The organism is Sphingopyxis sp. CCNWLW2, assembly GCF_037095755.1.
Classification (GTDB): Bacteria; Pseudomonadota; Alphaproteobacteria; order Sphingomonadales; family Sphingomonadaceae; genus Sphingopyxis.
On the sequence record NZ_JBAWKJ010000003.1, the window covers coordinates 402335 to 460005 of the forward strand.

At 65.9% G+C, this 57671-nt stretch carries 50 protein-coding genes, 1 tRNA gene and 3 riboswitches (2 of these 54 running past the window's edge); of the genes, 30 read left to right on the plus strand and 21 right to left on the minus strand.

Features of this window, described 5'->3' with window-relative positions; all coding sequences use genetic code 11:
• The 24 genes from V8J55_RS19295 to V8J55_RS19410 all read left to right on the plus strand — a co-directional run.
• Positions 1-127, plus strand: the end of a protein-coding gene (locus V8J55_RS19295; RefSeq protein ID WP_336447217.1) for a UDP-N-acetylmuramoyl-tripeptide--D-alanyl-D-alanine ligase. 1250 nt of this gene lie to the left of the window's left edge; 127 of the gene's 1377 nt are visible here — the last part of the coding sequence; its start codon lies beyond the left edge, outside the window; its stop codon occupies positions 125-127.
• Positions 127-1197 (plus strand): phospho-N-acetylmuramoyl-pentapeptide-transferase, encoded by a 1071-nt coding sequence (gene mraY / locus V8J55_RS19300; protein ID WP_336447218.1) that lies wholly within the window; start codon positions 127-129, stop codon positions 1195-1197. Before V8J55_RS19295 ends, mraY begins: the two co-directional genes overlap by 1 nt.
• Complete coding sequence (gene murD, locus V8J55_RS19305; protein WP_336447219.1) at positions 1194-2498, plus strand: UDP-N-acetylmuramoyl-L-alanine--D-glutamate ligase; 1305 nt, start codon at positions 1194-1196, stop codon at positions 2496-2498. The genes mraY and murD overlap by 4 nt, the downstream gene beginning before the upstream one ends.
• Positions 2495-3730, plus strand: a complete 1236-nt coding sequence (locus V8J55_RS19310; protein ID WP_336447220.1) for an FtsW/RodA/SpoVE family cell cycle protein — start codon at positions 2495-2497, stop codon at positions 3728-3730. The genes murD and V8J55_RS19310 overlap by 4 nt, the downstream gene beginning before the upstream one ends.
• Positions 3727-4911 carry an undecaprenyldiphospho-muramoylpentapeptide beta-N-acetylglucosaminyltransferase gene (gene murG, locus V8J55_RS19315; RefSeq protein WP_336447221.1) on the plus strand — a complete coding sequence of 395 codons (1185 nt, stop codon included), beginning with the start codon at positions 3727-3729 and terminating at the stop codon, positions 4909-4911. The genes V8J55_RS19310 and murG overlap by 4 nt, the downstream gene beginning before the upstream one ends.
• The gene (gene murC / locus V8J55_RS19320) at positions 4911-6341 is read left to right on the plus strand and encodes a UDP-N-acetylmuramate--L-alanine ligase (protein WP_336447222.1); all 1431 of its coding nucleotides are present in this window, start codon (positions 4911-4913) and stop codon (positions 6339-6341) included. Before murG ends, murC begins: the two co-directional genes overlap by 1 nt.
• Complete coding sequence (murB, locus tag V8J55_RS19325) at positions 6338-7237, plus strand: UDP-N-acetylmuramate dehydrogenase (protein ID WP_336447223.1); 900 nt, start codon at positions 6338-6340, stop codon at positions 7235-7237. Before murC ends, murB begins: the two co-directional genes overlap by 4 nt.
• Positions 7234-8160, plus strand: a complete 927-nt coding sequence (locus V8J55_RS19330; protein WP_336447224.1) for a D-alanine--D-alanine ligase — start codon at positions 7234-7236, stop codon at positions 8158-8160. The genes murB and V8J55_RS19330 overlap by 4 nt, the downstream gene beginning before the upstream one ends.
• On the plus strand, positions 8157-9095 hold the full coding sequence (locus V8J55_RS19335; protein ID WP_336447225.1) for a cell division protein FtsQ/DivIB: 939 nt from the start codon (positions 8157-8159) through the stop codon (positions 9093-9095). Before V8J55_RS19330 ends, V8J55_RS19335 begins: the two co-directional genes overlap by 4 nt.
• A 3-nt stretch (positions 9096-9098) precedes the next feature.
• Positions 9099-10355: a cell division protein FtsA gene (gene ftsA / locus V8J55_RS19340; RefSeq protein ID WP_336447226.1), complete on the plus strand. Its 1257-nt coding sequence runs from the start codon at positions 9099-9101 to the stop codon at positions 10353-10355.
• A gap of 152 nt (positions 10356-10507) precedes the next feature.
• Positions 10508-11968 carry a cell division protein FtsZ gene (gene ftsZ / locus V8J55_RS19345; RefSeq protein WP_336447227.1) on the plus strand — a complete coding sequence of 487 codons (1461 nt, stop codon included), beginning with the start codon at positions 10508-10510 and terminating at the stop codon, positions 11966-11968.
• Between the two features lie 60 nt (positions 11969-12028).
• A complete protein-coding gene (locus V8J55_RS19350; protein ID WP_336447229.1) occupies positions 12029-13897 on the plus strand; it encodes a tetratricopeptide repeat protein in 1869 nt (622 codons plus the stop codon).
• Complete coding sequence (locus V8J55_RS19355; RefSeq protein ID WP_336447230.1) at positions 13894-15066, plus strand: deoxyguanosinetriphosphate triphosphohydrolase; 1173 nt, start codon at positions 13894-13896, stop codon at positions 15064-15066. Before V8J55_RS19350 ends, V8J55_RS19355 begins: the two co-directional genes overlap by 4 nt.
• Positions 15059-15706, plus strand: a complete 648-nt coding sequence (locus V8J55_RS19360; RefSeq protein ID WP_336447231.1) for an NAD-dependent epimerase/dehydratase family protein — start codon at positions 15059-15061, stop codon at positions 15704-15706. Before V8J55_RS19355 ends, V8J55_RS19360 begins: the two co-directional genes overlap by 8 nt.
• Before the next feature lie 58 nt (positions 15707-15764).
• Positions 15765-15865: riboswitch (glycine riboswitch) on the plus strand.
• A riboswitch (glycine riboswitch) is annotated at positions 15866-15970 on the plus strand.
• A gap of 54 nt (positions 15971-16024) precedes the next feature.
• Positions 16025-17161 carry a glycine cleavage system aminomethyltransferase GcvT gene (gene gcvT, locus V8J55_RS19365; RefSeq protein ID WP_336447232.1) on the plus strand — a complete coding sequence of 379 codons (1137 nt, stop codon included), beginning with the start codon at positions 16025-16027 and terminating at the stop codon, positions 17159-17161.
• 3 nt (positions 17162-17164) lie between these two features.
• Positions 17165-17536 carry a glycine cleavage system protein GcvH gene (gcvH, locus tag V8J55_RS19370; protein ID WP_037518603.1) on the plus strand — a complete coding sequence of 124 codons (372 nt, stop codon included), beginning with the start codon at positions 17165-17167 and terminating at the stop codon, positions 17534-17536.
• Positions 17537-17572: 36 nt separating this feature from the next.
• Positions 17573-18394 carry a glycosyltransferase family 2 protein gene (locus tag V8J55_RS19375; RefSeq protein WP_336447233.1) on the plus strand — a complete coding sequence of 274 codons (822 nt, stop codon included), beginning with the start codon at positions 17573-17575 and terminating at the stop codon, positions 18392-18394.
• Between the two features lie 3 nt (positions 18395-18397).
• The gene (gcvPA, locus tag V8J55_RS19380; RefSeq protein ID WP_336447234.1) at positions 18398-19756 is read left to right on the plus strand and encodes an aminomethyl-transferring glycine dehydrogenase subunit GcvPA; all 1359 of its coding nucleotides are present in this window, start codon (positions 18398-18400) and stop codon (positions 19754-19756) included.
• Between the two features lie 32 nt (positions 19757-19788).
• Positions 19789-21297, plus strand: a complete 1509-nt coding sequence (gene gcvPB, locus V8J55_RS19385) for an aminomethyl-transferring glycine dehydrogenase subunit GcvPB (protein WP_336447583.1) — start codon at positions 19789-19791, stop codon at positions 21295-21297.
• A complete protein-coding gene (locus tag V8J55_RS19390) occupies positions 21297-21644 on the plus strand; it encodes a hypothetical protein (RefSeq protein ID WP_336447235.1) in 348 nt (115 codons plus the stop codon). Before gcvPB ends, V8J55_RS19390 begins: the two co-directional genes overlap by 1 nt.
• 18 nt (positions 21645-21662) lie before the next feature.
• Positions 21663-22109 (plus strand): ABA4-like family protein, encoded by a 447-nt coding sequence (locus tag V8J55_RS19395; protein ID WP_336447236.1) that lies wholly within the window; start codon positions 21663-21665, stop codon positions 22107-22109.
• Positions 22110-22123: 14 nt separating this feature from the next.
• The gene (locus V8J55_RS19400) at positions 22124-22741 is read left to right on the plus strand and encodes a DUF938 domain-containing protein (RefSeq protein WP_336447584.1); all 618 of its coding nucleotides are present in this window, start codon (positions 22124-22126) and stop codon (positions 22739-22741) included.
• A gap of 101 nt (positions 22742-22842) precedes the next feature.
• Positions 22843-24402: a fatty acid--CoA ligase gene (locus V8J55_RS19405; protein ID WP_336447237.1), complete on the plus strand. Its 1560-nt coding sequence runs from the start codon at positions 22843-22845 to the stop codon at positions 24400-24402.
• Between the two features lie 75 nt (positions 24403-24477).
• On the plus strand, positions 24478-24831 hold the full coding sequence (locus V8J55_RS19410) for a hypothetical protein (protein WP_336447238.1): 354 nt from the start codon (positions 24478-24480) through the stop codon (positions 24829-24831).
• Positions 24832-25161: 330 nt separating this feature from the next.
• On the opposite strand, the gene V8J55_RS19415 is transcribed toward V8J55_RS19410, so the two are convergent.
• Together V8J55_RS19415 and V8J55_RS19420 are read right to left on the minus strand one after the other, a co-directional pair.
• Positions 25162-25785 (minus strand): glutathione S-transferase family protein, encoded by a 624-nt coding sequence (locus tag V8J55_RS19415; protein WP_336447239.1) that lies wholly within the window; start codon positions 25783-25785, stop codon positions 25162-25164.
• Positions 25782-26726 (minus strand): DMT family transporter, encoded by a 945-nt coding sequence (locus V8J55_RS19420; protein ID WP_336447240.1) that lies wholly within the window; start codon positions 26724-26726, stop codon positions 25782-25784. Before V8J55_RS19420 ends, V8J55_RS19415 begins: the two co-directional genes overlap by 4 nt.
• A gap of 92 nt (positions 26727-26818) precedes the next feature.
• On the opposite strand from V8J55_RS19420, the gene V8J55_RS19425 reads away from it, so the two are divergent.
• From V8J55_RS19425 to V8J55_RS19435, 3 genes are all read left to right on the plus strand, one after another.
• Positions 26819-26894: transfer RNA gene (locus tag V8J55_RS19425), tRNA-Trp, on the plus strand.
• Between the two features lie 88 nt (positions 26895-26982).
• Positions 26983-27303: a DMT family transporter gene (locus tag V8J55_RS19430; RefSeq protein ID WP_336447241.1), complete on the plus strand. Its 321-nt coding sequence runs from the start codon at positions 26983-26985 to the stop codon at positions 27301-27303.
• 191 nt (positions 27304-27494) lie between these two features.
• Positions 27495-27830, plus strand: a complete 336-nt coding sequence (locus V8J55_RS19435; protein WP_336447585.1) for an NADH-quinone oxidoreductase subunit A — start codon at positions 27495-27497, stop codon at positions 27828-27830.
• Between the two features lie 29 nt (positions 27831-27859).
• Here the strand turns inward: V8J55_RS19435 and nagE are convergent, their stop codons facing one another.
• The 5 genes from nagE to V8J55_RS19460 form a co-directional block, all read right to left on the minus strand.
• Entirely contained in the window at positions 27860-29542 is a 1683-nt protein-coding gene (gene nagE / locus V8J55_RS19440; RefSeq protein WP_336447242.1) for an N-acetylglucosamine-specific PTS transporter subunit IIBC, read from the minus strand.
• Positions 29539-32028 (minus strand): phosphoenolpyruvate--protein phosphotransferase, encoded by a 2490-nt coding sequence (gene ptsP, locus V8J55_RS19445; RefSeq protein WP_336447243.1) that lies wholly within the window; start codon positions 32026-32028, stop codon positions 29539-29541. The genes nagE and ptsP overlap by 4 nt, the downstream gene beginning before the upstream one ends.
• Before the next feature lie 49 nt (positions 32029-32077).
• Positions 32078-33244, minus strand: coding sequence for an N-acetylglucosamine-6-phosphate deacetylase (nagA, locus tag V8J55_RS19450; RefSeq protein ID WP_336447244.1), 1167 nt, complete (start codon positions 33242-33244; stop codon positions 32078-32080).
• Complete coding sequence (locus V8J55_RS19455; RefSeq protein WP_336447245.1) at positions 33241-34278, minus strand: SIS domain-containing protein; 1038 nt, start codon at positions 34276-34278, stop codon at positions 33241-33243. Before V8J55_RS19455 ends, nagA begins: the two co-directional genes overlap by 4 nt.
• A 344-nt stretch (positions 34279-34622) precedes the next feature.
• Positions 34623-35360, minus strand: a complete 738-nt coding sequence (locus V8J55_RS19460; protein ID WP_336447246.1) for a GntR family transcriptional regulator — start codon at positions 35358-35360, stop codon at positions 34623-34625.
• A 408-nt stretch (positions 35361-35768) separates the two neighbouring features.
• Between V8J55_RS19460 and V8J55_RS19465 the strand changes: the two genes are divergently transcribed.
• Positions 35769-38321: a family 20 glycosylhydrolase gene (locus tag V8J55_RS19465; protein ID WP_336447247.1), complete on the plus strand. Its 2553-nt coding sequence runs from the start codon at positions 35769-35771 to the stop codon at positions 38319-38321.
• 21 nt (positions 38322-38342) lie between these two features.
• On the opposite strand, the gene V8J55_RS19470 is transcribed toward V8J55_RS19465, so the two are convergent.
• The 8 genes from V8J55_RS19470 to bglX all read right to left on the minus strand — a co-directional run bounded on the left by V8J55_RS19470 (position 38343) and on the right by bglX (position 47971).
• Positions 38343-39035, minus strand: a complete 693-nt coding sequence (locus tag V8J55_RS19470) for a phytanoyl-CoA dioxygenase family protein (RefSeq protein WP_336447248.1) — start codon at positions 39033-39035, stop codon at positions 38343-38345.
• Positions 39032-39805 (minus strand): ABC transporter ATP-binding protein, encoded by a 774-nt coding sequence (locus V8J55_RS19475; RefSeq protein ID WP_336447249.1) that lies wholly within the window; start codon positions 39803-39805, stop codon positions 39032-39034. Before V8J55_RS19475 ends, V8J55_RS19470 begins: the two co-directional genes overlap by 4 nt.
• Positions 39799-40800 (minus strand): FecCD family ABC transporter permease, encoded by a 1002-nt coding sequence (locus tag V8J55_RS19480; RefSeq protein WP_336447250.1) that lies wholly within the window; start codon positions 40798-40800, stop codon positions 39799-39801. The genes V8J55_RS19475 and V8J55_RS19480 overlap by 7 nt, the downstream gene beginning before the upstream one ends.
• Complete coding sequence (locus V8J55_RS19485; protein ID WP_336447251.1) at positions 40797-41651, minus strand: ABC transporter substrate-binding protein; 855 nt, start codon at positions 41649-41651, stop codon at positions 40797-40799. The genes V8J55_RS19480 and V8J55_RS19485 overlap by 4 nt, the downstream gene beginning before the upstream one ends.
• Positions 41651-42259, minus strand: coding sequence for a cob(I)yrinic acid a,c-diamide adenosyltransferase (gene cobO, locus V8J55_RS19490; RefSeq protein ID WP_336447252.1), 609 nt, complete (start codon positions 42257-42259; stop codon positions 41651-41653). Before cobO ends, V8J55_RS19485 begins: the two co-directional genes overlap by 1 nt.
• Before the next feature lie 177 nt (positions 42260-42436).
• Positions 42437-42657, minus strand: a riboswitch (cobalamin riboswitch).
• Between the two features lie 141 nt (positions 42658-42798).
• Positions 42799-44037, minus strand: a complete 1239-nt coding sequence (locus V8J55_RS19495; protein ID WP_336447253.1) for an MFS transporter — start codon at positions 44035-44037, stop codon at positions 42799-42801.
• Between the two features lie 45 nt (positions 44038-44082).
• The gene (locus V8J55_RS19500; protein WP_336447254.1) at positions 44083-45642 is read right to left on the minus strand and encodes a sulfatase family protein; all 1560 of its coding nucleotides are present in this window, start codon (positions 45640-45642) and stop codon (positions 44083-44085) included.
• A 10-nt stretch (positions 45643-45652) separates the two neighbouring features.
• The gene (gene bglX / locus V8J55_RS19505; RefSeq protein WP_336447255.1) at positions 45653-47971 is read right to left on the minus strand and encodes a beta-glucosidase BglX; all 2319 of its coding nucleotides are present in this window, start codon (positions 47969-47971) and stop codon (positions 45653-45655) included.
• Between the two features lie 245 nt (positions 47972-48216).
• Between bglX and V8J55_RS19510 the strand changes: the two genes are divergently transcribed.
• Both V8J55_RS19510 and V8J55_RS19515 read left to right on the plus strand, forming a co-directional pair.
• Positions 48217-51297 carry a TonB-dependent receptor gene (locus tag V8J55_RS19510; protein WP_336447256.1) on the plus strand — a complete coding sequence of 1027 codons (3081 nt, stop codon included), beginning with the start codon at positions 48217-48219 and terminating at the stop codon, positions 51295-51297.
• A gap of 68 nt (positions 51298-51365) precedes the next feature.
• Positions 51366-52868 carry a glucoamylase family protein gene (locus V8J55_RS19515; protein ID WP_336447257.1) on the plus strand — a complete coding sequence of 501 codons (1503 nt, stop codon included), beginning with the start codon at positions 51366-51368 and terminating at the stop codon, positions 52866-52868.
• A gap of 46 nt (positions 52869-52914) precedes the next feature.
• Here the strand turns inward: V8J55_RS19515 and V8J55_RS19520 are convergent, their stop codons facing one another.
• The 6 genes in view from V8J55_RS19520 to V8J55_RS19545 are tightly spaced (at most 23 nt apart) and all read right to left on the minus strand, a layout consistent with a single transcriptional unit that may run on beyond the window.
• A complete protein-coding gene (locus V8J55_RS19520; RefSeq protein WP_336447258.1) occupies positions 52915-53781 on the minus strand; it encodes an endonuclease/exonuclease/phosphatase family protein in 867 nt (288 codons plus the stop codon).
• On the minus strand, positions 53778-55124 hold the full coding sequence (locus V8J55_RS19525) for a GH1 family beta-glucosidase (protein WP_336447259.1): 1347 nt from the start codon (positions 55122-55124) through the stop codon (positions 53778-53780). Before V8J55_RS19525 ends, V8J55_RS19520 begins: the two co-directional genes overlap by 4 nt.
• Positions 55121-55876 (minus strand): prolyl oligopeptidase family serine peptidase, encoded by a 756-nt coding sequence (locus tag V8J55_RS19530; RefSeq protein WP_336447260.1) that lies wholly within the window; start codon positions 55874-55876, stop codon positions 55121-55123. Before V8J55_RS19530 ends, V8J55_RS19525 begins: the two co-directional genes overlap by 4 nt.
• 23 nt (positions 55877-55899) lie before the next feature.
• A complete protein-coding gene (locus V8J55_RS19535) occupies positions 55900-56715 on the minus strand; it encodes a carbohydrate ABC transporter permease (RefSeq protein WP_336447261.1) in 816 nt (271 codons plus the stop codon).
• Positions 56712-57608, minus strand: coding sequence for a carbohydrate ABC transporter permease (locus V8J55_RS19540; RefSeq protein WP_336447262.1), 897 nt, complete (start codon positions 57606-57608; stop codon positions 56712-56714). Before V8J55_RS19540 ends, V8J55_RS19535 begins: the two co-directional genes overlap by 4 nt.
• On the minus strand, positions 57605-57671 hold the final stretch of the coding sequence (locus V8J55_RS19545) for an extracellular solute-binding protein (RefSeq protein WP_336447263.1). It continues 1208 nt past the right edge of the window; 67 of the gene's 1275 nt are visible here — the last part of the coding sequence; the start codon falls outside the window, past its right edge; it ends in the stop codon at positions 57605-57607. Before V8J55_RS19545 ends, V8J55_RS19540 begins: the two co-directional genes overlap by 4 nt.

Consider the following 57671-nt stretch of genomic DNA (forward strand, 5'->3'; position numbering starts at 1 on the left):
CGCCCACTCGGCCGCGGTAGGGCGGCTGAAGGACCTGATCCGTCCGGGCGACGCCGTGCTGGTCAAAGGGTCGAACAGCGTCGGGCTGTCGCATGTCGTGACGGCGCTGACCAACGGGGACTATTGATGCTATATTGGCTGGCGGAATGGCTTGGCTTTCCGGGGGCTCTCAACCTCATTCGCTACCTGAGCTTCCGCTCGGGGGCCGCGGTCGCGACTGCGATGATCCTCGGGCTGTGGATCGGCCCGCGCTTCATCCTGATGCTGCGCATGCGGCAGGGGAAGGGGCAGCCGATCCGTGAGGACGGCCCGCAAAGCCACCTCGCGAAGAAGGGCACGCCGACGATGGGTGGGCTGATGATCCTCATTTCGCTGATGATCTCCGCGCTCCTCTGGATGGATCTGTCGAACCGTTTCGTCTGGGCCTGCCTGTTCGTCACCGCGGGTTTCGCGGTCGTCGGCTTTCTTGATGATTTCGACAAGGTGACCAAGGCCAGCCATCGCGGGATTCCCGGCCGTGTGCGGCTGCTGATCGAATTCGCCATCGCCGCGGTCGCGGTGCTGCTGATCGTCTCGCGCACCGGTACCGACCTGTATCTGCCCTTCTTCAGCGGAATCGTGATTCCGCTTGGGCCGCTCTATTATGTCTTTGCGATGGTGCTGATCGTCGGCTTCGGCAATGCGGTGAACCTCACCGACGGGCTCGACGGCCTCGCGACCTTCCCCGTGATCATCGCCAGCCTGACCTTCCTCGTCATCGTCTACCTCTCGGGCAATGTGAAGTTCGCGGGCTACCTCGGCATTCCGCACGTCCCCGGGGCCGGCGAGCTTGCGGTGTTCGCCGCGGCGATCATCGGCGCCTGCCTCGCCTTCCTGTGGTTCAACGCGCCCCCCGCGGCGGTGTTCATGGGCGATACGGGCAGCCTCGCGCTCGGCGGCGCGCTCGCGACGATCGCGGTCACCGCGCAGCATGAACTCGTCCTCGTCCTCGTCGGCGGGCTGTTCGTCGTTGAGGCGCTGTCGGTGATTATTCAGGTCTTCTGGTACAAGCGCACCGGCAAGCGCGTGTTCCGCATGGCGCCGATCCACCATCATTTCGAGCAATTGGGCTGGCCCGAATCCACCGTCGTCATCCGTTTCTGGATCGTCTCGATCGTCCTCGCGCTCGCAGGGCTCGCGACCTTGAAACTCCGTTGATCTCCTCGCGCGCCTTTGCCGGTCGCCGCTACGCGGTGCTGGGACTGGCGCGCTCGGGCCTGGCGACCGTCGAGGCGCTCGTCGCGAGCGGCGCGGGTGTGACCGCGTGGGACGACCGCGAGGAAGCGCGCGACGATGCGATGGCACTCGGCGCCGATATCGGCAATCCGCTCGAGATCGACCTGATCGGCTTTGCGGGGGTGGTTGTGTCGCCCGGCGTGCCGCTCAACCGTCATCCGATCGCCGTGCACGCGCGCGAGGCGCATGTTCCCGTTATCGGCGACATCGAGCTGTTTGCCGAGGCGCGTGACGAATTGCCCGCGCACAAGGTCGTCGGCATCACCGGCACGAACGGCAAGTCGACCGTCACCGCGCTGATCCAGCATATGCTCGAAAGCGCCGGGGTGCCGTCGCTGATGGGCGGCAATATCGGCCTGCCGATCCTTTCGCGTGACCCGCTCCCCGAGGGCGGGGTCTATGTGCTCGAACTGTCGAGCTACCAGATCGACCTTTCGCACAGCCTTGCGTGTGACATCGCGGTGCTCACCAACCTCAGCCCCGATCATCTCGACCGCTACGACGGCTTCGCGGGCTATACGGCGTCGAAGGCGCGGCTGTTCGGCCTCCAGCACCGCGATCAGGTCGCGATCGTCGCGGTCGACGACGATCCGTCGAAGATGATCGCGAGCCGCATCAATCACCGCCTCCACCGCGTATCGGCCAAGGATGTCGACCCGGTCGATCAGGCGCGCTGGCCCGCACTCCAGGGGCCGCATAATGCGCAGAACGCCGTGTGCGCGATCGCCGTGTGCCGCGTACTGGGGCTGAACGACGAACAGATCGAACGCGGTCTGGCGACGTACAAGTCGCTGCCGCATCGTATGGAATTGGTCGGCGAAGTCGGGGGGGTCAGCTGGTTCAATGACAGCAAGGCTACCAATGCGGCTTCCGCTGCACCGGCGCTGGCGGCTTTCCCGCCAGCGCCGGACCAGCGTCTTCACTGGATTGCGGGCGGCAAGGCCAAGGGCGACGGGCTCGCGGCGTGCCGGCCGTGGTTCGGCCATGTCAAACGCGCATATCTGATCGGCGAGGCGATGGAGCCGTTCGCGGCCGAGATCGGCGATGCGATTCCGGTCGAACGGTCGGGCGACATGGCGACGGCGGTGAAACAAGCCGCGGCGGCGGCGAAACCCGGAGATATCGTGCTGCTCTCGCCGGCCTGCGCGTCGTTCGACCAGTTCAAGGATTATGAGCAGCGCGGCGATGCGTTTCGCGCCGCCGTTCAGGCGCTCGGGGCATGAGCGGGGGGGACAATATGGAGAGCGCGACCGAAAGGCCGGTGATCGCCGCCACGCGCACCACGAAACGCCGCGGACCGCGCCTCAGCCGTGCCGACCGCACCCCGCTCGGCCTGTGGTTCTGGGAAATCGATCGCGTGCTGTTGCTGCTCGTGTCGATTCTCGTCGCGGTCGGGCTCGTCGCGGTGGCCGCGGCGTCGCCCGTCGCGGCGCAGAAACTGTCGACTTCGACCGCGTCGCTCGACCCGCTCTATTATTTCTATCGCCAGCTGATGTGGGTGATCGTCGGCGTGCCGGTGATGCTGATGGTGTCGATGCTGCCCAAGCCGCAGGCGCGGCGCTTCGCCATCTATGGCACGATCGCTTTTCTCGTCCTCCTCTTTCTCGTGCCGCTGGTCGGCACGTCGGTGAACGGTGCGCAGCGATGGATCGGCAGCGGGGTGTTCCGCCTCCAGCCCTCGGAATTCCTCAAACCCTTCTTCGCCGTGGCGCTCGCGTGGGTGTTGTCGCTGCGGCTGCACGACCAGAGCCTGCCCGTCGTGCCGCTCGCGCTCGCGCTCACCGGCGTCATCGCGCTGCTCCTGATGGGGCAGCCCGATCTGGGGCAGACGGTCATTTTCGTCGCGACCTGGCTGGTACTGGTCATGGTCGCGGGGCTGTCGATGCGCATCTTGGCCGGTTTGGCGGGAGCGGGGGTGGTCGGGCTCGTGCTAGCCTATTTCTTCTATCCCGTGGCGCAGCAGCGCATCAACATCTGGCTCTTTGCCGAGGGCGACAGCTTCCAGGTCGACAAGGCGCATGCGACGCTGACCGCAGGCGGGCTGATCGGCACCGGCCCCGGCGCGGGGCTTGCCAAGTTCCAGCTGCCCGAAGCGCACACCGACTATATCTTCTCGGTCATCGGCGAGGAGTTCGGGATGATCGCGTGCATCGCGATCGCCGTCCTCTATCTCGCGATCATCGTGCGCGTCCTCGTGCGTCTGCTCGACGAGGAGGACAGCTTCCTGATCCTTGCGGTCGCGGGCCTGATCGCGCAGTTCGGCGGGCAGGCGGTGATCAACATGGCGGTGAACACGCAGATCTTCCCGTCGAAGGGGATGACCTTGCCTTTCATTAGCTATGGTGGCTCGTCTTTCATCGCTTTGTCGATCGGCATGGGTTTGCTCTTGTCGCTGACCCGCCGGAACCCCTATGCGGCACGGGTGTCGATGACCCGAAACTGGAACAAGAAATGACCGCAACGCGCCACTTCCTTCTCGCCGCCGGCGGGACGGGAGGACATATGCTGCCCGCCTACGCTCTCGCGGGTGAATTGATTTCGCGCGGACACCGCGTCGCGCTGGTCAGCGACGACCGCGGGCTGAAGATTCCGGGTGCCCCCGCCGAGATGGAAACGCACGTCCTGCCTGCCGGTCGCGTATCGGGCGGACCCGTCGGCTGGCTCAAGGCGGCGCTCGCGATCCGCAAGGGCCGCCGCTTGGGCATAGACCTGATCCGCGAGTTCGACCCCGCGGTCGTTGTCGGCTTTGGCGGCTATCCCTCGCTCCCCAGCCTGCTCGCCGCGGGCGCGATGAAGCGGCCGCGTGTGCTCCACGAACAAAATGCCGTGCTCGGCCGCGTCAACCGGATGATGGCGCCGCGCGTCGATGCGGTGGCGGTCGCCTATCACAATATCCAGCGCTATCCCGCGGGGCATGAGCTGAAGAAGCATATCACCGGCAATCCGGTGCGCGACGAGATCATCGCGATCCGCGACGACGGCTTCCCGCCGCTGCCCGAAGATGGCATCTTTCGCCTGCTCGTCGTCGGCGGCAGTTTGGGCGCAACGGTGCTCAGCGAAGTCGTGCCCGCGGCGATCGCGATGCTGCCGCGCGCGTTGCTCGACCGGCTGCAGGTCGTCCAGCAGTGCCGCGAAGACGATATCGAAGCGGTGCGCGCCAAATATGCCGAGCTGGGCGTCGCCGCCGAATGCGCTTCCTACATCAAGGATTTCCCCGAACGGCTGCGCTGGGCGCATATGGTGATCGCGCGCGCGGGCGCCTCGACCGTCGCCGAACTCGCCTGTGCCGGGCGCCCGGCGATCTTCGTGCCCTATCCGCACGCGATGGACGATCATCAGACCTATAATGTCGTCGACCTCGTGGAAGCGGGCGGGGCGATCGCGTTTCAGCAGCCGGCCTTCACCCCGGCCGAGGTCGCGAAGCATATCCAGCGCATGGCGCTCGAACCCGGCGCGCTCGAAACGGCGGCCGAGCGTGCGGCGAGCTGCGGGCTTCCCGATGCGACGCGCGATCTTGCCGACCTCGTCGAATCGCTCGTCGCGCCGCCGATGATGGACGTGATCCGCGTCGGAGCGCCTTCGGGCCAGCGTGCGGCCGCAAGCGGCATGGCCTCCGCCCGCACGGGAGATAAATGATGCGCGGCGTTGCGACCGACATCGGCACCATCCACTTCATCGGCATCGGCGGCATCGGCATGTCGGGGATTGCCGAGGTGATGCACAATCTCGGCTATCAGGTGCAGGGCAGCGACATCGCCGATGGCTATGTCATCGAGGGTCTGCGCAAGCGCGGCATCAAGGTCGCGATCGGGCATGAGGCGTCGAACGTCGACGGGGTCGCGGTCGTCGTGACCTCGACCGCGGTCAAGCGCGGCAACCCCGAAGTCGAGGCGGCGCTCGCCGGGCGCATACCGCTCGTCCGCCGCGCCGAAATGCTCGCCGAGCTCATGCGCCTGAAATCGACCGTCGCGATCGCGGGCACGCATGGCAAGACGACGACGACCAGCCTCGTCGCGGCGCTGCTCGACGCCGGCGGGATCGACCCGACGGTGATCAACGGCGGAATCATCAACAATTATGGCTCGAATGCGCGCCTCGGCGCCAGCGACTGGATGGTCGTCGAGGCCGACGAAAGCGACGGCAGCTTCCTGCGCCTCGACGGCACGATCGCGGTCGTCACCAACATCGACCCCGAACATCTCGACCATTATGGCAGCTTCGACGCTATCAAGGACGCCTTTGTCGAGTTTATCGAGAATGTGCCCTTCTATGGCGCCGCGATGCTCTGCCTCGACCATCCCGAGGTGCAGGCGATTATCCCGCGCATCCGCGACCGGCGGATCATCACCTATGGTTTCTCGGCGCAGGCCGACGTGCGCGGCACGAACGTGACGCCCGGCCCCGACGGCAACCGCTTCGACGTCGTGGTGCGCGACCGCGACGGCAACAGCCGGACGATCGAGGGCATCCACCTGCCGATGTCGGGCCGCCACAATGTCCAGAACTCGCTCGCGGCGATCGCGGTCGCGCTGCACATGGGCGTTTCGGATGACAAGATCGTGTCGGGCTTCCACGGCTTTGCCGGGGTGAAGCGCCGCTTCACCAAGGTCGGCGAGATTGCGGCGGGTGAGGGCGTTGTGACGGTGATCGACGATTACGCCCACCACCCGGTCGAAATTCGCGCCGTCCTGTCCGCCGCGCGCGAGGGTGTCGGTGCGGGCCGCGTCGTTGGCGTCGTCCAGCCGCACCGTTTCACGCGCCTGCGCGATCATATGGACGATTTCCAGCAGGCGTTTAACGACGCCGACATCGTGCTTGCGCTGCCCGTTTATGCCGCGGGCGAAAGCCCGATCGACGGCGTGTCTTCGGACGCGCTGGTCGAAGGGCTGCGCGATCGCGGACATCGTCAGGCGAATGTCGTCGCCGACGCCGGCGCGCTCGCATCCGCCATCGCTGCGAGCATCGCCGCGGGTGACCTCGGCGCGGGCGACAAGATCATATGCCTCGGCGCGGGTGACATCACCAAGATGGCGGCGGCCCTCGCCGCTGCAGTGGAGGGGGCATGAGCGCCGTCGCAACCCTTCCCACGGTGCGCGGCAAGCTGACGGCCAAGGCGCCGCTCGCGCCGCTCGTCTGGTTCAAGTCGGGCGGCCCCGCCGACTGGCTGTTCGAGCCCAAGGACGCCGACGATCTTGCCGATTTCCTGCGCGATCTTGATCCCGCGGTGCCGGTGATGGCGCTCGGGCTCGGGTCGAACCTGATCGTTCGCGACGGCGGCTTTCCGGGCGTCGTTGTGCGGCTCGGCAAGGCGTTCGCCAAGGTCGAAGCGCTTGACGCCACGACGCTGCGTTGCGGCGGCGGTGCCTCGGGCATCCTCGTCTCCTCGACCGCGCGCGACGCGGGCATCGCGGGCATGGAGTTCCTCCGCTCGATCCCCGGCACCGTCGGCGGCTTCGTGCGCATGAACGGCGGCGCCTATGGCAGCGAAGTCAAAGACATATTGATCGATTGCGACGTCGTGCTGCGTTCGGGCGAGCGCCGCACGCTGCCGCTCGCCGACCTCGGCTACACCTATCGCCACAGCGAATTGCCCGAAGGCGCGGTCGTGATCGGCGCGACCTTTCGCGGCCAGCCCGGCGAGCCTGCGGTCATCCAGGCCGAAATGGACCGCATCTCGGCGAGCCGCGAAGCATCGCAACCGCTGCGTTCGAAAACCGGCGGCTCGACCTTCAAGAATCCCGACGGCCACAAGGCGTGGCAGCTCGTCGACGACGCGGGCTGCCGCGGTTTCGCGGTCGGCGGGGCGCAGGTCAGTGAGAAACACACCAATTTCCTCATCAACACCGGTGAGGCGACGAGCGCCGATATCGAGGCGCTCGGCGAGGAAGTTCGCCGCCGCGTGAAGGACAAGAGCGGCGTCGAACTGCAATGGGAGATACAGCGCGTGGGAGTGGCGAAGTGAGCCGGGGTCCGTGGCATGTCGCCGTCTTGATGGGCGGCTGGTCGGCCGAGCGCGAAGTGTCGCTGATGAGCGGCAATGGCGTCGCCGACGCGCTCGAAAGCCGTGGCCATAAGGTCACGCGCATCGACATGGACCGCGACGTTGCATTGCGGCTCGCCGAGGCGAAACCCGACGTCGTGTTCAACGCGCTCCACGGCGTTCCGGGTGAAGATGGCACCGTGCAGGGCATGCTCGATCTGATGGGCCTCAAATATACCCACAGCGGGCTCGTCACCTCGGTGATCGCGATCGACAAGGAATTGACGAAGCAGGCGCTGGTGCCGCATGGTATTCCGATGCCGACGGGGACGATGGTCGACAGCGAAAGCCTCTTTACAGTCGACCCCTTGCCGCGCCCCTATGTGCTCAAACCCGTCAACGAAGGCTCGTCGGTCGGCGTCGCGATCGTCAAGGACGACAGCAATTACGGCAACCCGATCGCGCGTGAGGCCGTAGGGCCGTGGCAGGAATTCGACCGGCTGCTCGCCGAGCCTTTTATCAAGGGCCGCGAGCTGACCGTCGCGGTGCTCGCCGATCAGGCGCTCGCGGTCACCGAACTGCGCGTCAAATCGGGTTTCTACGATTATGACGCCAAATATACCGATGGCCTGACCGAACATGTCTGCCCCGCCGACGTGCCCGACGAGGTGGCGCAGCGGATGAAGGATCTGGCGCTGCAATCGCACCGTCTGCTCGGCTGCAAGGGCGCGTCGCGCTCCGATTTCCGCTGGGACGACGAACATGGCCTCGCGGGCATCTTCCTGCTCGAGGTCAACACCCAGCCGGGAATGACGGCGCTCAGCCTCGTGCCCGAACAGGGACGCGCCGTCGGCATGGATTATGCCGAACTCGTCGAACGCATCGTGGGGGAAGCGTTGTTATGAGCAAGACACAGATCAAGCGTGGGAAGGCGTCGCCGCGCCGCCCGGCGCGCGCGCCGAAGAAGCGGCGGAAGGTCCAGACCTCGCGCCTCAACGCGATCATCAACGCGCTGCCGATCAGCCCGCAGCGGCTGCAGAAGGTTGCGAACTGGACGATCGGGCTCAGCCTGTGCGCCGTCGTCGCGATCGGTGCGCATGCCACCGGTGTGACCGCAAAGATTCACGAGGAATATGCGCAGGCGGTCGGCCGCGCCGGCTTCCAGGTCAAGAAGGTCGAGGTGGTCGGTGCCGACCGCATCGACCGGCTGAAAGTCTATGACATCGCGCTCGCGCAGAAGGACCGCTCGATGGCGGCGGTCGACCTCGAGGATGTGCGCGGCGACCTGATGCGCTATGGCTGGATCAAGGATGCGCGCGTGTCGCGGCGCCTGCCCGATACGCTCGTCGTCGACATCGTCGAGCGCACCCCGGCGGCGATCTGGCAGCATAACAACCGCCTGTCGCTGATCGACGAAAAGGGTGTCGTGCTCGAACCCGTCACCGTCGCGACGATGCCCGACCTGCCGCTCGTCATCGGGCCGAAGGCGAACCAGCGCTCGCAGGACCTCGACCGCCTGCTGACCGAGGCGAGCAGCCTCAAGGAATTGCTCGCGGGTGCGACGTGGGTCGGCAATCGCCGTTGGGACCTGCGTTTCCGCAGCGGCGAGACGCTGTCGCTTCCCGAGGGCGAGGTCGAAGCGAAGGCGGCGCTCGCCAAATTCGCGCATATGGACGGCGCCAACCGCTTGCTCGGGCGCGGCATATTGCGTTTCGACATGCGCGATCCCGCGCGGTTCGTGCTGCGCCTGCCGCACGAAGGGCAAGTAGCGCCCGCGAAGCTCGACGATGCGCGCGCCGCGGTCGACGCGGTCGCCGAAGCGTCGGCGGAGAAGGGGTAAGCCATGGCGCCGCCGCGCATTGAAAAGATCATCACCGCGCTCGATGTCGGGTCGTGGAAGGTCTGCGCGCTGATCGCGGGGCAGACCGCCGACGGCCAGCTTCACGTGCTCGGCACCGGCCAGCGCGAGAGCCGCGGGGTCCAGCGCGGCTATGTCGCCGACATGGAGCAGACCGAACATATCGTGCGCGAGGCGATCGAGCAGGCCGAACGCATCGCGGGCCTCAATATCGACGATGTCTGGGTCAGTTTCTCTGCGGGCGGGCTTTTGAGCGATGTCGCGCCGATCGAAAGCGAACTCGGCGGGCACCGCATCGAACAGGAAGATATCGACGACCTGCTCGCCGCGGGCCGCGCCGGCATCGACCCCGAAGGCCGCATGATCCTGCATGCGCAGCCCGCGCTCTACACGCTCGACGGGCTCAACGGCGTGAAGAACCCCATCGGGCTCCACGCCGACCGGCTGGGCGTCGATATCCATATCATCATGGCCGACGGTGCGCCGGTGCGGAACCTCGAGGCCGCGGTCCGTCAGGCGCATCTCGACGTCAACGCGGTGGTCGCCTCGCCGATTGCGGCGGGGCTCGCCTGCCTCTCGGACGAGGAGCGCGATCTCGGTGTCGCGCTCGTCGAACTCGGTGCGGCGGTCACGACGGTGTCGCTCTATGCCGGCGGCATGCTCGTCGAAATGGTGTCGTTGCCCTTCGGCGCCAGCGACATCACCGATGACATCGCTTCGGCCTTCGGCATTCGCCGCAGCCAGGCGCAGCGGCTCCAGAGCTTCTACGGTTCGGCCTCGGCCAGCCCGCGCGACAATAACGAGATCATCGAGCTGGAGCCCGGCGCCCCGACAAACGGCGACTCCCCGCGCATCACGCGTGCGCAATTGGTGTCGGTGATCCGCCAGCGGCTCGACGCGATGATGGGCGAGATCGGCCGGACGCTCAAAGACCTGCATTTCGTCGGTCCGATCGGGCGTCAGGTCGTGCTTGTCGGCGGCGGCGCCGACCTCAAAGGCATCGCCGACTACACGCAAAGCGCGCTCGGGCGTGCCGCGCGCGTCGGGCGACCGCGCGGCTTGCACGGACTGCCCGATGCGCATAGTGGCCCCGCTTTCGCGACGCTCGCAGGTCTGGTTCTCTATGCCGCATCGGACCCCGTGGACCTCCGCGATCTGCCGATGATGTCGCAGGACGTGTATAAGCCCGCGGGCACGTCGATCCTGCATCGCCTTATGGCAGCACTGAAAAGTAGTTTTTGAATGACAAGCGACGAAAAGGTTAATTTTTTGGGTGATTCCCACGTCACAATAGTGCAATGCGGGTGCAGAAAACCGGGCGGACGGACACCCGCCCGGTCGGGTCGCAAGGTTGGGGAAGCGGCACCTGTCCGCCGCTGCAGGGAGACTATTTGATGAGCATCAATATTGGCCCGCCGCAGGTCGACGAGCTGAAGCCGCGCATCGCGGTGATCGGCGTCGGCGGTGCGGGTGGCAATGCCATCGCAAACATGATCGCCGCACGTGTCGAGGGCGTCGATTTCATCGTCGCGAACACCGACGCGCAGGCGCTCAACGCTTCGCCGGCCGAACGGCGCATCCAGCTGGGGACACAGATCACCCAGGGGCTGGGCGCGGGTTCGCGGCCCGAGGTCGGCCGCGCGGCCGCCGAGGAAAGCATCATCCAGGTCGAAGAGGCGCTGAACGGCGCGCATATGTGCTTCGTCGCGGCTGGCATGGGCGGGGGCACCGGCACCGGTGCGGCGCCCGTGATCGCCAAGGCCGCGCGCGATCGCGGCATCCTGACCGTCGGCGTCGTGACCAAGCCCTTCACCTTCGAAGGCGCGCGCCGCATGCGTTCGGCGGACTCGGGCATTGCCGAGCTGCAGGATCATGTCGACACGCTGATCGTCATTCCGAACCAGAACCTGTTCCTGGTCGCCAACCCGAACACGACCTTCAAAGAAGCCTTCACCATGGCGGATGAAGTGTTGCAGCAGGGCGTGCGCGGCATCACCGACCTGATGGTCATGCCCGGCCTGATCAACCTCGACTTCGCCGACGTGCGCAGCGTGATGCGCGAAATGGGCAAGGCGATGATGGGCACCGGCGAAGCCGAAGGCGATGGCCGTGCGCTCGAAGCCGCCCAGAAAGCGATCGCCAACCCGCTGCTCGACGGCGTGTCGATGGCGGGCGCGAAGGGCGTCATCATCTCGATCACCGGCGGCGAGGACATGCGCCTGATGGAAGTCGACGAAGCCGCGAACCATATCCGCGAGCTGGTCGATCCCGACGCCAACATCATCTGGGGCAGCGCCTTTAACGACAACCTCGACGGCAAGATCCGCGTGTCGGTCGTTGCGACCGGAATCGACAGCAACGGCGAAACGGCGGCGCAGGCATCGCCCGCGACGCGCAGCTTCTCCTTCGCTCCCGCGCGCGCAGCGACCCCTGCTCCGGTGGTCGAAGAGACGGTCGAGCCGGCGGTTCAGGAAGAAGTCCTCGCCGAAACCGCGTCGGTGGAAGACAAGGATCCGGCCCCCGGCTTCTCGCTGGGCGACACCGCCGAGCGCGATGCTCCGGTAGCCGCGGCCGAAGAAGAACCGATGGAATTGTCGCAGGTCGCCGCGAGCTATGACGATACCGCCGACGAGCTTGTGCTCGATGCGCCCGAAGCGCCGGCCGAATATCGCTCGGCGCCTGCAGCGGATCCGACACCGGCGGACGAAGCGCCCGCACGGTCGGTCGGTGGCGGAACACTGTTCGAGCGCATGTCGCGCCTGTCGCGCGGGGCTTCGGCGCCCGACAGCGACGACGGCGGCAAGGAGGACGGTGTTGATATTCCGCGCTTCCTGGGGCGGCAGAACAACCAGTAACGGGGCTATCGAGGGGCCGCCCGCCGGGCACGGCGGGCCGGAAATCGGGATGAGTTGCCCATGCGGCAAGCGAAATTGACGGCGAAGCCGGCGCGCGCACGGCGGATCGTCGGCGCGCTCGGTGCGCTGCTGTTTGGAACGGCCGCACTGTCGTCCGTTCATGCGCAGGTGACGCCGCCCGATCCCGCGACCAAGGCGGCGATGGAGAAGCGGACCGCGGCGCGCGCGCTGCTGTCCTCCTCACTCGCGCGCATCGCGTCGAACAACAGCGACACGTCCGCGCTGCTCAATGCCGGCCGCGCGTCGATCGAGCTGGAGGATTATCGCGCCGCGCTCGGCTTTCTCGTTCGTGCCGAACAGGCGAGCCCGCGCGACGGCGCGGTCAAGGCCGCGCTCGGTTCGGCGGTGGTCCATATGGAAAACCCGACGCGTGCGCTCGATTATTTCGGCGAAGCGCAGTTGATGGGTGCGCCTGAGCGGTTGTTCCTCGCCGACCGCGGCCTCGCGCGCGACCTGCTGGGACAGCAGGACGCGGCGCAGCGCGATTACCAGCTCGCGCTGTCGATCGCGCCCAACGACGAACTGACGCGGCGCTATGCGCTGTCGCTTGGGATCAGCGGCGATGCCGATCGCGCGATAGCGTTGCTGACGCCGCAATTGCGCGCGCAGGACCGCGGCGCCTGGCGCCTGCGGGCGATGATCCTCGCGATGAACGGCCGCGACAAGGAAGCGACCGACATCGTCAACGCGACGATGCCGCCGGCGATGGCGCAGAACATCATGCCCTATCTGACCCAGATGGACCGGCTCAATCCCGCGCAACAGGCGGCGGCCGCCCACTTCGGGCGCTTCCCGAACGGGCAATTGGGGCCAAAGCGCAAGCCGGTGCAGGTTGCCGCCGCTACGCCGCCGCCGGCCCCGCCGAGCGCAGCGCCGGGCAAGCGTCAGGCAACGCGCGACCAGCGGCGAACCACCATGTCGGCGGCGCCCGCGCCGTCAGCCCGCAAACCTGTTTCGGAACCGGTCACCCGGCCGGCCGCCACAACGCCCGCCGCGGCTGTGTCCGCGCCTGCGACGTCGACACCGCCCGGAGCGTCCGCCCCGGTGCTGCGTTCGCCGTTTCAGCAGACCATTCGTAAGCCAATCGAAGCCCCCACGCCGAGTCCGACCCCGAGCCCGGCCCCAACGCAGGCGGTCGGCGCTGTCCCGCCACCCGCCTCGACACCCGCCGCCTCGGCGCCCGAGCCGATCGGCGTGGCGGTCGATGCCGGCAAGGGACCGGTCGGCCCGGGCTTCTCGATCGCCGACATGGGCCGTTCGACGGGCGCCGTGTCGACGGGCGCCGTGCCGCCCGCCGCGACCGAAGCCGTTGCGCCCGCCTCGTCGCCGGCGGTGAATATGGCAGCCGCCACGCCGGCATCCGTTTCGGCGGCGCCGCTCGCCTCGCTCGCCGACATCGTCGGATCGATCGAGATCCCGGCCGAAGAACTGGCGCAGAGTGACAATGCCGTCGGCGCCGACACGCTCGCCAAGCTGATGGCAGACAAGCGCAAGGCCGAGGCGGCCGAGGCGGCGAAGCGCGAAAAAGACAGTGCTGCCGCGAAATTGAAGGCAGAAGCCGACGCGAAAGCCAAGGAAGAAGCGGCCGAGAAGAAGGCCAATCCGGCGCGCATCTGGGTGCAGGTCGCGACCGGTGCGAATGCCAAGGCGCTCGCGACCGATTTCGGCAAATTTGCGAAAAAGAGCCCTGCCGTATTCAAGGGCAAATCGGGCGCGACGACCGAATGGGGCAAGACACGCCGTCTGCTCGTCGGCCCGTTCAAGGACCGCAAGGCGGCACAGGATTGGCTGGGCGACTATAAGAAGGCGGGCGGCGACGGCTTCCTGTTCAACAGCGAGGCGGGCCAGTCCGTCGATCCGGTCAAGTGAGCGTTGCCGACTGCGCCAGCGATCCCGCACATAGCCGCGGGCGGCGTCATGCCGAGCTCGGCCGCGTCGTCCGCGGACCGCGCGACGATTTCCAGCGCGACCGCGACCGCATCATCCACTCGATCGCCTTTCGCCGCCTGCGCCACAAGACGCAGGTGTTCGTCGCCCCGGACGGCGACCATTATCGCGTCCGGCTGACCCACAGCATCGAGGTTGCGCAGATCGGCCGCGGCATCGCGCGCGCGCTCAGGCTCAACGAGGATTTGACAGAAGCCTTGTGTCTCGCGCACGACATCGGCCATCCGCCCTTCGGCCATGCGGGCGAGGACGCGCTGAAGGCCGCGATGGCGGCGCATGGCGGCTTCGACCACAACGGCCACACGCTGCGGACATTGGCGCGGCTCGAATGCCCCTATCCGCGCTTCGACGGCCTGAACCTGACGTGGGAAACATTGGAAGGGCTCGCGAAGCATAATGGCCCGGTGACGAACCCCGGCTGGGCGCTCGCCGAAATCGACGGCGATTTCGGGCTCGACCTCGGCAGCCACGCCAGCCTCGAGGCGCAGATCGCGGCGGTCGCCGACGATATCGCCTATGACAATCACGACATCGACGATGGCCTGCGCGCCGGGCTGCTCGACCTTGACCAGCTGATGGAGCAGCCCTTCGTCGCCGCCAATTACCGCGCGGTCGAGGAGCGTTTCCCCGGTGCCCCGCGCGACCGCTTGCTTCGCGAACTCGTCCGCGACCAGATCGGCGTGATGGTCAACGACGTGATTGCGGCGACCGAGGCGAATGTCGCCGACGCCGGGGTGCGAAGCGTCGAGGAGGTTCGCGCCGCGGGCCGCGCGCTCGGCGGCTTTTCGCCCGAACTTGCCGCGCAGGAGCGCGATCTCAAGCGTTTCATGTACGCCAACCTCTATCATCACCCCGAACAGGTCGCCGCCGCCGAGGCGGCAAACAAGGTCGTCGGCGATCTCTTCGCCGCCTATGTCGCCGACCCGCGCCTGATGGGCGTGGACTGGTCGGGGCGCCTTCCGCATGAAGAATGCGCGACAAACCGGCATATCGGTGATTATATCGCTGGCATGACCGACCGTTTCGCCATCGACCGCTATGCCGAAATCTTCGGCCGCGATGCGGTGCCGCAGGCGCTGGCGCATGCCTGACGCGCTGATCGTCGGCGCGACGGGGCTGATCGGGCGCGCGGTGATCGAACGCTTCGGTTCCCATCCCGTCACCGTCCTTGCGCGCCGCGAAGTCGAAGGGCTGGCGGCGCAGCACAAGCAACTGGTCGCCCCGTCCGAGCGCTGGGCCGACATGATCGCCGCCGAAAAGCCCGCCGTCCTCATCTGCTGCCTCGGGACGACGATCCGGCAAGCGGGGTCGCAAGCCGCTTTTCGTGCGGTCGATCACGATCTCGTGCTCGCCGCCGCACGCGGCGCCAGGGCGGGCGGCACCGCGCACATGATTTCGGTGAGTTCGGTCGGCGCTGCGGCAAAGAGCGGCAATTTCTATCTGCGCACCAAGGGCGAGACCGAGGACGACCTCCGCGCGCTCGGCTTCGACCGGCTCGACCTGATCCGCCCGGGCCTGTTGCGCGGCGATCGGCCCGGGCCGCAGCGGCTGGGCGAGGGGCTTGCAACGATCGCGGCGCCGCTGACCGACGCGCTGCTGCACGGCTCGTTCCGCCGCTATCGCTCAATCTCTGGCGATACCGTTGCTGCGGCCATTGTCGCGCTGGCGGGGCAAGGCGGCTCGGGCGTGCATATCCACGAAAACGACGCGATCCGCGCGCTCGCCGATTGACTCCGTAAAAGGGCAGCGCCAAGGCTCGCAGCGTCTGTCGGGCCTCGCAAGAGATTCGACCGGCCGCGCGGGAGAGCGTGAGGGCAGGGCAACCGGCGCCTCACCACCGAAGGAGCAACCGCCCCGGAAACTCTCAGGTAAATGGACCGCGCAGGCTGGAACGGACACTCTGGAAAGCGTTCCGGCTGTATCGCCGGAACCACCGAAGGGGTAACCCCATGATATGGGGGAAAACTCTCAGGTTCCCGTGACAGAGGGGGCATGGCGCAAGGCGCGGCGATGGGCCGCGCATATGCCGTGCAACCGCGGGAGACTGGCATGACCGACACGGAATTTACGGGCGACGAAGCGGGACTTGAGACCGCGACGCTGCCGCTCGACGCCTGGCACCGCGCGAAGGGCGGCCGGATGGTCGAATTCGCCGGTTACTGGATGCCGATCCAATATGAAGGCATCATGGCCGAACATCTGTGGGTCCGCGAAAACGCCGGCCTGTTCGACGTCAGCCATATGGGCCAGCTGGCCTTGTCGGGCGACAATGTCGCCGAAGCGCTCGAAATGCTCGTTCCCGGCGACATCGCGGGGCTGAAGCCCGGCCGGATGCGCTATTCGCTCTTGCTGGACGAAGACGGCGGCATCCTCGACGATCTGATGATCACCAACGAAGGCGACCAGTTCGGCATCGTCGTCAACGGCGCGGTGAAGTGGGAAGATATCGGCCACCTGCGCGAAAATCTTCCCGACGATATCACGCTCAACCACAACGAAGATTATGGCCTCCTCGCGCTGCAGGGGCCGAAAGCGGTCGACGCGCTCGCGCGGCTGGTGCCCGAGGCTGCCAGCCTCGTCTTCATGCAGGCGACCCGCGCGACTTGGGCCGGCCACGCGATCGCGCTCAGCCGCTCGGGCTACACCGGCGAGGACGGCTTCGAAATCTCGCTGCCGAACGAGGCGCTGACCGCCTTCGCCGATGCGCTCTGTGCGATGGACGAAGTGAAGCCGATCGGGCTCGGTGCGCGCGACTCGCTGCGGCTCGAAGCAGGCCTGCCGCTTTACGGCCACGACCTCACCCCCGCGATCGACCCCGCCGAAGCCGATCTCGGCTTCGCGGTCAGCAAGCGCCGCCGCGAAGAAGAGAATTTCCCCGGCGCGGCGCGCATCCTCGGCCATCTCGCCGACGGCAGCCCGCGCAAGCGGGTGGGGCTGCTTGTCGACGGCAAGCTGCCAGTGCGCGAGGGCGCCAAGCTGTTCGACGGCGAGGACGAGATTGGCGTCGTGACGTCAGGCGGTTTCGCCCCCAGCGTCGGGGCGCCGATCGCGATGGGCTATGTTCCTCGCGATCATGCTGTGCCCGGCACCGCGGTCGCGGCCGAAGTGCGCGGGAAGCGCGTGCATTGCACCGTCGCGGCCATGCCCTTTGTCCCGCATAATTATGTTCGTAAAACAGGAGGTTGAGTGATGCCGCGTTATTTTACCGAAGAGCATGAGTGGATCGACGTCGACGGCGACGTCGCGACGGTCGGCATCACCGACTTCGCGCAGGGCCAGCTTGGCGACATCGTGTTCGTCGAAGTCCCCGACACCGGCGCCGAACTCACCAAGGGCGGCGACGCGGCGGTGGTCGAATCGGTGAAGGCGGCAAGCGACGTCTATGCGCCGGTCGACGGCACCGTGACCGAAGGCAATGGTCAGCTCGAGGAAGATCCCGCGCTCGTCAATTCGGATGCCGAAGGCGAAGGCTGGTTCTTCCGCATGACGCTGGGCGACAAGAGCCAGCTCGAAGGGCTGATGGACGCGAAGGCGTACAAAGTCTTCTGCGACGCCCTTTGAAGGATTCCCCTCCCGCTTGCGGGAGGGGGAGATAATGTGATCGCGACCGATCCTGCCCTTGCCAATTGCCGCCTGATGGTGGCGACGCCCATCTATGAGGGGGCGCAGGGCACCTATGTCCGTGCAGCGCTCGACCTCGCGTTGCGCGCGCAGGCGATCGGCATGGCGGTGCGGTTCGAATTCATCCTCTATCAACCGTCGATCACGCGCGCGCGCGACATGCTGACCGCGATGTTCCTCGCGAGCGACTGTACGCATCTGCTGTTCGTCGACGCCGACATCGACTTTTCGGTCGATGATGTTTTTTCGCTCATCAAGGTCATGGCGGAGCATTCCGAATGCGGCGTCCTCGGCGGGGCCTATCCGCGCCGGACGATCAACTGGCGCAATGTAGCGCGCGCGGTCGAGATGGGTCTCGCTAAGGATGACCCCGCCGACCTTGCCCGTTTTTCGGGCGATTTCGCGCTTCATTTCCTGAACGCAGACCAGAGCTTCAAGATGACCGACCTTGTCGAGCTGTCGCGTCTCGGCACCGCGATGATGCTGATCCGGCGCGAGGTGCTCGACGGCATGCGTGCGGCCTTGCCCGACCTTGTCTTTCGTCCCGACCCCGCCGAACGGCAGGCGCATGGTGTCGGCGAACTCGAACCCGCCTTTTTCTGCCCGCTGATCGAGCCCGAAAGCCAGGCTCTGTTGTCGGACGACTATGCTTTTTGCCGCCGCGTTCGCGATACGGGCTTTCGTATCTGGCTCGCGCCCTGGATTCGGACGACCCACGCGGGCCCGGCGATCTTTTCGGGTGCGCTCGCCGACACAGTACAGCTTTTTTCTGCAAATTCTGCCTCTTCCCCGGAGTAGTTCATGCGTTATCTGCCTTTGACCAATGACGACCGCGCGGCGATGCTCGCGACGATCGGTGCCGCCACGATCGACGACCTGTTCGTCGACGTCCCCGCCGAGGCACGCCTCGATGGCCCGATCGCCGGCTTGCCGAACCATGCGAGCGAACTCGCGGTCGAGCGCCATATGGGCGCACTCGCGCGCCGCAGCCGCGCCGCGGGCGAGGGGCCTTTCTTCCTTGGCGCCGGCGCCTATCGCCACCATGTGCCGGCGAGCGTCGATCATCTAATCCAGCGCGGCGAGTTCCTGACGGCCTACACGCCGTACCAGCCCGAAATCGCGCAGGGCACGCTGCAGATGCTGTTCGAATTCCAGTCGCAGGTTGCGCGGCTGCTTGGCACAGACGTTGCCAATGCGTCGATGTACGACGGCTCGACCGCGTGCTGGGAAGCGATCGTCATGGCACGGCGCATCACCAAGCGGGCGAAGGCTTTGCTTTCGACCGGCCTCCACCCGCACTACCGCAGCGTCGCACGCACGATGGCGAAATATACCGGCGATGTGCTGGTCGACGGCGATCCGAGCCTCGAAGCCGGCACCGACTGGGCCGCGCTCGCGGACAGCATCGACAAGGACACGAGCTGCGTCGTCGTCCAGTACCCCGACATTCTCGGCCGTATCGACGACATGACCGCGCTCGCTGAGGCCTGCCAGGCCGCCGGCGCGCTGTTGATTGCGGTGGTGACCGAACCCGTTGCGCTCGGCCTGATCAAATCGCCCGGCGAGATGGGCGCCGATATCGTCGTGGGCGAGGGGCAGTCGCTCGGCGTCGGGCTCCAGTTCGGTGGGCCCTACGTTGGCCTCTTCGCGTGCAAGACCAAATATGTGCGCCAGATGCCGGGACGCCTCTGCGGCGAAACCGTCGATGCGAACGGCAAGCGCGGCTTCGTGCTGACGCTGTCGACACGCGAGCAGCATATTCGCCGCGAGAAGGCCACGAGCAATATCTGCACTAATTCAGGACTTTGTGCGCTGGCATTCAGCATCCATATGACTTTGCTCGGCGAAGCGGGCCTTCGCCAGCTCGCCGCGATCAACCATGGCCGCGCGAAAGCGGCCGCCGCTGAACTCGCGAAAGTGCCCGGCGTGTCGGTGCTGAACAACAGCTTCTTCAACGAGTTCACACTGCTGCTGCCGACCGCGGCGCGCCCCGTGATCCACAAGCTCGCTGAAAAGGACATATTGGGCGGCGTCTCGCTCGGCCGTCTCTATCCCGACAACGCCGGCCTCGAAAATGGCCTCGTCGTCGCCGTGACCGAAACCGTGACCGAGGCGGATATTTCCGCCTTCGCCGCGGCCCTGAAGGAGGTGCTGGCATGACCGCGCTCAACCGCGCCGGCTGGCGCCCCGAAATGAACGTCGCCGGCGGTGCCGACGATAGCACGACCTTCACCGGCAACCGCGCGCTGATGCTCGAGGAAGCGCTGATCTTCGAGATCGGCGGTAGCGAGACGACCGGCGTCGACTTCGATGAAACCGCACCTGTCACCGACCTCGGCGCGCTCGCGCGCACCGCGCCGATCGGCTTGCCGGGGCTCAGCGAATCCGAAACGGTGCGCCATTATACCCGCCTGTCGCGGCAGAATTACGCGATCGACCTCGGGCTGTTCCCGCTTGGCAGCTGCACGATGAAGCACAACCCGCGCCTCAACGAAAAGGTCGCGCGGATGCCCGGCTTCGCCGACGTCCACCCGCTCCAGCCGCAGGAGACGGTGCAGGGCGCCTATGCGGTGATCCACGAGCTCGCCGAATGGCTGATCACGCTCACCGGCATGCACAGCGTCGCGATGTCGCCCAAGGCGGGCGCGCATGGCGAGCTGTGCGGCATCCTCTGCATCAAGGCGGCGCTCGAAGCGCGCGGCGAGGACCGCCGCGTGATCCTCGTCCCCGAAAGCGCGCACGGCACCAACCCCGCGACCGCGGCCTTCGCGGGCTTCACAGTCGAGGATATCCCGGCAACCGAGGCGGGCCGCGTCAACCTCGAAGCCTTGAAGGCGCGCCTCGGCCCCGACGTCGCGGGCGTGATGATCACCAACCCCAACACCTGCGGCCTGTTCGAGCGCGAGATGAAGGCGATTTCGGACGCGGTCCATGCGGCGGGCGGCTATGTCTATTGCGACGGCGCGAACTTCAACGCCATCGTTGGCCGCGTGCGCCCCGGCGATCTCGGCGTCGATGCGATGCACATCAACCTGCACAAGACCTTCTCGACCCCGCATGGCGGCGGCGGTCCGGGTTCGGGTCCGGTCGTGCTGTCGGCAGCGCTCGCGCCCTTCGCGCCGCTGCCCTTCGTCACGAAGCAGGGCGATGACTTCCGCCTGATCGAAGAGGAGAATGCGGGCGAGGATCATCCGCAGACCTTCGGCCGCATGACCGCTTTTCACGGCCAGATGGGCATGTTCACGCGCGCGCTGACCTATATCCTGAGCCACGGCGCCGACGGGCTGAAGCAGGTCGCCGAGGATGCGGTGCTCAACGCCAATTATGTGCTGCGCAGCCTCGACGGCGTGCTCGACGCGCCGTTCGCGGCGTCGGGCCCGTGCATGCACGAGGCGCTGTTCAGCGACAAGGGCCTCGCCGAAGGCTTCTCGACGCTCGACATTGCCAAGGGGCTGATCGACGAGGGTTATCACCCGATGACGGTCTATTTCCCGCTCGTCGTCCATGGCGCGATGCTCGTCGAGCCGACCGAGACCGAGAGCAAGGCCGCGCTCGACCAGTTCATCGGGGCGCTGCGCAGCATCGCGATGCGTGCGAAGAACGGCGACCCGGCGCTCAAGACCGCGCCGCATTTCGCCCCCCGCGCGCGCCTCGACGAGACGCTCGCGGCGCGGAAGCCCATACTCGCCTGGGAGGGCTGATGACCGAACCCGCGTCCGGCCCCGAACGCCCCGAAACGCGCTCCGGCGCGGGGTGTTTGGCGGCCGCCGCGCTGTTCGCCATCGTCGCGATCCTCGGCTGGCTGATCGCGATCACCGCCTATGGTCTCGTCGTCGAGCAATGGGAGATGATCGAGGTCCGCCGCGAGTTCAGCTATGACTGGGCCTTTGTCTATGCGCCGCTGTTTGCGATCGGGCTGTGCGCGGCGGCGGCGTTCGCGGCGTCGCGGCGCGCTTCGGCGGCGCGAATGACCTTGCTGATCGTCGTTACGGGGGCCATTGCGCTGCTCGGCGGCGTCGTCCTGTTTGGGCTCGGCGGGCTGATCTGAACAGGTGAGGGGCAAGACATGAGCTGGGACACGATTTTTCTGCTGGTGAATTACTGGGCGTTCGCGAGCTGGATCGCGCTCGTTTTTCTACCGCGCGGCCCGAAAATCCTTGCAGCAATTCTCTATGTCGGCGTGTTCCTCCTCTGCCTTGCCTATACGGTGATGATCGTGGGCTACCTGACCGGCAGCATCGATCCCGGCGGGCCAAGCAGTAACGATTTCACGACATTGTCCGGGGTGATGAAGCTGTTCGACAGCCCGGGCGGCGCGACGCTGGGGTGGACACACTATCTGGCCTTTGACCTGTTCACCGGCATGTGGATCGCGCGCGACGCCGACCAGAAGGGGTTCAGCCGCATCGTGCAATTCCCCTTCCTGTTCCTGACGCTGATGGTCGGTCCGGTCGGGCTGTTCGCTTGGCTGATCGTCCGCGAACGCCGCGCGCGGGCGCAGGCGAAAAAGTGACGTCGCAGCCCTGGATGCCGGGCGATGGCGCGCTAGGCGACAAGCGCCATGCTCCCGCGACGCTACGCAATCGTGACGCTATCGTTGCGGTGCTCGCCGATTGGTTGCCCGCGACGGGAACGGTGCTGGAAGTCGCGAGCGGGTCGGGCGAGCACGCCGTCCACTTCGCCGCCGCCTTCTCGCAGCTCGACTGGCAGCCGAGCGACCCGGATCCCGCCGGGCTGGGCTCGATAGCGGCGTACCGTGCCGACGCCGGTCTCGCGAATATCGCGCCGCCGGTCGCGCTCGATGCGGCCGCCGCCTATTGGCCCGTCGACCGCGCCGATGCGATTCTCTGCATCAACATGGTCCATATCAGCCCGTGGGACGCCACGCTGGGCCTGTTCGCGGGCGCGGCGCGGCTGCTCGCCCCCGGCGCGCCGCTGGTCCTCTACGGCCCTTATATCGAACCCGATGTTCAGACGGCGACAAGCAATCTCGCCTTCGATGACAGCCTGCGCAGCCGCAATCCCGCATGGGGCCTGCGCGATACCGATGCCGTCAAAGCCGCCGCCGCCGATGCCGGTTTCGCCTTCGCCGAGCGCCGCGCGATGCCCGCGAACAATCTGATGCTGCTGTTCCGCCGCACCTGACGGACCTGACAGGATTGGCGATCGGCGCTTTACCTCGCGGGTACAGTCGCTAGCCTTTCCTCGATTGCGCGCAAAAGACGCGATTCGAGGAGAGAGAGCCGATGGGCCGCGACGTTTCGGAGCTGTTTACGTTCGACGAATTCCTGACCCATTGGGCCAGCGAGCGCCCCGACCGGGTGGCGCTGCGCGAAGAGGATCGCGTCTATAGCTACGCCGAACTCGACGATCGCACCGCGCGCGCAGCATCGGCTTTGATCGCGGCGGGGCTGAAGAAGGGCGACCGCATCGCGTGGATCGGCAAGAACAGCGACCTCTATTTCACGCTCTTCTACGGCGCAGCGCGCGCGGGCATTGTGATGGCGCCGATCGGCTGGCGCCTGTCGCCAACCGAATGGGCGTTCATCGTCAATGACACGCAGGCGAAGATCGTGTTCGCGGGGCCGGGGTTCGACGGGCTAGCCGAACAACTCGCGGGCAAGTTGCAGAACGACCCCGCGATTGTCGGCGCCGCCGATGCATGGGCGATGATCGACGCGGCCGAGCGCGTACCCTTTGACCCATCGGGCGCCAACGACGCGGTGCTCCAGCTCTACACCTCGGGCACCACCGGCAATCCCAAGGGCGCGGTGCTGTCGAACCAAAACCTCTTCGCGCTGCGCAAACATTCGAGCACGCTCGACCTCCCCTATACCAAATGGGAGGATGACGAGGCGGTGCTGGTCGCGATGCCGTGCGCGCATATCGGCGGCACGGGGCTCGGCATCATGGCGCTCGCATCGGGGCTCCCCGGCATCATCCTTGCCGAATTCAACCCCGACGGGGTGTTCGACGCGGTCGAGCAGCATGGCGTGACGCGCTTCTTCATCGTCCCCGCGGCGCTGCAGATGCTGCTCATGCACCCGCGCTGCGCCAGCGTCGATTACAGCCGCCTAAAATATATCCTCTATGGCGCCGCACCGATCCCGCTCGATCTGCTCCGCCAGTGCATCAAGATGTTCGGCGCCCAGTTCATCCAGGCCTATGGCATGACCGAGACGACCGGCACGATCTCGATGCTACCGCCCGAGGACCATGACCCCGAAGGCAATGCGCGCATGCGTTCGGCGGGCAAGGCGCTTCCCGGGGTCGAAATCGTCATCCTCGGGCCTGACGGCCAATCGGTCCCGCTGGGCGAGGTGGGCGAGGTCGTCACGCGCTCGTCGAACAATATGCTCGGATATTGGAACCTGCCCGAAGCGACGTCGAAGACGATGACCGACGACGGCTGGATCCGTACCGGCGACGCGGGCTACCTCGACGCGGACGGTTATCTCTTCATCCACGACCGGATGAAGGACATGATCATCACCGGCGGCGAGAATGTCTATCCGGCCGAGGTCGAAAGCGCAATTTTCGGTCATCCCGCGGTGCAGGAGGTCGCGGTGATCGGCATTCCCGACGCAAAATGGGGGGAGACGGTGAAGGCCGTCGTCGTCGCCAAGCCCGGCGCCACGGCCGACGAAGCCGACATCATCGCCTGGGCGCGCGAGCGCATCGCGGCGTTCAAATGCCCGCGCAGCATCGACGTGATCGACGCATTGCCGCGCAATGCGAGCGGCAAGATTCTGCGCAAGGACCTGCGTGCGCCCTATTGGGAAGGCTATGCGCGGATGGTGAATTGAACGATTGACGTTTCTTTTGCGTCATCTGCTGCCGGTAACAACAGGTTCATTTATCCTGTGTTCTAGCGCGTGCCGATGGAAAGCCTCATCGAATTCTACCGTCCGCTGAGCTCCGCGCTCGGTATAAGTACGGGTGCATCGGACAGCTTGCTGCATGTGCACGGCGGCATGGTCGTTCTGTTTCTCGCCCGGATCGTGACCCGGCGTTCGCTTGCAACATGGACGCCGTTTCTGTTCGTCCTGGCTGCGGCCCTTGCGAAGGAGGTTGCCGACCGCATCGCGCACGGCGCGTTGCGGATGCCGGACAGTGCGCTCGACGTCCTCAATACGATATTCTGGCCCTTCGTCCTGATGGTCGGGCTCCGGTGGCGCCGTGCGCATCCAGACAAGCCTCGGGGTGGATCCCGATTGGAACGCGATGGCAGCTAACGATTGATTGCGGACATTTTTCATCGTCACTCCGGACTTGATCTGGGGTCCAGGCAACCGAAGTGGTCGTGGATGCCGGATCACGTCCGGCATGACGAAGGTGGAAAATCGTTGTCCGCTTCCCACCCCTGAGTTGATTTGGTTGCAGGTTTGGATTGCCAACCGCGGCCGTGAGAATGTGAAAGCCAACCTCTCCCGCGCACCATAAATTGGCCCCACATTCGGCCTTTCACGCGACCTACACCCCGAAAGGCCGATGCGTTTTCTCCGTTGGCGTTGCCATGCACGGGGGGCACGAAGGGCTTCACCTGATGGTGGAGCCCTTTTCCGTCAGGCGGCGGCTTTCTGCCGCGCGCGAGCGCGCCGGAAGCCGTCGCGCGCCATGCAGCGGTCCAGCCACGCCTTTGTCGCATCGCCCAGGACATCGTCGGCGCCCAAAGTCGTCGCAAGGAAGGCGGCGTAGCCGATCACGATATCGGCGATCGTGAAGCGCCCCGCGACCAGCCACTCGCGCCCGTCGCTCAGCGCCGCCTCGATGCTCTTTGCACGGCCGCCGAAGAAAGCTTTGTAATCCTCGACCGCTTGGGCCAGTCGACGCTCCTCGGGTTCGACGCGCGTGTAGCGGATCATAATCGCGAGCGGGAAGGTCAGCGTCGCGTCGCTGCGGTGGAGCCAGTTGCGCCACGCCCAATAATCCGCCTCATCGCGGCGCACTTCGAGCGGCGTCCCTTCGGCGATCCGCTCGCAGATCGCCGCCGATTCGGTCATCAACTGCCCGTCCTCGACCCAGCCTGGGATCGTCATCAGCGGATTGACCGCGCGATAATCGGGCTCGAACGCGCGCGGCGGGAATTTGAGCAGCTTGAGGTCGACGTCGATCCCGGCTTCCTCGACCGCCCACAGGCAGCGCAAAGAGCGGGCGTCGGGGCAGTGATACAAGATCGGACGCGTCATGCGGCAACCTCCTTCGGGCGGTCGATATGGCGGCGATGTTCGCGCCAGGCGATGAACAGGCCCGACGCGATGATCAGCGGCGCGCCGACCCATGTCGTGTCGGCGGGCAAGGTCCCAAAGAACCACCAGCCCGCGGCGATCGCCCAGAGCAGGCTCGAATAATCCATCGGGATCACGACCGACACCGGCGCGAGGCGCAGCGCGCCGGTCAGCGACATCTGGACGACCGCGCCGAGAAAGCCGAGCCCGATCAGGAGCAGCCATTCATGGCCGTCGTGCGGCGTGATGACGAAGGGCAGGGCGATGCCGAGCGGGATCATCGACAACAGGCTGAACCAGAAAACGATCGTCCCCGCATTTTCGGTGCGGCCGAGGTCGCGCACGGCAATGGTGATCAGCGCGGTCATAATCGCGCCTGTGAGTGCAACGATCGTGCCGAGGCCGTGCGTGCCGCCGAATCCACCCGCGAAGCTCGAAATGGGATCGAGCACGACGAGGACGCCGATAAAGCCGACGATCACCGCGCTCCATCGCTGCCACCCCGTCGCCTCGCCAAGGATCAATGCGGCGAAGATCACGGCAAAGATCGGCACCGACAGGCTGATCGTCGTCGCCTCGGCCATCGGCAGCAGGATCATCGCGCCGAAATTGCACGCCATGCCGGTCAGCCCCATAAGCATTCGCCGCGCGTGCGCGCCGATCCGCTGCGTCTTGAGCGACGACAGGCCGCTGGTCGCCTGCACCCAGAGCAGTAAGAAGGGCAGGACGAGCGCCTGCCGCCAGAACAGGCTCTCGACGATATGAATGCCCGCGGCGTCGATATATTTGACGAGCACGAACATCAGCGACAGGCTGACCATCGCGAGCAACCGCAGCCCGATGCCGCCCAGATAATTCTGCGGGGGCCCGTCGGACGGGGCAGGGGACGGCGCTACGCTCATGCGAAATTGCGCATATCAGCCCGGCCCGCCCACGCAACCCGTGATCCCTCTTGCCCCGCCTTCGCAATCCGGCTAGTGGCGCACTCCGGCCTAGGGGTATAGCTCAGTTGGTAGAGCATCGGTCTCCAAAACCGAGGGTCGTAGGTTCGAGTCCTACTGCCCCTGCCAGGTCGCCAAAAAGAGGCCACGTCCTCGCCTGCGCCGCGCGCGGGCTTGCAAGTCCGGGACGGCCCGGCAGCCTTTAAAGGAGGCTGTCATGGCCTGGATATATTTGACGATTGCCGGAATTTTCGAAATCGTGTGGGCTTATTCGATGAAGCAGTCCGAGGGCTTCACGCGCCCCGGCGCGACCGCCGTCACGATTGTCGCGATGATTATAAGCTTCGCGTTGCTGTCGTTGTCGATGAAGTCGCTGCCGCTCGGCACCGCCTACACGATCTGGACCGGGATCGGTGCGGTCGGGGCGTTCCTTGTCGGCATCTTCGTCCTCGGCGAACAGGCGAATGCGATGCGGATTACCGCCGCGCTGCTGATCGTCAGCGGACTGGTGATGATGAAGCTGTCCGCGCCCGCCTGACCGGCGCGTCCTGACAAGTGAGGCCACGTCCTCCCCGGCGCATCCGGCCCAAGGGGCGGTGCGCCGGCATCAGGTCCGGGACGGCCCGGCGACTTCCAAAGGAGGCCGCCGTGCTGTCCAAATCCGTGTCCGGCGTGAATGTGGGATCGTCATCCGCGCTGTTGATCGAATATCTTCCGATCCTGATTTTTATGGGCGTCGCGCTGGCGCTGTCGCTTCTGTTCGTCTTCCTGCCGATGGCGGTGTCGCGCTTCACCGGAACCCACGCCCCGGACAGCGAGAAGCTTTCGGAATATGAATGCGGCTTTCCGGCCTTCGAGGCACCGCGCAAGCCGTTCGACGTCCGTTTCTATCTTGTCGCGATTCTGTTCATCATTTTCGACCTTGAGGCCGCCTTCCTCTTCCCTTGGGCCGTCGTCGTGCTCGACCTCGGTTGGGAGGCGTGGGGCGCGATGATGGTCTTCCTCGGCATTTTGACGATCGGTTTCATCTACGAATGGAAAAAGGGCGCGCTCGACTGGGATTAGCCGTGGGACGGGAAGGCGCCCGTCCTATGTCATAGCAGGATGTGACAGATGTCGGGTCGCGGGCGGACGATCCCGTGCGTGATCCGGGCGAGCGCGCCCTCGTCGACGCGCCCCGCATCGGCGAGTTCGACCCGGAAGCGCCCATGGAGCGCGTGGACGGTGCGGACATTGGCATCGCCGCCGAGCGCGCCGACAATCTCCGCCGGGAGCCCCGAGGCGTCGGTGCCACCAGCTATCACCGGGGTCAGCGTCGCCGCCGCCGCGGCGCCGCTCCACGCCAGCGCGCCGCGGATTTCCTCGGCGACCAGGTCGGCGATCGGGCCGAGCACGACCTGCGCCGCCTTTTCCGACGGGCGGATGATGCCGCGCGCGCCGAGCGCGGTCAGCGCGTCGTCGTCGATGGCCTGCTGGTCGGCGACGATCAGGCGCAGGCGCGTGGTGCAGGCATCGACGCTGACCAGATTGGCCGCGCCGCCGAGTGCCGCGACAAAGGCTCCGCCGCGCGCGCCGCCCGCCGATTGGGTGGCGGTTTCGGCGACGACGCCCTTTTCGCGTCCCGGCGTCGCGAGGTCGAAACGGCGGATGAAGAAGCGGAACAGGCCGTAATAGAGCGCGGCATAGGCAGCGCCCACCGGCAGCAGCATCCACGGCCGCGTCGCGAGGCTGAAGTTCAGCACATAGTCGAACAGCCCCGCCGAGAAGCCGAAGCCGAGCTTCACGTCGAGCGCGTTCATCAGCGCCATCGCGACGCCGGTGAGCAGCGCGTGGATCGCGTAGAGCAGGGGCGCGACGAACATGAAGGTGAACTCGATCGGCTCGGTCACCCCGGTCAGGAAGCTGGTGAAGGCGAGGCTGAAGAGCATGCCGCCGACCGCCTTGCGCCGCTCGGGCCGCGCCTCGTGATACATGGCGAGGCACGCGGCGGGCAGGCCGAACATCATCACCGGGAAAAAGCCCGACATGAATGCGCCCGCATTGGGATCGCCCGCGAAGAAGCGGCGAAGATCGCCCGTCGCGCCCCCGAAATCGCCGACGAGGAACCAGGCGGCGTTGTTGATGATGTGGTGGAGCCCGGTGACGATCAGCAGCCGGTTGAGCGCGCCATAGACGAAGAGACCGGCGCTGCCGCTTTCGACCACGGTGCGGCTCGCGGTATCGATCGCGCCGCTGATATGCGCATAGCCATAGCCGATGACGGCGGCGAGCAGCAGCCCCGCGACCCCGCTGGCGATCGGCACAAAGCGCCGGCCGCCGAAGAAGGCGAGATATTCGGGGAGCGCGATGGTCGCGAAGCGGTTGTAGAAATTGCCGCCGATGAGGCCGGAGAATATGCCTATCGGCACCTCAAGCTTGTCGATTTGCGTGAGCGCCCAATTCTTCGCAGCGAGCGCCGCCGCCGCCTCGGGCAAACCCGCACCAATATCGGGTGGTGCCGTCAGGAAGGTCTGTGCGCCGGTGGTGGTGACGAGGTAACAGACGACGCCCGCGAGCGCCGCGGCGCCATTGCCGTCGCGCGCAAAGCCGACCGCGACGCCGATCGCGAAGAGGATGCCGAGGTTTTCGAAAATCGCGCCGCCCGCCGCCGAGATGAAGGCGATATCGAGCAGGTCGGGCTGGCCGATGCGCAGCAGCAGACCCGCGATCGGCAGCACCGCGATCGGCAGCATCAGCGCGCGGCCGAGCGGCTGGAGCGTTTCGAGCATCTTTCTCATCGCCGTGTCTCCTCGAATGCGCGGGCGAGCGCGCGAACCTCGGCCGCCGACTTGCATTGCAACGCGAGTTCGGCATGCGCGCGTGCTTCGATCAGGGTGAGGCCGCGCCCGATCTGCTTCGCCTCGGCGACGAAGCCGGGGACGGCCGAGAGTTCGGTGGCGCCGAGCCCGACCAGGATTGGCAACGCCGCGGGATCCGAGGCGAGCCCGCCGCACACGCCGACCCAGCGTCCACGCGCGGTGGCGAGGCGGCAGGTTTCGCCGATCATGCGCAGCACCGCGGGGTGCATCGCGTCGACCCCGGCGGCGACCGCCGGATTGCCGCGATCCATCGCGAGCACATATTGGGTCAGGTCGTTGGTGCCGATCGACAGGAAATCGGCCTCGGCGGCGAGCAGGTCGGCGGTCATCGCCGCCGCGGGGGTTTCGACCATCACGCCGACCTCGACCGGTGTTGCTATCCCCATTTCGCCGCGCAGTCGCTCGACGATCGCGCGAACCTGGCGCAGCTCGTCGAGGCTCGCGACCATCGGAATCATGATCTTGCACTGGCCGGCGGGCTGGACGCGCAGGATCGCGCGAAGCTGCGTTTCGAGCAGGTCGGGCTGTGCGAGCGCGACGCGGATACCGCGCTGGCCGAGCGCCGGATTTTCCTCGTGCGCGATAGGGATATAGGCGGCGGGCTTGTCGCCGCCGATGTCGAGCAGGCGGATGATCACCGGCTTGCCGGCGAGCGCGTCGGCGATGCCCTGATAGGCGGCGTGCTGCTCATCCTCGGACGGCGCGGTATCGCGAGCGAGGAACAGGAACTCGCTGCGGACGAGTCCTGATCCCTCGGCGCCCTGTTCGGCGGCCAGCACGGCGTCTTCGACCGTGCCGATATTGGCGAAGATTTCGATGCGCGTGCCGTCGGCCGTTTGGCAAGCATCCCGCGCTGCCGCCTTTGCGGCTTCGCGCCGCGCATCGCGCTTGGCGAGGCGCGCCGTGAAGGCTTCGCTATCGGCGGGTGAGGGGGCGACCGTGGCATGCCCCATCTCTGCGTCGAGCAAGAGCGGCGCGCCGTCGGCAACCGCATCGAGCGCGTCGCCCATCGCGACGAGCGCAGGCAAGCCCATGCCCGCGCATAGGATCGCGACATGCGAGGTCGGGCCGCCGCGTGCGAGGCAGATGCCGGCAGGTTTCGCGGCTGCGAGCGTCACGAGCTGCGACGGCAGTAGGTCTTCGGCAACTATGATTGCTCCGGCCGGAATGGCATTGCCGTCGAGCGGAGTGCCCGTCAGCGTCGACAGCAATTGGCGCTCGATATCGATCAGGTCGTCGATGCGTTCGATCAGATGCGCGTTGCCCGTCGCGCGGATAGCATCGACCTGGTCGTGGATCGCCCCGCGCCACGCGAAGCCCGCGCTGCGTCCCTCGACGATGCGCTTCTCCGCGCCCGCAAGCAGTTCGGGATCGTCGATCAGTGCCAGATGCGCGTGCATGACCGCCGCGACGCTGCCGTCCGCGCTGTCGGCGCGCGCCGCGATCCGGCCGCGAACGTCGCTGCGTGCCGCGAGCAGCGCGGCGCGCTCCTCGACCGGGCCCGAGCCATCGCGCGCGACCGCAATCTCGGCCTGCCGCAACCGCGCCGCGGGGCCCATCGCAAGGCCGGGCGACGCGATAACGCCCCCGATCTGTCCCGCGCGCAGCACCTGCTCGTTGATCGGCGCGACCGATGTCGCTGCCGGCGCGCCTTCGCCCATGTCGGTTGCGAGCAGCGCCACGACGGCGGCGAGCGCCGCCTCGGCATCGCCGCCGCGCGCTTGCACGATGACGTCATCGCCAAAGCCTGTGCCGAGCGCGAGCAGCGCCACGGTGCTGCGCGCATCGCCGCGCTTGTCGCCGTTCAGCAGATGCACGTCGGCCTCGAACCGCCGTGCCGTCTCCCCGATCCGTGCCGCGGGGCGCGCGTGGATGCCGTGCGGCAGCGACAGCGTCACCGCCTGTTCGACCACCGTGCCGTCATCCGACCGGCGGCGCGCCTCAGCCTGTACCGGGACCAATGTCATCAGTGCTTCGCATGCGCCGATCGCGCAATCGACGGTGCGGCGGCTGATCGCAAACGCCTCGGCATTGGTCACGATCACCGGGGTGATCAGGCTCGTCGCGGCTAGCGCGACGGCGTCGAGATCGAAGTGGATCAGCGGATCGCCGCGCGACACCTTGTCGCCGATCGCGACGAGCGGGGTGAAGCCTTCGCCCTTCAGCATCACGGTATCGAGCCCGATATGGATCAGCACCTCGGCGCCCTCGGCGCTGCGCAGCGAAATCGCGTGGCCCGCGTCGTGGAGCGTTACCACCTCGCCGTCGAACGGCGCGACGACGGTATCGCCGAGCGGCTGGATCGCGACGCCGTCGCCCATCATGCGCTGGGCAAAAACGGGATCGGGAACGCTGTCCAGCGTCGTCGCCCATCCTCTGAGCGGAGAGGTGATGATCAAGCTCATCGGCTTATTCCCCAAAACTTTCGCCGCTTGTTGTTGTGCGGCTTGTTTATCATTGTGCGGCTTGGACAAGGTCCGATGCGGTTTCCGGAACGATCCGCCCGCCGATCCATGTGGCACGCGGCGCGAGCTGCGCACTCAGCCACACCCAGTCGGCGCGCTGCCCGGGTGCGATCGCGCCGATACTGTCCTGCAGCGACAGGAAAGCGGCAGGCGTCGCGCTCGCCATGGCCGACACATCGGGCACAGGCAGCCCCGTCACCTCCACCGTCTTGCGCAGCGCCGACGCCATGTCGAGGTGCGTGCCCGCGAGCGTGCCATCCTCGAAAATGCAGACGCCGTCCTTCACCGCGATGCGCTTGCCCTGCAGCGTGAATTCGCTGACATCGGTGCCGACGCTCGGCATCGCGTCGGTGACGAGCATGATGCGGTCCTTGCCCTTCGCATGGACCGCCAGCCGCACGACCGCGGGGTGCAGGTGGACGTCATCGACGATCAGTCCGCACCAGGTATCGGAGTCGAACGCCGCGCCGACCGCGCCCGGATTGCGGTGGTGCAGCGGCGACATCGCATTGAACAAATGGGTGAAACCCGACAGCCCCGCGCCGATCGCGCGCTGCGCTTCGTCATAGGTCGCATCGCTATGCCCCGCGCTGACGATCACCCCGTGGCGGACGAGCGTGCGGATGTCGTCCTCGTCGCACAGCTCGGGCGCCAGCGTCAGCATCACGCGCCCGCGGTGCGGCGCGGTGAGCGTCGTAAGGATGGCGTCGTCGAGGCGGCGGATACGATGCGCCTCGTGGATGCCGCGCTTCACTTCGTTGATGAACGGGCCTTCGATATGGATGCCGACGACGCCCGGAACCCCTTGCTCGATCGCGGCGTCGACCGCGGCGAGCGCGGCGGCGATCTGCGCCGGTGTGTCGCTGATCAGCGTCGGCAGGAAGGCGGTGGTGCCATAGCGCGCATGCGCGGCGCCGATCGCCGCGATCGCTTCGACATCGACCTGGTCGTTGAACAGCACCCCGCCGCCGCCATTGACCTGGGTGTCGACGAAGCCGGGGAGGAGCCAGCCGCCGTCCAGATCGATCTCCCGGTCTGCGGGCGTGTCGGCCGCTTGAGTGACGGCGGTGACGGTGCCGTCGGCGACGGCGATGTCCACCGCGCCGACGACGCCGGACGGCAGTGCGACCCGGCCGTTATGGAAACGAAAGATCATAGAGTCTCGGTAACCTTGTTGAGATGTGGAGGCGAGTCGGGGTTGTGCCCCCGGGCCAGCGCCAGCGCGCTCGCCATGCGGTAAAAGCTCTGGATCAGCATGATCGGCTCGATCGCCGGATGCGCCGCGATAGCGGGCAGGTCGCCGCCCGCGGGATCGGCGAGCAAGACGGTGGCGCCGCGCCCGCGAAACTCGTCGGCGACCTCGCGAACGCCGGCGGCGGCGCGGTCGGTGCCGCCGAGCGCGAGGACATGAAAGGCATCGCCGACGATCGCCATCGGGCCGTGGCGCACCTCGGCAGCGCTGAAACTTTCGGCATGGAGCCCCGAGGTTTCCTTGAATTTAAGCGCCGCCTCCTGCGCCACGCCAAGGCCATAGCCGCGCCCGAGAACGAACAGGTTCGTGGCACCCTGAAAGGCGCCGACCGCGGGCGACCAGTCGAGCGCGAACGCCCGTGCAAGCTGATCGGGCAGGGCGGTCAGCGCACTTTCAAGCGCCGCGTCTTCCGACCAGGCCGCGACGAGTGCGGCGATCGCGGCGAGCGAGGCGATATAGGATTTGGTCGCGGCCACCGACCGTTCGACCCCGGCGGACAGCGGGATCACGACGTCGGCGAGGGCTGCGAGTGGCGAGCCTTCGGCATTGACCAGCACGACGACAAAGGCGCCGGCATCGCGCTGCTGTTCGACGGCGGCGAGCAGGTCGGGGCTTTTCCCCGACTGCGAAATCGCGAGGCAGAGGCGATTGCCTGCGACCGCGGGGACGTCATAGAGCGACGCGATCGACAGCGCGGCCGACGCGGTCGGCGTCCCCGTCATCGTCTCGATCAGATATTTGGCATAGGTCGCCGCATGATCCGACGATCCGCGCGCGCAGGTGACGACCGCCGCGGGGGGCGAGGCGCGCAGGCGCCGGGCGATCGCGGCGAAGGCGTCGCGATTCGCCTCCAGCATCCTTGCGACGCCGCCCGCCGCCTCGCCTGCTTCCTGCTCCATCAGCGTCTGTCGTCCGTCCGATGCGGCGTTCGGCGTCATAGAATCTTGTCTCCCGGTCGGTGCTGTGCAGCCCTCGATATATTGGTACTATATAGGTTATATATGTCCTATCAAGATATATGTTTGCTACTATCGGATTTTGACCGTCCATCCCTTGTGGCGCGCCCATTTCAGCGCGCATAGCCTCCCTCGATTGCATTTTGCATGACCACGGCCCGCCACCGACAGCGCGCGGGCTTGTAGCTTATTGGTAATGAATTTCGGCTGCTATTGGTCTTGTGCAGATCATGCAGGCTGCGAGGATTCGGCTGCGCATCTCGCGTTGCGCGGGGCGAGTCGCCGCGCGGCTTAGCCAGGATCTGCGTAGAGGTTTTTTGCGCGGCCTATCCGTTGAGCTCCGCCACGACGTCATAGGCGTCGCCGCGATAATAGCTCTGGGTAAACTCGGCGGTGCGGCCGTCGGGCAGGAACCCGCGCCGTTCGATGAACAGGCCGGGCGTGCCAGTCTCGATCCCCAGAACCTCGGCTTGTTCGGCGCTGAAGGCGACCGCGCGCAGTCGCTGGAGCGCACGCACGGGCAGATGCCCCGCCGCTTCGAGCGCCTCATAGAGCGACGCGCCGACCGTCTCGACCGATGGCAGGCAATAAGCCGGGATCGTCGCATATTCGAGCGCCATCGACGTGTCGTCGGCATAGCGGATGCGGTGGAAGCGATAGACGAGCGAGCCCGGCGACAGGCCGAGCGACAGCGCTTCCTCGGGCGTCACCGCGCCCGCGGTCTTGCTGATCCACTTGCTGTGCGGCTTGCGTCCGCGCGACACCATGTCTTCCGAAAAGGAAGTGAGCTTGGAGAAGCTTTTCTCGACGCGCGGCCGTGTGACGAAGGTTCCCGCGCCGCGGCGCCGTGCAACGATTCCATCGGCGACCAGCCCGTCGATCGCTTTGCGCACGGTGATGCGCGAGACATCAAATTCCTCGGCGAGGTCGCGTTCGGTCGGGATGGCCTCTTCGGCCTTGACCAATTGTCCCTCGATCGCGTCGCGCAGGACCTTCTGCAACTGAAGGTACAGCGGGGTGGGATCGTCCTTTTGCAGCGGACCCACGCGTTCGATCAGTGACAAGGACGTTTGCTCCATCCGGTTGTAAAGGCGCTTCAGCCGATAGGGCCAGCGCCGCAGCCTTATGTGTTGCATTGGTATCGTCGCGTCAATCTTTGTTGCCAACCGTTCGCGCAAAAGGGGCCACCCGATTGCGTGCGCCTCACGCGATTGAGATAGGACCAATTCGGCTTTTCGCCGTCAGGGTCGTAACGGCCAAGGCGCCACCCGGCACAAGGCGCGACGATCGCGCTCTAGCGACACCAGGTTGCAATACTAATATAAAACCAATTTGGCGGTCGCCACGAGGAAAAATTCGAACCTTCCAGAAACTTTGCTATTTTTTCCTATAAAACAGCCGAATGGAAAGGCGTTGACCGGTTAGTTTCTACATGACAAATTAGATACAAATTATCGATCGGGAGAATGGGAATGCGGGCCACGGGGTTGATCGGGATAGCGATTGCGGCGCTGGCCGCCCCTCAGGCTCTGGCGGCAGACACGTCGTCGCAAGCCGCGCTCGACCGTTTCGCCGACACGCTGGGTTATCGGCTCCAGGTGGTCGACAACCGCCCGGTGTGCCCGGTCGGGATCGAGGGTTGTTTTCTGTCGACGATCACGCTGACCCTTCCCGAAACGCTGCCCGCCGACCTGCCGACCAAGGGACTCGCGCTCACTTTCAGCTTCGTCAATCCGCTGCCACGCGTCGAAAGCGACATTTTCATGCACCGCCACGTCAATGGTGACGTCCAGCAATTGACGCTGAAACCCGGCGTGACGCTGCGCCCCGGTTCGACGCACGAGATCAGGCTGTGGGGCGTCGGCTCGAATTTTTCAAAGGCGTTCGCGATGCCCAACGCCTATCTGGTTGCCGACGGGCTGAAACCGCGCACCATCGCGGCGACGCGCGCGGTGATCGATCCCGAGACCGGGCTCGAGACGCTGCCTTTTGTCGCGCCGATGACCGATGAGGCGAAGCTCGCGACCAAGGGCGATGCCGACAAGACGCGCTGGCTGACCGCCGAACGCGCCTTCGATGTGCAGGCCGCACGGCTGGCGCCCGAAGCGAAGGGCGTCGTGATCCTGCCGAAGCCCGCGAAAGCGATGCAGGGCAGGGGGCGGGCGGTGGATCTTACCCGCGGCGTCGCGCTGACACTGAACGGCGTCGAACGCAGCGCGGTTGCGCCTGCCTTGGCGGCGCTCGGGTCGCCCGAGGGCGGCGCGCTGCCGCTGACGATCCGCATCGATCCCGCCGCCGCGAAAAAGGCCGAGGGCTATATTCTCGACGTCAAGGCATCGGGCATTGCCATCACCGCGCACGACGCGGCGGGGGCGAGCCACGCGCTGCGCTCGCTGGCGCAACAGGCGGCGTTCGACAAGGGCAAGCTCGCGCCGCTCCACATCGAGGATGCGCCCGAATATGGCTTCCGCGGCCTCCACATCGACCTTGGCCGCAACTTCCATGGGCGCGACCAGATTTTGAAGCTGGTCGAAGCGATGGCGGCATACAAGCTCAACAAGCTGCACCTCCACCTCGCCGACGACGAAGGCTGGCGCATCGAAATCCCGGCGTTCCCCGAACTGGCCGCGGTCGGGTCGAAACGCTGCCACGATCCCGCCGAACAGACGTGCCTCCTGCCGCAGCTGGGCGCGGGGCCCGACGGCGCCGGGGGCGTCAACGGCTATCTGAGCGTTGCCGACTATGTCGCGATCGTGCAGGCGGCGGCGGCGCGGCAGATCGAGGTCATCCCGTCGATCGACATGCCCGGCCACTCGCGCGCTGCGATCAGGGCGATGGAGGCGCGCTATGCCCGCCTGGCCGCCGCGGGCAAGAAGGCTGAGGCCGAGACGTACCGGCTGATCGACCCCGCCGACGCCACCGAATATCGCAGCGTCCAGCATTACAACGACAACACGCTCAATGTCTGCCTGCCCGCCGCCTATCGCTTCGTCGACACGGTGGTCGATGCGCTCGCCGACATGCACCGCCAGGCAGGCGTGCCGCTCAAGACCTTCCACCTCGGCGCCGACGAGACCGCGGGCGCTTGGGTCAAATCGCCCGCCTGCAAGGCGATGATCGCCGAAAATGGCGGTGATGCGGGCAAGCTCACCCCGCGCTTCATCGAGCGCGTGAGCAAAAACCTCGCCGCCAAGGGGCTGCAGGCCGCCGGTTGGAGCGACGGCATGGGGCATACCGAAACCGCGCGCATGCCAAAGGAGGTGCAAACGAACATCTGGGGCGTGCTGCACGCCGGCGCGATTCGCGAGGCGCACGACCAGATGAACCGTGGTTGGGACGCCGTGCTGTCGATCCCCGACCTTGGTTATTTCGACATGCCCTATGCGCCGCACCCCGACGAGAGTGGTTATAACTGGGCGTCGCGCGGCGTCGACCCGTATCAGGTGTTCGGCTTCATGCCGGGCAACCTGCCCGCCAACGCCGCGACGATCCGCAACATCCAGGCCGAAGGCAAGGCGATCGAGGACAAGCCCGTTCTGCAACCGGGCCGCCGCGTCGCGGGACTGCAAGGGCAGCTCTGGAGTGAGACGATCCGCACGGACGCGCAGGTCGATTATATGCTCTTCCCGCGCCTGCTCGCGCTCGCCGAACGCGCGTGGGCGCCGGCGCCGTGGACTCCGGCCTATCAGGCGGGGGCGAGTTATGAATGGGGCGACACACGCGTCGACGCCGTGAAGCTCAAGGCGGGATGGCAGGATTTCGCCGGGCGCACCGCGGCGCAGTTCCCGATGCTCGAAAAAATGGGCGTCGCCTATCGTGTCGCCCCCCCGGGCGCGCGGATCGCGAACGGCAAGCTTCAGGCGAACAGCATGTTCCCCGGCACCGCGATCGAATATCGTGTCGAGGGCGGCGCGTGGACGCGCTATGCCGGGCCGGTGGCGGTCAGCGGCGCCGTAGAACTGCGCAGCCGCTCCGCCGATGGCAAGCGCGCCAGCCGGACGGTTCGGGTCGAACCCGCGCGGTAGGACGGGCCGCGGCGGACCGGGTCAGGCGGCCTTCATCCATATGACGAGCGCAAAGCGCGTCGCGCGCGCGGGAAGCGTGCGGTGCGGGGTGAAACGATCGAGGAACAACACCGTGCCCGCCGGGCATTCGGGCTGAACACGCGGCAGGCCGGCAAGCCGCCATTCGGAGATTTCGAAGCCGTCATCGCCGTCGCTCGCCAGCGGTGCGGGCTGGCGCCCCGCTGCGATCTCCAGTCCGCCGTTTTCGGGGCCCGCATCGCTCAGCGGGATCCACGCGGTCACCATGACCTTGCCGCATCCGGTGCCGTCGTCGCGCGCAACGTCGCTGTGCCAGGCGTGGCGATGCTCGGGAAAGCAGGCGATGCTCGCGCGGACGCGTGCGATCTTTCCCGACAGCGCGCGGCCGCCGAGCCGCTCGGCGGCCTCGATCAGCCGCGGGTCGTTCGCGAGTGCCTGAAGCTTCGGCCCGCGATGCGCGTCGGTGCAGACCGCGACGCGCAGCAAATTCGCGACACTGCGCTCGTGTGCGTACACGCGGTCGATCCGTTCGCTCGGCGGGGCGTCGGGGCAACTTTGTTCGAACGGCAGGTACAGCGCACGCGACACGCGGTCGACATGCTCGGCGATATCGGCCGCGGCCGCGCGGACAACCTCCGGATCGAACAGCGGCACCGCGGCATACCCCTGCTCGGCGAACAGCGTTTCGGCGCTCATCGGGCGCGGCCGAACAAAGTGATCGTCGGCCACTCGCCGCCCGTCTCGACCTCTGCGTCGATGCCATAGACCGCACGCAGTCGCTCGGCGGTCAGCACTTCGGCGGGCGTGCCGTCGGCGACGATCCGGCCTTCGTCGATCAGCAGTAGCCGGTCGCAATAGCGCGCCGCGAGCGTCAGGTCGTGCAGCACTGCGATCACCAGCGCGCCGGCCGCCGCCTCGGCGCGCAGCATATCCATCACGTCGATCTGGTGCCCCGGGTCGAGGCTCGCGAGCGGTTCGTCGGCGATCAGCGCCGGCGCTTCGACCGCCAGCGCACGCGCGAACAGCACGCGCGCGCGCTCGCCGCCCGATAATTCGGTCGCGATCCGCTCGCGCAGGTCGAGCACGTCGGCACGCTCCATCGCGCGCTCGATCGCCGCGGTGTCGGCATCGGCGATCCGTGACATCGGCGCGAGATGCGGCAGCCGCCCCAGCCCGACAAGCCGCTCGACCGTCAGCGGCCAGTGTAGCGTCTGCCCCTGCGGCACATAGGCGATGCGCCGCGCGAGGTCGGCGCGCGGCATCGCCGCGGCATCGGCGCCGTCGACGCGCACCGTCCCGTTTGCCGGCACCAAGGCAAGCATCGCGCGTGCCAGCGTCGACTTGCCCGCGCCATTGGGGCCAACGATCCCCGTCAGCGTGCCGGGACCGAATGTGGCACTGACGTCGTGGACGACGGCGCGGCGGCCGAGCGTCACGCCAACATGGTCGAGGGCCAGGCTCACCATAGCCGTCGCTCCCGCATCAGATGAACAAGGAAGACCGGGACGCCGAGGAACGCCGTGACGACGCCGAGCTTGAGTTCGTTTGTCGTCGGGATGATCCGCACGCCAAGGTCGGCGAGCGTCAGCAACGCCGCGCCGCCGATCGCCGAGGGCAGCAGGATCGCCGAGGGGCTGCGGTCGGTGAGCGGACGGATCAGGTGCGGAACGATCAGCCCGACAAAACCGATCGCGCCCGTTACGGCCACCGCACCGCCGACCCCGATCGCGGTGCCTATGAGCAGCCGGAGCCGCGTCTGCCGAAGATCGGTGCCGAGCGCCTGCGCGGCATCCTCGCCGAGCGTCAGCGCGTCGAGCGCGCGGCCGTTCCACAGCAGCATCGCGGTGCCGATCGCGATGCACGGCAGCGCGATCCACACATGGTCGAACGAGCGGTTTTCGAGGCTGCCGAGCAGCCACGTCATAATCTCCATCGCCGCAAAGGGATTGGGTGACAGGTTGAGCGCGAGGCTCGTCCCCGCCACCGCCAGCGTCCCGACCGCGATGCCGGCGAGGATCAAGGTCAGCGGGCTTTCGGCCTTGCCCGAAAGGATGAAGAGCAAGGCGAGCGACAGAAGTGCGCCGCCGGTGGCGAGCACCGGCAACACGATCGGATGAATTTCGGCCAACCCGAAATAGATCGCGGCGACGCCGCCGAGCGCTGCCGCGTTCGACGTGCCGAGTACCGACGGTTCGGCGAGCGGATTGCGCAGATAGCCCTGCAGCGCCGCCCCCGCGAGCCCGAGCATCGCGCCGACGGCGAGCGCGAGGATGGTGCGCGGCAGACGGAGATCGAAGAGGATGATCGACGCAACCTTGTCGTTGTTGCCCATCGCGGCATCGACGAGCCGCGCGACCGACAGGTCGACCGCACCGAACAGCAGCGATGCGACTGCGGCAACGAGCGTGAGTGCCGACAGCGCGGCGATCAACGACCAGCGGGGCATGGCGAAGCGGCTCATGCGCCTTTCCCTTCGAGCTGCGCGATTTGCGCCGCCATGCTGCGCGCTGCCTGCGTGTAAGCGGGGCTGCCGCACACCGTCCACGCTTGCGGCACGCTGATACGCGGGATGTCCTTGAGCGCCGGGTGATGCAGCATTTCGCTTCCCTGGTCGGTGATTTTGTCGGTCGCGCTCTCGACGATCAAAAAGTCGGGCTGGGCCGCGACCATCTCTTCAAGACTCAATTGCGACAGCGGCGGTTTGCCGAGCTTGCCGGCGAGGTTGATCAGCCCGACGCGCGTCATCAGCTCGTCGATCAGCGTACCCGTGCCGGTCATATAGCCGCGCCGCTGGTAATAGGCGGCGACGCGGCCCTTGCCGGGCTTCGGCAGGCCGGCCAGCTCGCCCTCCATCCGCGCGATCAGCGCGGTGCCGCGCTCGGGATGGCCGACCGCGCCGGCGGTTTCGCGGATCGATGTGTAGATTTCACCGAGCGTGTTCGGGGTTGCGAGGTCGAGCAGCGGGTAGTTCTGCTTCGGCAGCGCCGCCAATGCTGCGCTGCGGCTCGCGGGCATGCCGACGATCAGATCGGGTTCGATCGCGAGGATCTGCTCGGCCGAATTGCTGAGCAGCGGGATGCCGTGCGCCTTGGCTGCCTCGCCCGACATTTCGCGGTCGGTCGCATTTTTGGTCAGCCCCGCGATCTGTTCCCGATCGGCGAGCGCAAGCACAAGCTGGTCGGCGCACATGTTGATCGACACGATGCGCTGCGGAAGCGCGGGCGCCTTCGCAGGCGGGGCGGGGGAGGCCGCCCATAACAGGCCCGCGCCGCCCGGCAGCGCGGCAAGCGCCAGAAGGAAGCGGCGCGACATCAGAACTCGATCCCCCGCTGCGCCTTCACATTCTGTTCGCGGAACGGATGTTTCACCTGCGCCATTTCGGTCACCAGGTCGGCGACGTCGGTCAGCTCCTGCGGCGCATTGCGGCCGGTGATGATGACATGCGTCATCTCCGGCTTGGCGGCGAGCGCTTCGAGCACCTCACCCACCGGCAGATAATCGTAACGCAGCACGATATTGAGCTCGTCGGCAATGACCATCGCATAGCTTGGGTCGGCGATCATCCGCTTGACCTCGTCCCACGCTTCACGCGCCACCGCGATGTCGCGCGTGCGGTCCTGCGTGTCCCAGGTGAAGCCTTCGCCCATCGGCTTGAATTCGATCAGGTCGGGGAAGCGGTCGAACACCGCTTTCTCGCCCGTCGCCATCGCGCCCTTCACGAACTGGATGACGCCGACCTTCATCCCGTGTCCGATCGCGCGCACCGCCATGCCGAGTGCGGCCGACGTCTTGCCCTTGCCGGGGCCGGTGTGGACGATGATCAGGCCCTTTTCGACGGTTTTCGTCGCGACCTTCTTCGCCCGCGCGGCCTGGATCTTCTTCATCTTCGCCGTGTGTTCGGCGTCGGTACGCGTTTTCATGGGAAGACCCCCGCACGCCGGCAACGAAGGCGGAGCCTGCCGATGCGCGGGCGCGATCGACCGATGCTGGCGTCGCAAGCGGCGTAATGCCTGCGCCTCCGGCACCGAAGCGGCTCCAGCCGCCTGGTCGTCGCTCGACGGAAACCTCCGTGCCGCGGCCTTTCCCTGGGCCTTGGCATTGAGCGACCCACGCCGGCAGGTCTCCTGGCTCGCGGGTCAGGGCTTGATGCACGCCTTCCCAGGGTGGCCCCAGTGGCTGTTCGGATCGGAACCCGAACGGTGCATCGCGCTCGCCGCTTACAGTTGCAGGGACAGCCTCGGCTTCGGGGGGTCAGGACGAACCCCGTTACCGCGTTCCCATTTTAAGCCCTCTCGGGCACCGACGCGATCATGCGCGGGGCAAGCCCCGCCTGCGCAGCCCATAAAGGAGCCGCGCTTTTTCGCAATGCCTATTGGCGTTCGACGGGCCCCGTCGCGCCGCGGCTGCTTACCCTATTCGTGCTGTCGGCGCTCTATGCGCGTTATGGAAGGCCGCGCGTCTAGGGCAACAACCTGCCTTCGTCGCGCCGCGGCATCGGCGCGACGAAGCGCAGCACCAGCGCTGTCAGGATAAGCCAGCCAGCCGAAATCAGGATCGCGGTCGGCAGCGATGCCAGATCGGCGATCAGCCCGAGCGTATAGGCACCAAGCGCCATCGCGCCGAAGGTGACGGCCTGATAGATCGACAGGCAGCGGCCGAGGATTTCCTCGGGCGAGCGCAGCTGCATCGCGACGTTGAGCGTGGTTAGCGTCGACACCCATGCGCCGCCCGCGACAAAGGCGGCGACGATGACCCACGGCAGGCTGGCGGTCAGCGCGACGGGCAGCATCGCGGCGGCAAAAATGAGCGAGGCGGCGGTCACCACCCGGTCGCTGCCCCAGCGGTGCCGCGCCGAACTCACCAGCAGCGCACCGAAAATCGACCCCGCCCCGAACGCGGCAAGGCATAGCCCATAGATGACCTCGGTCCCGTGCAGCCGGTCGCGGACGAGCGACGGCAGCAGCGCCTGAAACCCCGCCGCGCCAAAGCCGAAGGCAAAGCCACGGATCAACACGCGGCGCACCGGGTCCGAATGCGCACAGAAACGGATGCCCGCGGCGATCGCGGTCATCATCGAGGTGCGGCGCCGCGGCGTGGTTTCTGGACGCCAGCGCAGCAGCACGACGATCAGCACGATATAGCTGATCGCATTGAGGCCAAAGGCCGCGGCGGTGCCGACGATCGAGATCAGCAGCCCGCCAAGCGCCGGACCGACGCTGCGCGCGAGATTATAGGCGATGGTGTTGAGCGCGATCGCCTGCGGCAGGTCCCTTGGTCCGACCTGCAACCGCACCGACGCTTGCCACGCGGGTCCGTTGAGCGCGGTCCCGCACCCGACCGCGAGGGTGAAGAAGAGCAGCGACAGCGGCGTGATCGCGTCGAGATACGTCGTCAATGTCAACGCCGCCGAGACGATGAGCATTCCCGTCTGCGCCGCGAGCATCACCCGCCGCCGGTCGAAATTATCCGCGATCGCGCCCGCAAAGACGGCGAGCAGCAGGATCGGGATCGTGGCGCTTGCCTGCACCAGCGCGATCAGCAGGTGCGAATTGGTGAGTTCGGTCATCAGCCACGCGGCAGCGACCGACTGGATCATCGACCCCATGTTCGACGCGAGGTTCGCGATCCAGATCGCGCGAAACGCCGGGTAGCGGAATGGCGCGAAAGACGACGGCGGGGATGGCGTGTCGGGACTCACTTGTCTGCGCCTAACCCCGCTTGGTTCCCACGACAAGTCGCCGGCTTAGATCGAGGGTCCGCTATCGTCCTGATACTGGCGGCGAAGTTCGACCAGCTTCCGCTTCATCGTCGCGATCGGCGCCTTCATCGCCGGGTCGTCGATGCGGTTGTGCATTTCGCCAGGGTCTGTCTTGAGGTCGTAGAATTCCCAGGCGTCGATGTCGGCGCCATAAAAGCGCACGAGTTTGTAGCGCTCGCCGCGCACGCCATAATGCGCGCGCACCGCGTGGAAGCCCGGATATTCATAATAATGATAATAGACGTCCTTGCGCCAGTCGGCGGGCGGGCGGGCGCCGAACAGCGCGCGCATCGACCGGCCCTGTATGGTGCCCGGACCCTTCACCCCGGCAAAATCGAGGAAGGTCGGCGCATAGTCGATATTCTGGATCGGGGCGGTCACGCGGGTGCCGGGGCGGATATGTCCGGGATACTGGATCAGGAACGGCGTCCGCATCGATTCTTCATAGATGAAGCGCTTGTCGAACCAGCCATGTTCGCCGAGGTAAAAGCCCTGATCCGACGTATAGACGACGATCGTGTTCCGATCGAGGCCGCTGTCCTTCAGATAGTCGAGCACCGCGCCCACGCCCTCGTCGACCGCGGCGACGGTGCCGAGATATTGCTGCATGTACCGCTGATATTTCCAGCGCGCCATGTCCTGGCCCGCGAGCTTTGCGGCGTTCATCCGGTCGTTGTCGGGCTGCATCAGCGCGTCCCATTCGGCCTGCTGTCTGTGCGTCATGCGGTCGAACGCGCCGGGCCAGCGGTTGTAGCGAAGTTGTGCCGATCCCGCGGCGACCGTCATCTTGAGGTCGTGTCCCTCATACATGTCGCGATAGATATTCATTTCCTGCGCCGCCGCCGCGCGCCGCCCGGCATAATCGTCGAAATAATTGGCCGGGACGGGGAAGGTCACTCCCTGATATTTCTGCACATGGCGCAGCGCGGGCATGAAATTGCGGTGCGGCGCCTTGTGATGGATCAGGATCGCGAAGGGTTTCGACTTGTCGCGGCCGTTCTTCAGCCAGTCGAGGCTGTACTGTGTGATGAGGTCGGTCGCATAGCCTTCGACGACGCTGCGGCCCTTCGGTGTGATGATGTCGGGGTTATAATATTCACCCTGATCGTCGAGCACCTTCCAATCGTCGAAGCCGATCCCCGCGGGCGAATGGTTGATGTGCCATTTGCCGAACATCGCGGTGGTGTAACCCGCTTGCGACAGCGCGCGGGGCCACACCCAGACATTGTTGTCGAATTTGTTGCCGTTCTGCCTGAAGCCGTGCGCGTTGCTCTGGCGCCCGGTGAGCAAGGTCGCGCGGCTGGGGCCGCAGAGCGAATTGCCGACGAAGCTGTTCGTGAAGATCGCGCCGTTTCGCGCGATCCGGTCGATGTTCGGCGTCGGCGCGAGCTTCGACACCGGCGATCCATAGGCCGAGATCGCCTGATAGGCATGATCGTCCGACATGATGTAGACGATGTTCGGGCGCTCGGGCCCTTGCGCGCGCGCCGGTGCGGTGAAGGCTAGCGGCGCGGCGGCAAGGGCGATCAGGTTCCGGAAACGCATCGGCGTCATCCTATTCGGTCAGTTCGAAACTCGCCTCCGACCCTTCGGCCGACGACGGACCGACCCATAGCTTGAACTGGCCGGGTTCGCTGCCCCAGCTCATATCCTGCCGCGTGAAGGCGAGGTCGGCGTCGATCAGGGTGAAGCGGATCGTGCGTTTCTCGCCCTTTTTGAGCATCACCTTCTCGAAACCCTTGAGCTCCTTCACCGGGCGCGTCACCGACCCGACGAGGTCGCGGACGTAAAGCTGCACGACCTCCTCGCCATCGCGCGCGCCGCTGTTGGTCACCGTGACGCTCGCGGTCAGTTTCTCACCCGGACGGATTTTCGCCTTGTCGAGCGTCACCGGCGAGTAAGCGAAGCTGGTGTAGCTGAGCCCGTAACCGAACGGATAAAGCGGGGTGTTTGGCGTATCGAGATAGCGCGAGACATATTTGGCGTTCGGATCCTCGGGCTTGATCGGCCGCCCGGTGTTTTTCATGTCGTAATGGATCGGCACCTGCCCGACGTTGCGCGGGAAGGTTACGGGCAATTTGGCCGACGGGTTATAGTCGCCATAAAGCACATCGGCGATGGCATGGCCGCCCATCGTGCCCGGATACCAGGCCTCGAGGATCGCATCGACATTGGCGTCGGCCCATTCGATGCTGTTCGGACGCCCGCTCATCAGCACGAGGATGATCGGCTTTCCGGTCTTCTTCAGCTCTTCGAGGAGCGCTTGCTGGTTGCCCGGCAGGTCGAGCGACGTGCGGCTCGCCGCTTCGCCGGTCATGTTCCAATGCTCGCCCATCGCGGCGATAATGACGTCCGATTTCTGCGCGAGCGCGATCGCCTCGGCAAACCCGTCGCGCTTGCCCGCGTCGGCGAACTGATAGCCGGCGCCCTTTGCGAAGGCGACCGTCGTGCCCTTGGGTGCGCGCGCCTGCATCCCTTCGAGCAATGTCACCGGGCGCGTCTTGCGGTCGCCCGCGGCGGACCAGCTGCCGATCATATCCTCCTTGCTGTTGCCGAGCGGGCCGATCACCGCGATCGACTTCGCCGCCGCGGCGAGGGGCAGGGCATTGTCCTTGTTCTTCAGCAGCACGACCGACTTGCGCGCAACGTCGCGCGCGGCCTCGAGGAAGTCGGGGCGATAGATGGTCGCCTTTTCGCGCGCCTCGTCCGAATAGCGATAGGGATCCTCGAACAGGCCGAGACGATATTTCATTTCGAGGATCGTTTTCACCGCCTCGTCGACGCGTTTCACGTCGACCTTGCCCTCGGCGACCGACTTGGCGAGGTGATCCATGAACACCGCGCCCTGCAAATCCATGTCGACCCCGGCGTTGATCGCCTGTTCCCCCGCCTGCTTCAGGTCACGCGAATAGCCGTGCGGGACCATTTCGTTGATCGACGTGTAATCGGTTACGATGAAGCCCTTGAAGCCCCATTTCTTGCGCAGCACGTCGGTGAGTAGATAGTGGCTGCCCGACGCCGGGACGCCGTCATATTCGTTGAACGAGGTCATAAAGGTCGCGGCGCCCGCGTCGGCGGCCGCCTTGAACGGCGGCAGGTAGATGTCGCGCAGCGTGCGTTCGGAAATGTCGACGGTGTGATAGTCGCGGCCCGCCTGCGCCGCGCCATAAGCGGCGAAATGCTTGGCGGTCGCGAGCACGGTGTCGACGCGCTTCAGATCGTCACCCTGGAAACCGCGCACGCGCGCGACCGCGATCTTGCTGCCAAGATAGACATCCTCGCCCGCGCCCTCGGACATGCGGCCCCAGCGCGGGTCGCGCGCGACGTCGACCATCGGCGCAAAGGTCCAGTGAATGCCCTCCGCCGATGCTTCGGTTGCTGAAATTCGTGCTGCCTTTTCAATAGCTTTAAGGTCCCAGCTCGCCGCCTCGCCGAGCGAGATGGGGAAGATGGTGCGGTGGCCGTGGACGACGTCATAGCCGAAGAGTAGGGGGATCTTGAGCCGCGTTTCCTCGACCGCCAGCCGCTGCAGTTCGCGCGTATATTTGGCGGTGAAGGCGTTGAAGATCGACCCGATGCGGCCCTTGCGGATATCGTCCTGATAGCCTTTGCGCATCGTCGGACCGGTCGAATCCCAGTCGCTGGTCAGCAGCGACAATTGCCCGACTTTCTCGTCGAGCGTCATCTTCGCGATCAGGTCGGCGATGAAACGATCCATCTTCGGATCGGGGCGCATCCAGCCCGCCGAATCCATCGGCGCCGCCTCGTTCGCGCTGGTCGCGGGCTTGGCCATCAGCGGGGCGGGGGAGAGCTGTCCTGCCACCATCAGGGTGGCCAGCGTCAGGCATGTGAGGTTGCGCGTCATCGGCGGCATGATTCGTCCTTCCCGGTCGGGTTTGCTTATACATTGTCACGAGGATTGGCCGAAATCGGCCGAAAATCGGCTGGCCCCCGATTGCATCCTCTGTGTCGCTTCCCCCTATACAGCGATCGTGAAACCGGTTACAAACTAAAAAACAACGACGCGATTTCCCGCGACTCGTCGCTGCACCGGAGGCAAGGCCGGCCAGCGAAGAAAACGAGCGCGGGGATGTCGGGGGCCAAAAAAGGGAGGATGCCGTGAAGTTTCCGCATGAATTTAAGACCGTTTCCGCGCGCCGGTCGCGCGCTCGTTCGCTTGCCGCTGCGCTGGCATGGAGCAGCGCTGCCGCGGCGCTCGCGGTGGCAGTCGCCGCACCGGCGCACGCACAGGTTTCGGGCGCTTCGCTGCGCGGAACGGTAAAGGCCGAGGGCGGCGTGTCCGAAGTCACCGCCGTCAACGTCAAAACCGGCCTGACGCGGACCTCGACGGTCAGCGCAAGCGGCGGTTACAGCTTCTCCTCCCTGCCCGTGGGCACCTATCGTCTCGAACTGACGACCCCGCAGGGCAAGCGCCAGACCGACGAATTTGCGCTCAATGTCGCGCAGAACGCGGTACTCGATTTCGACTTTTCGCAGCCCGATATCGCCGAAGGCGGCGACGATGCGATCATCGTGACGGGCAGCCGCCTCCGCTCGATGGAGGGCGGCGAAGTCGGCAGCAATATCTCGCAGCGACTGATCGAAGTGCTGCCGCAGAACAACCGCAACTTCCTCGCCTTTGCGGACCTTGCCCCGGGCGTCCAGTTCCTCACCAACAGTGCGGGCCAGACGAGCCTGCGCGGCGGCGCGCAGGGCGCCAACGCGATCAACGTCTTCATCGATGGCATCGGGCAGAAGGATTATGTGCTGAAGGGCGGCATCAGCGGCCAGGATTCGACGCAAGGCAACCCGTTCCCGCAGCTCGCGATCGGCGAATATCGCGTTATTTCATCGAACTATAAGGCCGAATTCGACCAGGTCAGCTCGGTCGCGATCACCGCGGTGACCAAATCGGGCACCAATGAATTTCATGGCGAAGGCTTTTTCGACTTTACCAACCAGAGTCTCCGCGATCGCTTGCCGCGCGAGAATTTCCCGACCCATATTCCCAAGGTCCGCACCAAGGACATGCAATTCGGCGGCGCGCTCGGCGGCCCGATCGTCAAGGACGTCCTCCACTTCTTCGTGACCTATGAAGGCAAGCGCCGCGTCGAGCCGCGCGAGGTCAGGCCCGGTCTCGACCTGCCGGTCAGCTTTTTCCCCGACAAATATCAAGGGGCTTTCGGCGCGCGGACCTCGTCGTTCAACGAGGATCTCTATTTCGGCAAGATCAACTTCACCCCTACGTCGAACGATCTGTTCGAGTTTTCGCTGAAATATCGCGATGAAAGCGGCGAAGAACTCAACAATGGCTTCAACGCTGCCGAGACGGCAACAATTACGAAGGTCAAGGAATGGCGCGGTCTTGCGCGCTGGGAGCACACCGCCGACACCTGGGTCAATGACTTCAAGGTGGCCTACGAAGATGTGACCTGGGGGCCGAAGCCGGTCAATTTCGGCAATGTCTCGCTGTTCAATGCTGTTTTGCCGGCGATCCCTCCGGCAACGGGAACACGGCGCGGCGACATCTTGCGCATCGGCGCGGGCAGCAATTTCCAGGACAAGGGGCAGAAGGGCTGGCAGGTCTCGAACGACTTCACCTGGACGGGCCTCGACAGCCACACGTTCAAGGTCGGCGTGAAGGCGAAATGGATCGAACTCAACGCCAACACGCAGAATCTGAACCCGCTTTTCACCTATAATGCGACCTTTGCCCCGGCGGGCACCCCGCCCGGCACGTTCAACGACACCATCCCTTACCGGATGACGTTCAACGCCCCCGTGAACGGCGGCGATCCGAACATCACGTCGAAGAATTTCCAGTTCGGCATCTATGCGCAGGACGATTGGGAAATCGATGATCGCCTGACGCTCAATATCGGCCTGCGCTGGGATTATGAGCGGACGCCGGCGTTCCTGAACTATCAGCACGATCCCGCGATCGCGGAGTTCGTCGCCGGTCGCGCGGGATACACCAACCCGAACGGGACGGTCACGCCGCCGTACGCGAACCTCGCAAACGCCAATTACGACATCGACGACTATATCTCGACCGGCAACGAACGAAAGGCATTCAAGGGGGCGTGGCAGCCGCGCCTCGGCTTCACCTATGCGCTCGACGACGAAAAGCGGTTCGCGATTTTCGGTGGCTATGGCCGTTCCTATGACCGCACGCAGTTCGATTTCATCCAGCAGGAACTGGCGCAGGGTTTGTTCGCCGGTCGCACGTTCAACTTCAACAACGGCGACGCTTCCAACCCCTGCACGCCCAGCGCGACCTGTATCCCCTGGAATCCGGTCTATCTGACGCCGGAAGGCCGCTCAGCGCTGGTTGCCGGCCTCGCGCCGGGCGCCGGGCGCGAACTGCGCTTTATCAAGAATGACCTGAAGACGCCCTATTCGGACCAGTTCAGTCTGGGCGTTCGCGGCCGGTTCAACCTGCTCGATCTCGAAGCCGGCTACTCCTATGTCGAGAGCCACGACGGCTTTGCCTATGTGCTGGGTAACCGCAAGCCCGACGGGTCGTTCTTTGTCATCAACGCCCAGACAGGCCGCCCCGATTCGCCGTTCAGCACCGGCCCTGCGCCCTTCGGCAGCATCATCCTCGGCACCAACGGGATCGAAACGCGCGCCAATACGGCCTATTTCAAGCTGACCAAGCGCTACACCGAATTTTCGCCGTGGAGCCTCGACGCGACCTACACCTTCACCGATGCCGAGGAAAACCGGCAGCTCGGCGAAGTGTTCGCGCTCGATTTCCCGGGGATCGAGGAATATCCCTTCATCACAGCGACGGGGACGCGCAAGCATCGCTTCGTGATGGCGGGATCGGTCGACATGCCGATGGGTTTCACCCTGTCGGGCAAGCTCCAGATCGCATCGCCCAAATATCTGGCCGAACTGGTGAGCACCGCCGCTACGGGTACGACGCCGCCGACCCGCACCGTCACGTCGATCGAGACCGAGGGCAACGGCGATCGCTGGGGCTATCGCCAGATGGACCTGTCGATCACCAAATATGTCCCGCTGCGCTTCCTGACCGAGGAATCGCGACTGCGCTTCCGCGTCGACATCATCAACCTGTTCAACGATCGCAACTATGGCGGCTTCAGCGCCGCGACCGGTCTGCGCAATCAGAACGATCTCAGCCTTGATGGTCCGCCGCGGACGATTAAGCTATCGGCCGGCTTCCAATTCTGACCGGCTGACAGGCGCCCGGTCCGCACCCCCTCCCGCGGGCCGGGCGCCTCACTTTTTTGGAGTATCGCATGTCGTTTCGTATCGGGGCATCGCTCCTGCCCCTGGTCGCGCTGACCGCGGCATGCACCGCCACTCCGGGGCCGTCGGCCGTCGCACCAGTCGCAACATCGGTCGCGAAATTGCCGCCGCTCACCGAGGCGGCCTTTTCCGAAGAATTGACCGAGCGGACCTTCCGCTATTTCTGGGACACCACGGACACCGAGCGGTGCCTCGCGCCCGATCGCTGGCCGAGCAATCCCTTCTCGTCGATCGCGGCGACGGGTTTCGCGCTGACCGCATACGGCATCGGCGCCGAGCGCGGCTATGTGACGCGCGCCGAAGCGGCAGTGCGCACGCGCGATTGCCTGCGTTTCTACTGGACCGCACCGCAGGGCGCCGAAGCGGCGGGCAACACCGGCTACAAGGGCTTCTTCTATCACTTCCTGAAGAATGACGACGGCACGCGCCACAAGACGACCGAATTGTCGACCGTCGACACCAGCCTGTTCCTCGGCGGCGCGCTGTTCGCGCAAAGCTATTACGACGGGAACGATCCGGTCGAGGCCGAAATCCGCGACCTTGCCGAGAAAATCTACACCCGCGTCGACTGGCGCTGGGCCCAGCGCAACACGACGGGCACCGAGGCAAAGAATCTCGCCAATTCGCATGCAATCACGATGGGCTGGAAACCGGAAAAGGGCTTCGAGACGCACGATTGGGTCGGCTATAACGAGGGAATGCTCGTCTACGTCCTCGCGCTCGGATCGCCAACGCACCCGGTCGGCAAGGACGCGTGGGACAAGGGCTGGGCGGCCGAACTCGAAAAGGACTGGGGCAGCTATTACGGGCAGCAGCATCTGCAGTTCGAGCCTTTGTTCGGGCACCAGTACAGCCATGTCTGGGTCGACTTCCGCGGCATCCGCGACGATTTCATGCGCGGCAAGGGTATCGATTATTTCGAGAACAGCCGCCGCGCGACCTTGTCGCAGCGCGCCTATGGCGCCGACAATCCGAACAAATGGGCGGGCTACAGCGCCGATATCTGGGGCTGGACCGCGTCGGACGGACCGGGATATTCGAAGGATAAATATAGCGTCGGCGGAACGCCGCGCTTCTTCAACGGCTATATGGCACGCGGCGTCAGCGCGATCCGCGTCGTCGACGACGGGACGGTCGTCCCGACCGCAGCGGGCGGCTCGGTCGCCTTCGCGCCCGAGGTGGCAATCCCCGCGCTGATGGCGATGCGCACGCAATATGGCGCGCGCCTTTACACGCGTTACGGCTTCAAGGACGCGTTCAACCCCAGCTTTACCTTCGCCGATCCGAATATGCGCAGCGGCGCGGTCGATCCGGTCCACGGCTGGGTCGCGAACGACTATCTTGGCATCGACCAGGGACCAATCCTCGCAATGATGGAAAATCATCGCAGCGGCTTCGTGTGGAAGGTGATGCGGGGGAACCCGCATATCGTCCGCGGGCTCCAGCGCATCGGCTTCACCGGCGGCTGGCTCGACAAGGCGAAAGCGGACTAGGCTCGCTCCCTCATCCCGGCTTTCGTCGGGATGAGGGGTAGCGGTTTCAGCAGCCCTTGCCGATGCACAAATCCGCGACCACCGGATAATGATCCGACGGCAGCTTGCCGCCATTCTGGTCGGTCAGCGTCGCGTGGCGCAGCACCGTCACATCGTCGCTGACAAAGATATGGTCGATCGGGCTTGGGTCCATCTGCGCGATCTTGAAGCCGGTGAAGGTGCCGAGCGGGCCGTAATGCGGCGTGCGGCTGATGATGCGGCTGTCGCGGAGCGCGCCTTTGCCCGGCTCGACGATCGCGGCATAGGGATTGCTCGTCGCGGGGCTGTTGAAGTCGCCCAACAGCACAGCGGTTTCACCCGGCTTGCGCTGTCCGTCGATCCAGCGGCGGATCTGGCGGGCGCTTTCCTGCCGCGCGACTTCGCCGATATGGTCGAAATGGGTGTTCACGACGAGCAAATTACGCTTTGCGCTCTGGTCGTGCAGCCGCGCCCAGGTGGCGATCCGCGGCAGCGCGGCGTCCCAGCCCTTGCTCGGCGTATCGGGCGTCGGCGACAGCCAGAATGTCCCCGATCCGACGAGGGTAAAGCGATCGCGGCGGAAACCCAGCGGCGAATATTCGCCCTTTTCCTTGCCGTCGTCGCGCGCGACGCCGACGAATTGATAGCCGGGAAGGTCGGCCTCGACTGCCTGTTTCTGGTGCTGCAGCACCTCCTGCATCCCCACAAAATCGGGCGCCTGATAGGCGACGAGCGCGATCAGCGCGCTGCGCCGGTGTGGCCAGGCGTTGTCGCCGTCCGACGCGAGATCGAGGCGAATATTGTACGTCATCGCCTCATAATGATCGGCGCGGTCTTTCGCGGCGGCGGGGAGGGCCAGCAGCGCGCCGACCGCGAGGATCAGTATTTTTTTCATCCGAGGTTCCCTCCATTAGCGGCGATCACGCTGCTGTAGAAACGCGCGCTGCGCTTCGGCGTGCGGACCTGTGTTTCATAATCGACATGCACGATGCCGAAGCGTTTCGAAAAGCCCAGCGACCATTCGAGATTGTCGAGCAGCGACCACGCCATATAGCCGCGCACATCGACGCCTCTTCTAATCGCGTCGCCGATCGCCGAGATATGCGTGCGCAGATAATCGCAGCGCAGCGGATCGTCGATCCCATCGGGGCCGGCGGTCGGCGGGTCATAGAAGGCCGCGCCATTTTCGGTGATATAGACGGGGATATCGCCATAGGTGTCGCGGAACCAGACGAGCATGTCGGTGAGCGCGGGCGGATAGACTTCCCAATCGGTCGTCGTGTGCGTCGCGATCTGCTTCACCGGTGAGGCGCCGACGGGCCACTGGCTCGGGTCGGCCTTCACGACGTTGCGCGTGTAATAGTTGATGCCGATGAAATCGACCGGCTGGTTGATCGCTTTCAGATCTTCGGCGGACCATTCGGGCCATGCCTCGCCGAACACTTCGGCGAGTTCGGCAGGGTAAGAGCCTTTCAGCGCCGGATCGAGATATTGGCGGTTCATATAGGCATGCGCGCGTGCGGTTGCGGCGATATCCTCGGCGCTGTCGCTCGCCGGATATTTGGGCTCGATGTTGACGACGAGGCCGATGTCGTGCGCGCCTTCGCTGCGATAGGCCTCTACCGCCGCGCCGTGCGCGCGCATCAGATTGTGGCTCGCGATCGGGGTCTCGAACAGGTTGCGATGCCCGGGGGCGAGCGCGCCGTGGAGATAGCCACCGTCGGTGATCACCCACGGTTCGTTGAGCGTCACCCATTTCTTTACGCGCCCGTCGAGGCGGCGGTACATCACCGAACCATAGTCGGCGAACCAGCCGGCGATATCGCGGTTGAGCCAGCCGCCCTTGTCGTCGAGCGCGGCGGGCAGGTCCCAATGGTGCAGCGTCAGCAACGGTTCGATGTCGTTCTTGAGCAATTCGTCGACCAGCCGCTCATAGAAATCCAGCCCCGGCTCGTTCACGCGCCCGACGCCCTCGGGCAGCACGCGGCCCCAGTTGACGCTGAAACGATAGGCTTTCAGCCCCAATTCCTTCATCAGCGCGACGTCGGCGGGCATGCGGTTATAATGGTCGCATGCGACATCGCCGGTGTCGCCCTTGACCGCCATCAGCCGCGGATCGTGGCTGAACCGCTGCCAGATGCTCGCGCCCGCGCCGTCGGCGAGCGGCGATCCTTCGATCTGATAGGCGGCGGTCGCCGCGCCCCACAGGAAACCGTCGGGGAAGACACTCTTGCTCATTTTTTGTCCTTGTTGGTGATCGTTGGGGAGGGGAGCTTTTGCTCAAGCAACCAGGCGTAGAGCGCCGGGTCGTCATAGGCGGGGTCCCAGGCGTTGTGGCCGAGGTCGGGATAGATGGTCAGGCGGATCTTGCGGCCGCCGCACGCGCGGATCGCGCGCGCCATGGCGAAGCTGCCCTCGGGGATCACGACATCGTCGCGGTCGCCGTGAAACGCCCAGACGGGCAGGTCCATCAGGCGGCACGCCTCACCCGGATTGCCGCGCCCGGCGACCGCTGCCACCGCGGCGAACCGCTTGGGCTCGGCAATCGCCCAGCGCCAGCTGGCATAGCCGCCGCGGCTGAGGCCGGTCAGGTAGATGCGTGCAGCATCGACGCGATAGGTCTTGGCGATATGGTCGACGAGCTTGTCGAGCTTGTCGATGTCCCAGTCCTGATCGGTGCCGAGCAACGGCGACACGGTGAGGAAGGGGAAGGCGGGATCGCGTTCAGCGATCTTCGGCGGACCATGGACCTTGACCTTCGCGACATCGTCGCCGCGCTCGCCCGAGCCGTGGAGGAAGATCAGCAGCGGATATGGCTTCGCGGTGTCGGTCAGATAGCCCTTCGGCACGAACAGCTGATAGGGATAATTGCCGGGCTCGATCGGTCGCTGCGGCGTCTGCCCTTCGACCGCAGGCGGCGCCTTCGTTTTGGCATGGGCGGGAGAGGCGGCGAGGGCGAGGCCCAGCAGCGCCGCGGTCCAATGTCTCATTCGGGGTTCCTCGATTGAGCGCGTCATCCCTTCACGCTCCCGGTCAGAAGCCCGCTCAGATAATAGCGCTGGAGCGCGAGAAAGAGGATGAGAACGGGGAGGGTGGTGACGACCGCGCCGGCCATCATGGTCTCGTAATCCTGCACATTCTGCCGGCTGTTCACCGCGAGCGCGACGGGCAGCGTGACAAGATCCTGATCGGCGAGGATAATCAGCGGCCACATGAAATCGTTCCAGCTCGACAGGAAAACATAGACCGCAAGCGTGACGATGATCGGGGTCAGGATCGGCAGCACGATCCGGCGCAATATCTGTCCCTCGCTCGCGCCGTCGATGCGCGCCGCCTCAAGCATCTCGTCAGGTATCGACAGGCAATATTGGCGGACGAGGAAGATGCCGAAGATGCCCGCCAGCCACGGCACCAGCGCGCCCGCATAGCTATTGACCAGCCCCATCGCCTTCAGTTCGAGGAACAGCGGCAGCATCCCGACCTGTCCAGGCACGACGAGCGCGGCGACGAGCATGCGGAAGATCGCGTCGCGCCCCTTGAAGCGCAGCTTGGCAAAGGCATAGCCCGCAGGGATGGTAAAGAGCAGCGCAAGGCTCGTCGCCAGCGTCGAGATCAGCACACTGTTGAGCAGGAAACGCCCGACCCCGAAGGTGCCGAACAGCAGGCGATAATTTTCGAGCGTGGGGTTCGCGGGCCACAGGGGCGGCGGGAATTGCGCCGCCTCGCCGCGCACCATGAAACTGACCGAGACCATCCACAGCAGCGGCGCGATCGTGACCAGCGCAACGAGCGCGGCGAACAGCGTAACGGACCAGCGACGCAGGCTCATATCGCGCCACTCCGCTTGGCGAGCCTGAGTTGCACGAGCGTAACCGCGAGGATGCAGAGGAAGAGGAGGAAGGCGACCGCCGCGCCCGAGCCGAGATTCCACCATTTGAACCCCTCCTCATACATGAAATAGAGGATGGTGACGGTCGACTGGGCGGGGCCGCCCTGCGTCATCACATAGGGTTCCGCGAACAGCTGGAACATGCCCGCGACGGTCAGCACCGAGACGAGCAGCACCGTCGGGGCGATCGCGGGCAGGGTGACGTGGCGCAGCCGCGTGAACCAGCCCGCGCCGTCGATCCGCGCCGCCTCGTCGAGCTCGCGCGGCACCATCTGCAGCGCGGCGAGGAAGATGATCATATTATAGCCGAAGGTCTTCCACCCGACGAAGATCAGGATCGCGGGCAGCGACGCATGCGGATCGCCGAGCCAGTCGATTGGCGGTACGCCGAAGAAGGAGAGCAGATAGTTGATCAGGCCGTAGCGCGTGTGGAGCAAGTAGCGCCACACCACCGCGGTCGCGACGAGCGTGGTCACATAGGGTGCGAAGAGCGCGACGCGCCACACGGGACGCCATTTCAGCCAGCGCGAATTGACGAGCATCGCCGCGAACAACGACAGCGCGACGATGAAGGGCGTGCCGGCCGCGACGAACAGCAAGGTGTTCGTCATCGCTTTCCAGAACAGCGGATTTTCGATCAGGCGCGCGTAGTTGGCGAGCCCGACGAAGCGGAGGTTTCCGATGTCGGCGAGCGCATAGATGTCGAAATCGGTGAAGCTCAGGAACAGCGACGCGATCGCAGGCAGGACGAAGAAGAGGATGATCGCGGCGAGCGCGGGCGACGACATCGCCCAGCCCGCGCGCGCTTCGCTCGCTCGTCCGGCCGCGCTCACCGCGCACGTCCCTTTTCCAACATCCAGCGCCGCTTTTCGAGCAGGCGGTCGGCGCGGACGTCG

What these genes read in the sequence shown, in the direction of transcription:
- mraY (WP_336447218.1), top strand. Translation starts at nt 127, where the DNA reads ATGCTATATTGGCTGGCGGAATGGCTTGGCTTTCCGGGGGCTCTCAAC.
- V8J55_RS19465 (WP_336447247.1), top strand. Translation starts at nt 35,769, where the DNA reads ATGCGGGCCACGGGGTTGATCGGGATAGCGATTGCGGCGCTGGCCGCC.
- murC (WP_336447222.1), top strand. Translation starts at nt 4,911, where the DNA reads ATGCGCGGCGTTGCGACCGACATCGGCACCATCCACTTCATCGGCATC.
- V8J55_RS19525 (WP_336447259.1), bottom strand. Translation starts at nt 55,124, where the DNA reads ATGAGCAAGAGTGTCTTCCCCGACGGTTTCCTGTGGGGCGCGGCGACC.
- V8J55_RS19360 (WP_336447231.1), top strand. Translation starts at nt 15,059, where the DNA reads ATGCCTGACGCGCTGATCGTCGGCGCGACGGGGCTGATCGGGCGCGCG.
- V8J55_RS19350 (WP_336447229.1), top strand. Translation starts at nt 12,029, where the DNA reads ATGCGGCAAGCGAAATTGACGGCGAAGCCGGCGCGCGCACGGCGGATC.
- ftsA (WP_336447226.1), top strand. Translation starts at nt 9,099, where the DNA reads ATGGCGCCGCCGCGCATTGAAAAGATCATCACCGCGCTCGATGTCGGG.
- V8J55_RS19395 (WP_336447236.1), top strand. Translation starts at nt 21,663, where the DNA reads ATGAGCTGGGACACGATTTTTCTGCTGGTGAATTACTGGGCGTTCGCG.
- ptsP (WP_336447243.1), bottom strand. Translation starts at nt 32,028, where the DNA reads ATGAGCTTGATCATCACCTCTCCGCTCAGAGGATGGGCGACGACGCTG.
- V8J55_RS19420 (WP_336447240.1), bottom strand. Translation starts at nt 26,726, where the DNA reads ATGAGCGTAGCGCCGTCCCCTGCCCCGTCCGACGGGCCCCCGCAGAAT.
- V8J55_RS19400 (WP_336447584.1), top strand. Translation starts at nt 22,124, where the DNA reads ATGCCGGGCGATGGCGCGCTAGGCGACAAGCGCCATGCTCCCGCGACG.
- V8J55_RS19410 (WP_336447238.1), top strand. Translation starts at nt 24,478, where the DNA reads ATGGAAAGCCTCATCGAATTCTACCGTCCGCTGAGCTCCGCGCTCGGT.
- ftsZ (WP_336447227.1), top strand. Translation starts at nt 10,508, where the DNA reads ATGAGCATCAATATTGGCCCGCCGCAGGTCGACGAGCTGAAGCCGCGC.
- V8J55_RS19415 (WP_336447239.1), bottom strand. Translation starts at nt 25,785, where the DNA reads ATGACGCGTCCGATCTTGTATCACTGCCCCGACGCCCGCTCTTTGCGC.
- V8J55_RS19455 (WP_336447245.1), bottom strand. Translation starts at nt 34,278, where the DNA reads ATGACGCCGAACGCCGCATCGGACGGACGACAGACGCTGATGGAGCAG.
- V8J55_RS19475 (WP_336447249.1), bottom strand. Translation starts at nt 39,805, where the DNA reads ATGGTGAGCCTGGCCCTCGACCATGTTGGCGTGACGCTCGGCCGCCGC.
- cobO (WP_336447252.1), bottom strand. Translation starts at nt 42,259, where the DNA reads ATGAAAACGCGTACCGACGCCGAACACACGGCGAAGATGAAGAAGATC.
- V8J55_RS19470 (WP_336447248.1), bottom strand. Translation starts at nt 39,035, where the DNA reads ATGAGCGCCGAAACGCTGTTCGCCGAGCAGGGGTATGCCGCGGTGCCG.
- V8J55_RS19515 (WP_336447257.1), top strand. Translation starts at nt 51,366, where the DNA reads ATGTCGTTTCGTATCGGGGCATCGCTCCTGCCCCTGGTCGCGCTGACC.
- V8J55_RS19535 (WP_336447261.1), bottom strand. Translation starts at nt 56,715, where the DNA reads ATGAGCCTGCGTCGCTGGTCCGTTACGCTGTTCGCCGCGCTCGTTGCG.
- gcvH (WP_037518603.1), top strand. Translation starts at nt 17,165, where the DNA reads ATGCCGCGTTATTTTACCGAAGAGCATGAGTGGATCGACGTCGACGGC.
- V8J55_RS19480 (WP_336447250.1), bottom strand. Translation starts at nt 40,800, where the DNA reads ATGAGCCGCTTCGCCATGCCCCGCTGGTCGTTGATCGCCGCGCTGTCG.
- V8J55_RS19520 (WP_336447258.1), bottom strand. Translation starts at nt 53,781, where the DNA reads ATGAAAAAAATACTGATCCTCGCGGTCGGCGCGCTGCTGGCCCTCCCC.
- nagA (WP_336447244.1), bottom strand. Translation starts at nt 33,244, where the DNA reads ATGATCTTTCGTTTCCATAACGGCCGGGTCGCACTGCCGTCCGGCGTC.
- V8J55_RS19335 (WP_336447225.1), top strand. Translation starts at nt 8,157, where the DNA reads ATGAGCAAGACACAGATCAAGCGTGGGAAGGCGTCGCCGCGCCGCCCG.
- gcvT (WP_336447232.1), top strand. Translation starts at nt 16,025, where the DNA reads ATGACCGACACGGAATTTACGGGCGACGAAGCGGGACTTGAGACCGCG.
- V8J55_RS19430 (WP_336447241.1), top strand. Translation starts at nt 26,983, where the DNA reads ATGGCCTGGATATATTTGACGATTGCCGGAATTTTCGAAATCGTGTGG.
- V8J55_RS19405 (WP_336447237.1), top strand. Translation starts at nt 22,843, where the DNA reads ATGGGCCGCGACGTTTCGGAGCTGTTTACGTTCGACGAATTCCTGACC.
- V8J55_RS19500 (WP_336447254.1), bottom strand. Translation starts at nt 45,642, where the DNA reads ATGCGTTTCCGGAACCTGATCGCCCTTGCCGCCGCGCCGCTAGCCTTC.
- gcvPA (WP_336447234.1), top strand. Translation starts at nt 18,398, where the DNA reads ATGCGTTATCTGCCTTTGACCAATGACGACCGCGCGGCGATGCTCGCG.
- gcvPB (WP_336447583.1), top strand. Translation starts at nt 19,789, where the DNA reads ATGAACGTCGCCGGCGGTGCCGACGATAGCACGACCTTCACCGGCAAC.
- V8J55_RS19435 (WP_336447585.1), top strand. Translation starts at nt 27,495, where the DNA reads ATGGGCGTCGCGCTGGCGCTGTCGCTTCTGTTCGTCTTCCTGCCGATG.
- murB (WP_336447223.1), top strand. Translation starts at nt 6,338, where the DNA reads ATGAGCGCCGTCGCAACCCTTCCCACGGTGCGCGGCAAGCTGACGGCC.
- V8J55_RS19390 (WP_336447235.1), top strand. Translation starts at nt 21,297, where the DNA reads ATGACCGAACCCGCGTCCGGCCCCGAACGCCCCGAAACGCGCTCCGGC.
- nagE (WP_336447242.1), bottom strand. Translation starts at nt 29,542, where the DNA reads ATGAGAAAGATGCTCGAAACGCTCCAGCCGCTCGGCCGCGCGCTGATG.
- murG (WP_336447221.1), top strand. Translation starts at nt 3,727, where the DNA reads ATGACCGCAACGCGCCACTTCCTTCTCGCCGCCGGCGGGACGGGAGGA.
- bglX (WP_336447255.1), bottom strand. Translation starts at nt 47,971, where the DNA reads ATGCCGCCGATGACGCGCAACCTCACATGCCTGACGCTGGCCACCCTG.
- V8J55_RS19530 (WP_336447260.1), bottom strand. Translation starts at nt 55,876, where the DNA reads ATGAGACATTGGACCGCGGCGCTGCTGGGCCTCGCCCTCGCCGCCTCT.
- V8J55_RS19485 (WP_336447251.1), bottom strand. Translation starts at nt 41,651, where the DNA reads ATGTCGCGCCGCTTCCTTCTGGCGCTTGCCGCGCTGCCGGGCGGCGCG.
- V8J55_RS19310 (WP_336447220.1), top strand. Translation starts at nt 2,495, where the DNA reads ATGAGCGGGGGGGACAATATGGAGAGCGCGACCGAAAGGCCGGTGATC.